Origin of the sequence: Oerskovia jenensis (assembly GCF_016907235.1) — a bacterium.
GTDB classification, from domain to species: domain Bacteria; phylum Actinomycetota; class Actinomycetes; order Actinomycetales; family Cellulomonadaceae; genus Oerskovia; species Oerskovia jenensis.
Genome location: NZ_JAFBBO010000001.1, coordinates 1,666,492 through 1,721,980, shown reverse-complemented (window position 1 = coordinate 1,721,980; position 55,489 = coordinate 1,666,492). Strand labels below are relative to the sequence as shown.

Sequence of the window (55,489 nt, the reverse complement as noted above, 5' to 3'; positions counted from 1 at the left end):
CGGAGAGCGCCGCCGACGAGACCACGCCGTCGAACGAGTCGCCCGAGGCGCCGCTGAACGCGGCCGACCTCCCCATCGAGGCAGGCGTGAACGGCGTCGACCTGCCCGCGGGGATCGACGCGCCCACGACCGGCGGGACGGGCGCGGCCTGGACCGCGCAGGACGGCTACCTGTACGTCGTGACGTTCGGGTCGAGCACGTGCCCGAGCATCGCCGAGGGCGACGCGACCCTGGACGGGAGCGACGTCGTCGTGACCTTCCAGAAGGTCGACGAGACCAAGCCCTGCACCATGGACCTGCGCCCCTGGACCACGGTCGTCAAGGCCCCGGAGGGGGTCGACGAGACGGCCGACGTGACCGTGCGCCTCGACGAGGCGGGGTCCGTCGTGCTGACGCCCCGCGCGGCCGCCGGGCAGGTCGGCGACGCCGTGTGGGTCGCGCAGTCCTGACCTGGTGACGGGCGCCGCCGGGGCCGGGGACGGCCCGCCGGCCCGTCGCCCGTGAAGTTCGCGTGAAAGGGCAGGGCCGGGGGCGTCGTTCGAGGTCCCCGGCCCAGCCGGACCCGTTACCGTTGCCGAGTGAAGACGCCCCACCGCCGCACCACAGCGCTGTCCGCCGCGACGCTCGCCGTCGCCCTGCTGCTCGGGGCGTGCGCGCCCTCGCCCAAGGTGCAGAGCCCCGTGGAGACGGGGGCGTCCTCGACAGGCTCCACGGCGACCGGTGAGGACGTGCCGGCCGAGCTGGCCGAGTTCTACGGGCAGAGCCTCGTGTGGGAGGACTGCGGCGGCGGGTTCGAGTGCGCGACCGCGATCGCACCCCTGACGTGGGAGGACCCCGCGCAGGGCAAGATCGAGCTCGCGCTCAAGCGGCTGCCCGCCTCGGGGGAGAAGCGTGGATCGCTGCTGACCAACCCCGGCGGGCCGGGCGGGTCGGGCATCGAGTACATCACGAGCGCCGCGGGCAGCATCGGCGAGCCCGTCAAGGAGGCGTACGACGTCATCGGGTTCGACCCGCGCGGCGTCGGGGCCTCGACCCCCGTCGTGTGCCTCGACGACGCGGCCAAGGACGCCTCGCTGTCCCGCGCCTACCCCGACAGCGACGAGGGGCGCGCCGAGATGACCGCCGACCTCACGGCCTGGGCCGACGCGTGCGCGCAGAACACGGGCGACCTCCTCGGCAACGTCGACACCCAGAGCGCCGCGCGCGACATGGACATGCTGCGCGCCGTCCTCGGCGACGACGAGCTCAACTACCTCGGCTTCTCCTACGGCACCCAGCTCGGCGCGACGTACGCGGGGCTCTACCCGGAGAAGGTCGGGCGCATGGTCCTCGACGGCGCGATCGACACCTCGCTCACCTCCGACGAGATCTCGGCGCAGCAGGCCGTCGGCTTCGAGAACGCGCTGCGCGCCTACGTCAAGGACTGCCAGGGCGGCAAGGACTGCCCACTGACCGGCTCGGTCGACGACGGCATGACCCAGGTCAAGGCCTTCCTCGACCAGGTCGCCGAACGACCCATGCGGACCTCGAGCGACCGCCGCCTGACCTCGACGCTCGCGTTCTACGGGATCGCGCTGCCGCTCTACAACAACGAGAGCTGGTACGCCCTGACCGCCGGGCTGGACGCCGCGCTCAACGACGGCGACGGCACCATGCTGCTCGGCTTCGCCGACCTGTACAACGGCCGCAACGCCGACGGCACGTTCAACGACAACTCGGCCGAGGCGTTCCGGGCCATCAACTGCCTCGACGCGCGCGGCAACCCCGACCCCGAGGTCATGGCCGAGCAGGCCGCCCAGATCGAGGAGGCGGCCCCGACCATGGGTTCGTTCTTCACCTACGGCGGCCTGACGTGCGTCGACTGGCCCTACCCCGTCGTCGACCAGGAGTTCGACCTCCACGCCAAGGGGGCCGCGCCCATCGTCGTCATCGGCACCACCAACGACCCCGCGACCCCGTACGTCTGGGCCGAGGGCCTCGCCAAGACCCTCGACTCCGCCACGCTGCTCACCTGGGAGGGCGAGGGGCACACGGCCTACGGCCGGTCCAACGCGTGCGTCGCCGACGCCGTAGACGCGTACCTGGTGGACGGGAAGGTCCCGGAGGACGGGAAGGTCTGCTGAGGGGGCTCTGAGCCGGGGGCCCGTGGGCTGGTGCGGCGGGTGGCTGGCGGGCGGCCTCGCAGGTGGCCCGACGGCGTCGCGGGAGCCAGTTTGTCCTCACGCCCTCGCGTTGGGTACAGTTGCGACGCTTGCTGAAACGGAGCGCCGCAAGGCGTGACGTCCGGTACGCGCCGCCTTAGCTCAGTCGGTAGAGCGTCTCACTCGTAATGAGAAGGTCATCAGTTCGATTCTGATAGGCGGCTCAGACAGGAAGGCCCGGAACCTCAACGGTTCCGGGCCTTTCGCGTTGTGCGCCGACGTGCGGCGGTGGGTCCGTACGGACCCACCGCCGCACGTCGTGAAGCCCTCTCAGAAGCAACCGCCCGCGACCTGGTCGGTGTTCGCCCTGGCGAAGTCAGGATCTGCCGTCGAGGTGAGCACGCTCATGTGGACGACCTTCTCGGCGGTGCCCGCCGGCTGGAGCCCGTCCTTGTCCCCCTGGGTCTCGAAGGACAGGATGCCCTTGTCGTCCTTGAGCCACCAGACGTTCGACACCGGGCCCGGAGTTCCCGCGACCAGGTTCGGGTAGGTGGCCTGCAGCGTCGCGAGGTCCGTCCCGATCCCGACGCCCTCCGCGGTGCGCGGACCGGCCATCAGGACGTCGATCCAGCCGACGCCCTTGTCGCTGACGGAGACGCCCAGCGGCTGTGAGCCGTCAGGCAGGGCGTACGTGGAGACCCATCGTCCGGGGTTCTCGGGGTCCCACTCCCCGCAGGCGTTCGGCACCCACTCGATCATGGCGGCGCCAGGGTTGGTCTCCGGGGGGACGCCGATCGTCAGGGGTCCGAGCCCTGCCGTGCTGATGACCAGCTCCTCGAACGGCGGGTGGGGGTCGACGGTCTCCTCGGGCGGGGACGACGGCGTCGGTGCGGGTGTCGACGCACTGGGAGAGGGCGCGGCAGGTGACGACGCGCTGGCCGAGGGGGAACCACCTGCGGTGTCCGTCGTCGCGCACCCCCCGAGAGTCAGGGCCACGACGGACAGGACGACGAGGGGCAGGGTGCGCGCGGCGGTTCTCATGGCCGCATCCTCTCGTGAGGGCGACCTCCCCGCCGGGGATGGCACGGGCGTCCCAGGAACGTTACGCGATCGTCATGGGACCAGGACCAGGACCGGGACCGGGACCGTGGGCGGGTCACGTCCGGGAGGCCCGCTACCATGCCTCGCATGGCCACCTTCGTCCATCTGACCCCGGCCGCGAACGGGGAGAGGATCAGTCGCTCGGGCGTCGCGGCCCGGAGCGTCGGACGCATCCCGGGTGACGAGCGGCGAGGTGTCTTCCTCTTCCCGGTCCTGCGGGACCATGTCGCCACCCACCAGTGGTCGCGTGAGCTGGTCCGGTCTCAAGGGCGCGGGCGAGTGGTCACGGTCCAGGTGCGGCTCCCCGACACCGAACAGGTGACGGTCGGCCGCTTCGACGGGGTCGCCACCTCGTCGACCGCGGCCGCCGCCGTGGCCCGCATCACGGGGCTGACCGACCCTCGCGGCTGGGAGGTCTTCCTTCCCCGGGCGGTCTCGGTCGCGGAGGTGAGGCACGTCCGGGAGCTGCGCAGGCCCGTGGGGTGGCGGTACGTCCCCGACGCGCACGGCACCGCGCCGTGCACCTGCCGGGGATGCCGGGCGCCGGGGACGTTCGGGGCCGCGCGTCTGCTCGAACGGCGCCCCGACCCGGTCGACGGTCCGTGGCCCGGAGTGCCGGTCCTCCTGGCACGGTTGGAGTCGGTCGACTCCTCCGACGTCACGGCGATCCTCGAGGTCCTGGACGGCTTCGGAGGGCGCCGCCGAGGCCCCGTCGAGCGGCTCGCGCACCTCGCAGAGCATCCCGACCCGGAGGTGCGGGCTGCGCTCGTCTGGAGGGTCGCAGGCTGGTCGACCCCGGGAGCACGTCCGCTGGTCGAACGGCTCGCGAACGATCCTGACGAGGAGGTGCGTGAAGCGGCCGCAGCATGGTCGGCGGACGAGGAGTGACGTCGCTGCGCGGCGTCCGGTGACGGCTGGGTCCGCCGGAAGCACCGCCTAGGCTTGTCCTCATGTTCACCTTCGGCCGTCGTCGCCCCACCACCTACGTCCTGGGCCAGCCGGTCAAGTCCTTCCCGGAGATCGCCCCCGAGGTCGAGCGGGGCAACATCCTGCGCATCACCGAGATCGGTGAGTCCGTCCTGCACACACCGTGCCGTGAGGTCACAGAGTTCGGTACGCCCGAGCTCGCGCAGCTCGTCGACGACCTGTTCACGACGATGTTCGTCGCGGAGGGCGTGGGCCTGGCGGCGCCGCAGGTCGGCGTGGACCTGCGAGTCTTCGTGTACGACGTCGAGGACGAGAACGAGGACCGTCACGTCGGGCACGTCGTCAACCCGGTGCTGGAGGTCTTCGACGGTCCCGAGGACGAGATCGAGGAGAGCGACGAGGGGTGCCTCTCGATCCCGGGGGCGTACTCGCCGCTCGCCCGCCCCGTGAAGGCGGTCGTGCGCGGGGTCGACCAGCACGGCAAGCCCGTCGAGCTCCAGGGCTCGCACTTCCTGGGGCGTGCGCTCCAGCACGAGGCGCAGCACCTCGACGGGACGCTCTACTTCGACCACCTCACGCCTGCCGCGCAGGAGGCCGTGATCGCCGAGATGCACCAGGAACGCCCCGGCGTCCTGGAGGAGCGGCTCGAGCTGTCCGAGGCCCTGGGCAAGACGCCCGCCGAGTACCCGGTGGCGCCGCTGCGCTAGGCGCTCCGACGCGCCCCGGGTGAGATGGGTGGTTCGGTCTGAGACGGGTTGCTGGGGACGCGACCCAGCAACCCGTCTCGGACCGAACCACCCGTCTCGTTCTGGGGGGAGAGGGTCAGGCGCGCCGCGACCGGCGGCTCAGCAGCACCGCACCGGCCCCGGCGGCCAGCAGCACGACGGCCCCGCCCGCGACGAGCAGGGCGTTCGAGCCGGTCGCCGCGAGGCCCTGGTCGCCACCCGCCGTAGCAGTCCCGGACGCCGCCGCACCAGGTGCGACACCAGGCGCCGCCGACGGGACGGCCCGGGCGACCGGCGTCGCACCTGCCACGGGAACGCCCTCGGGCGCCGGGCCCGTCGCGGCGAGCTCGCGCTCGGTGACCGCCGTCGTCGGGGCTTCCGTGACCGGAGGCGACGCGGGCGCCTCGACCGGCGCTCCGCCGTCGGGCACCTCGCTGCTCGGGGCGGGGACGGGGCGCGTGACGGGCGGGGCCGGGCTCAGCGGCGTCGGCCGGGGCGTGCACTCCGGTGCCTGGCCGCCCTCGCCGAAGTGCTCGTCGAAGCCCTCGACCTGGACCCACGTCACGCAGTATCCGGCGGGGAATGCCGCGGCCGCCCCGGCGAAGTCGAGGAAGCCCGCGCCCACGTAGCCCGCGGTCGATCGCCCGTTCGTCGTCTCGAGGTGGACGTTGAAGCTCTGCTCGCCGGTCCCGTCGAGCGCGGTCGCGCGGTAGTTGACGTGCCCGTGCTCGCGGAACACCTGGCCCGCGGGCAGGCTCACGCCGCTCGCGGTCACGGTGTACGGGACGGGGGAGTCGGACCCTGCGGACGCGATCGTGGGGGTGGCCACGAGGATCGCTGTCGTGAGGAGGGCGACGGGCGCTGCGCGCATCGAGGAGGACCTTTCGAGGGGGAGGAGGGGGACGCCCTCGGCTCTCGGGTGCGAGCGGGGCTGGTGCCGGACGGTTGATCACCGTACTCGTCCGACATGCCCGGATCGACGGGGCGAACACGACATATCAGCGCCAAAGGTACTGGGGACCGGGTGATTGTGGAAGCGCTCCCAGCGTGTCGTTGGCGTGTCGCTCGCGTGTCGCGCGTCCGTCGCTCGGGTGACCCGTCGCCCGGGGCCGACGACCGGTGTGGCTACCCTCGTCGCATGGCTCCCGCGAGCACGCCCCCGGCCTTCTCCCCGCCCCGGCTCGTCCGGGTCCCCGGCGGCGCGCTCGCCCTGCGAGACGCCCGCACCGGCTCCGCCCGGGACACGACCCTCCAGGGCTTCGAGATCGGTCGGACCCCGGTCACGTGGGCAGAGGTCCGCTCCGTGCCCGTGCCGCCGGGCAGCGCGCCCCGGAGCGCCCCGCCCCGGAGCAGCGGGCCCCCGGGCGGCCCGTCACCGACCCCGCCCGACGACGTCCCCGCGCACCCCGTGACCTGGTTCGACGCCGTCCGCTGGTGCAACGCGGCGTCGATCGTCGCGGGCCTGGCCCCGGCCTACACCCTCGACGGTCGCTCGGTCCGCTGGGACGTGAGCGCCGACGGCTACCGTCTGCCGACCGAGGGCGAGTGGGAGTGGGCGTGCCGCGCGGGGACGACCACCCCGACGTACGGCCCGCTGGCCGCGGTCGCCTGGACCGCGGCCGACGAGGTCGAGGGCCCGCAGCCGGTCGGTAACAAGGCCCCCAACGTGTTCGGCACGCACGACCAGCTCGGCAACGTCTGGGAGTGGTGCTGGGACTACGCCGACACCGCGCGCTACGGCGACTACCGCAGCCTGCGCGGGGGAGGGTGGGCCGACCGCGAGTGGAGCGTGCGCGCCTCGGTGCGCCGGGGCAGCGCACCCGACGCCGTGCTCGAGGACGTGGGCTTCCGGGTGGCGCGCGGCGCCGTCGGGCAGCGGGGGGCGCGCGAGGCGCAGGGGTGGTCGGCCGCGGCCGACCACGAGCGGGCCGACGTCCGCGGTCCGCGACCCGTCGGGTGGACCCCGCTGCGCGACCTCACGGACTAGAGCGTCGCCAACCACCGCACGACGGCGTCGCTCACCGCCGCGTGGTCGTTGCGCACGTCGTGGGCGCCGGGCAGTCGCACCTGGGTGACCGGCCCGGGGATCGCGGCGACGTGCTCGTCGAACTCGGTGGGGGAGCCGAACGGGTCGGTCGTGCCCGACACGAACAGCACGGGGACCGTGAGCTGCGGGAAGTGGTCGACGCGCAGCTTCTCGGGCTTGCCCGGCGGGTGCAGGGGGTAGCTCAGCAGCACGAGACCGGCCGCGGGCAGGCCCTCGGCCACGGCGACCGAGCACATGCGTCCGCCGTAGGACCGGCCGCCGAGCACGAGCCGGTCGGGCGCGAAGCCCTCCTCGGCGGCGAAGCGCGCGGCCTCCTCGACCAGGTGCGCGACCGCGACCGGCGCCCGGTCAGGCATGCGCTTCCCGGCGAGCCGGTACGGGAAGTCGACCCGGCGCACGGGCAGCGGGGCCACGGCCTCCTCGACAGCGACGAGCGTCGGGTGGTCGCGACCGGCCCCGGCCCCCGGCGTGAGAAGAAGCCCGCCGACCGCTGCGCCTGATGAACGCGTCATGGTTCCAGTCTGGCAGCGGCGGCTGACCAGGACCTTTCCTGCGGTCGACCACGGGGTTGAGGTCGTCAATCTGCTCATAACGACCTCAACCCCGTGCTCGGCACCTGGCTGGACCGCTAGAGGGCCGCCAGCAGGTCCTGCATCTCCGCGATCTCCGACTCCTGGGCGTCGATGATCTCCTGCGCCAGTGCCAGGGCCTCCGGGTTCTCACCGTCCGCCAGCTCGGCCTTCGCCATGTCCACGGCGCCCTCGTGGTGCGCGATCATGCCCTCGAGGAACAGTCGCGAGACGGTCGCGGCGTCCGCGGCCTCGAGCGCCTGGATCTCCGCCTCGCTCAGCATCCCGTCCATCTCGTGGCCCGAGTGGTCGCCCATCGGCTCGGCGCCCCACTCGTCGAGGAAGCCCTCCATGGTCGCGATCTCGGGCTCCTGCGCGCTCTCGATGCGGGTCGCGAGGTCGACGACCGCAGGATCGACCCCCTCCGTGTCGAGCACGATGCGCGACATCACGAGCGCCTGCTCGTGGTGCGGGATCATCATCTGCGCGAACATGACGTCCGCGTCGTTGGCCCCGGCGGCGTCAGCCCCCGTGTCCTGCGACGGCGAGCCGTCGCCCATGTCGTGACCCTCCATGTCTGCGCCGTCGCTCGTGTCGGCGCAGCCCGCGAGGACCAGCGTCGAGCCGAGCGTCAGACCGATCGCGGCCTTGGTCAAGGTGTGCTTGTTCATCGTTCGTCCCTCAGAAGAATGTCGGTGTGCCGCGAGTCCTCGCGGCGGGTGACGGTGTGCTGCGGCCCTGGCCGGACCGAGCTCCTATCTCCGACTGATCCCGAGCGCGACGAGCGACGGCGGCCGCAGCGCCGACCCGAGCCGCCACCAGGGCGCGACGACGCGCGCGAGGTGCGTGACGCCGTCGGGCAGGCGGCGCACGAGCGCCGGGCCGCCGAGCGAGAAGAGCGCGACGAGCACCAGGAGGCACATGGCCTCCATCTCGCCGTGCCCCGTGCCCGACGGCGCCTCCTCCTCCGCGCCCACGTCGCCCGAGGCGTGGGGAGCCGCCTCGGCGGCGACCGTGTGCGCGGGCCCGTGCGCCACGGGGCTGCCCGACATCTGGTGCATCCCGACGAACCCGCCGAGCAGCACCACCATCCCGAGCAGCACCCCGAACCGCCGGACGAGGCCGGCGGTTCGGGCGGACCGGACCGTGTCGGCCAGGTGGGCGGTCGACACGGTCCCGGCCAGGGCGATCGGGGACATCACGGACATCGTCTACGAGGCTGCCACGCGCTCGGGGTCGAGGTCCAGGCGGCGCAGGAGCTGCGCGTTGAGGGCCACGATCACGGTCGACAGGGACATGAGCAGCGCGCCCACCGCCATGGGCATGACGAACCCGACCGGCGCCAGGACGCCCGCCGCGAGCGGCACCGACACCAGGTTGTACCCGGCAGCCCACCACAGGTTCTGCTTCATCTTGCGGTAGCTGGCCCGGGACAGCTCGATCACCGACAGGACCGAGCGCGGGTCGTCGCTCGCGAGGATGACCCCGGCCGACGCGATGGCCACGTCGGTGCCCGCACCGATCGCGATGCCCACGTCCGCCTGCGCGAGCGCGGGGGCGTCGTTGACGCCGTCGCCGACCATCGCGACCTTGTGCCCGCGCGCCTGGAGCTCGGAGACCTTGTCCCCCTTGTCGCCCGGCTTGACCCCCGCGAAGACCTCGTCGATGCCGAGCTCGTCCGCGACCGACTGCGCCACGGCCTGCGCGTCACCCGTGATCATGACGACCCGGATGCCGCGCCGGTGCAGGGCGTCGATCGCCTCGCGGGACTCGGGCCTGATCTCGTCGGCCAGCGCGAAGCCACCCAGCACCCGGGGGGTGCCGGAATCCAGGTCGAGCGCGTGCAGGACCGTCGCGCCCTCCCGCTCCCACGCGGCGGTGTCCGCCACGGGGTCGAGGCCGTGCTCGCGCAGGAGCGACGGGCCGCCCACCGCGATCCGGCGACCGTCCACGAGACCCGAGACGCCCACCGCGGTCGAGGACTGGAAGTCCTCGGCGCGCGGGACCCGCACGCCCTTGTCCGCCGCGGCGTTCACGATCGCGCGGGCCAGGGGGTGCTGCGAGTCGGCCTCGACGGCCGCGGCGAGCGCGAGCAGCTCGTCCTCGCTGCCCGCCGCCGCGACCAGGTGCGTCACGACGGGCTCGCCCTTGGTCAGGGTGCCGGTCTTGTCGAACAGGACGGCGTCGACCGTGCGCATCTGCTCGAGCGCCATGCGGTCCTTGACGAGCACGCCCGCCTTGGCCGCACGCTCGGTCGAGATCGACACGACGAGCGGGATCGCGAGACCCAGCGCGTGGGGGCACGCGATCACGAGGACCGTGATGGTCCGGATCAGCGCACTCTCCGGCGTGCCCCAGACCGTCCAGGCGATCAGCGTCAGCACCGCCGCGCCGAGCGCGAACCAGAAGAGCCAGCCCGCGGCGCGGTCCGCGAGCCGCTGCGCGTGCGACGACGACGCCTGCGCCTGCGTCACCAGGCGCTGGATCCCCGCGAGAGCCGTGTCGTCGCCGACCGCGTCGACCGTGACGCGCAGCGCCTGGTCGGTCGCGACCGTCCCGGCCACGACGTGGTCGCCGACCGTGCGGCGCACGGGGCGCGACTCGCCCGTGATCATCGACTCGTCGACGTCCGCCGACCCCTGGGACACCACGCCGTCCGCGGGCACGCGCCCACCAGGACGCACGACGACGACGTCGCCCACGACCAGGTCCGTCGGGGACACCGTGGTCACCTGACCGTCGTCACCCACGCGCTCGGCCTCGTCGGGCAGCAGCGCGGCGAGAGACTCGAGGGCCGAGGAGGACTGCGCGAGCGAGCGCATCTCGATCCAGTGGCCCAGCAGCATGATCACGACCAGCAGCGCGAGCTCCCACCAGAAGTCGAGCTCGTGCGACAGGATCCCCAGGCTCGCGCCCCACGACGACACGAACGCGACCGTGATCGCGAGCGCGACGAGCAGCATCATGCCGGGCTTGCGCGCCTTGAGCTCGTCGACCGCCCCCGTGAGGAACGGCTTGCCGCCCCACACGTACATGACGGTGCCGAGGACCGGCGAGATCCACGCGATGCCCGGGACGTCCGGGAGCGAGTAGCCGAGGATCGACGCGAACATCTCGCTCGCGAGGACCGTCGGGACCGCCAGGGCGAGCATGATCCAGAACAGGCGGCGGAACATCGCGACGTGGCCTGCGTGGCCGCCGTGCCCGCCGTGACCCTCGTGACCGCCGTGGCCGCCGTGCGCGGAGTGGTCCTCGTGGCCACCCGCGTGGGCCGAGCGACCGGCGTGGCCGGCGTGGTCCGCGTGACCGGCGTGGTCCGCGTGACCGGCGTGAGCCGGGTGCTCCGTCGCGGTCGTGGTCGCCATGTCGTGCCCGGCGTGGTCCGTGCCCTTGTGGGCATCGTGACCCGCCGCAGCTGCGGCGGTCGCTGCGTGGCCGCTGTGCCCCGCGTGCGAGCCGTGGCCCCCGTGGTGCTCGTGGTCGTGACCTGCGTGCCCGCCGTGACCGGTGCGGTCACCGTGCTCGTCGTGGTCCATGGGATTCACTGTCCCGTCCTCCCTCGTATCGCGCCCGGCGACCTTGGCGCCCGGCATACCCCCTAGGGGTATCGATAACTCTTGATCCTGCCGCAGCATTCCCAGCCCGTCAAGTGGAAGCCGTCCGACGTCGACGCGCGGCCGCCCGGACGCCGTCCTAGCCTGAGATCCCGACGACGGGCGGAGCAGCCATGACCCTGGCCCTTCACGACGAGCTCTTCGACGCGCAGCTCGTGCGCGCGCTCGCCTACACCGCGCAGGGCGGCGCGGAGATCGGCGAGTGCCTCGAGACGGCTCGCCGCATCACCCGGACCGACGGGAACCAGTGGTACGACGAGTGGTCGGCGACCGCCGCGCGCGTCGAGAAGTCGGCCGAGGAGAGCGACATCGCAGGCCACCGGGTCAGCGCCCGCGGCGCCTGGCTGCGCGCCTCGAACTACTACCGCACGGCGGGACTCTTCCTCATGGGGGCGCCCGTGGACGACCGGTTTCGCGAGAGCTCGCGCCGCCAGACCGAGACGTTCCGCAAGGGGGCCGCACTCCTGGACCTCCCCCCGGACGTGCTCGAGATCCCGTTCGAGGGCGGGACGCTCCCCGGCTACTTCTACCGCGCCGCCGACGACGGGCGCCCGCGCCCCACGGTCCTGCTCGTCGACGGCTACGACGGCACCGCCGAGGAGCTGTACTTCGCGAACGCGGTCGCGGCGCTCGACCGGGGGTACGACGTGCTCGCGTTCGACGGTCCGGGCCAGGGCAGCGTGATCCTCGACCAGGGCATCGCGTTCCGGCCGGACTGGGAGACCGTGGTGAGCGCCGTCGTCGACCACGCGCTGACCCTGGACGAGGTGGACCCGCAGCGCATCGTGGTGCATGGCTGGAGCTTCGGCGGCCACCTCGCGCCCCGCGCCGCTTCCGGGGAGCACCGCCTCGCGGCCTGCGTCGCGGACAGCGGACCCTACGACCTGTTCGACTCGGTCACCGCGAGATTCCCGTCGCTCCTGGCCGGCCACCTCGACGACGACCACGGCGCAGCGCTCAAGGTCGTCGAGGCCACGCTGCACCAGCTCCTCAAGAAGCCCTCGGCGGGCTGGGCTTTGCGCCGGAACCTGTGGGTGCACGGTGTGCGCGACCCGCTCGACTTCATCAAGATGTCCCACGACTACACGCTGCGTGGTCGCGAGCACCTGATCGAGTGCCCGGTGCTCGTGTGCCGCACCGTCGGTGACGACCTCTCGGCCTCGGCCCGGACGCTGGCCGAGAACCTCACGTGCCCGACCGAGTACGTCGAGCTCGGCCCCGAGGACGGCGTCACGGGCCACTGCGAGATGACCGGCCGAGGGGTCTTCCACCGGCGCGTCTACGACTGGCTCGACGAGACCCTCGAGTACGACGGCACCCCCGGTTAGCCGGGGTCCCCGCGTGGCCGGGGTCCCCGCGTAGCCGTGGTCCCGAGAACGGGGTTGAGGCCGTTCTGCCGTGGATGGCGGCCTCAACCTCGTTCTCGGCACCCGGGTGCGCTCGTCAGGGGGCCGCTTGGACGCTCGTGACCGTCGTCAGGAGGAACGCCGAGTCCTCCAGGGCGGCGACGGCGTGCCGCTCGTGCGTGAGCACGCGCAGCTCGCCCGTCCCGACCTCCTCGTCGCCCTCCAGCGCGGTGACGCGCACGCGGCCGCGCAGCACCTGGATGCTCGCGGCGGGCGGCGCGTTGTGCTCGCCGAGCTCGACGCCCGCGAGGATCGCGATGATGGTCTGGCGCAGGACGCCGTCGTGCAGCACGACCTCCGCGCTGCGGCCGTTGTCGCCGTCACGGGCGCGCGTGAGGTGCGCGTCGGTGAGCAGCTCGAGGTTCGTCATGGGGGCTTCCGATCGGGTGGGGGCGGGGCTTCCATCATGGCGGTCGGGCGTCCGGTTCGCCCGGTGTGCACGGATGCCCGACGGCGTCGCTCACCCCGGGCGGTCGGCACGTCCGCGGATGTGGCCTCCTGGGAGAGGGGGCGTGTGGATCGTGTGACGCCGGTCACCCGTCGGCAGGTCGGCGCGCGATCCGGGGACGGGTGACAGAGCATGGGGTGATGCACGTGCCCACCTTCGTCGACGTCTGGCAGCTCCTCAACGACGCCGATCGCGAACGTCTCGCCGAGATCGACGAGACCGAGACCGAGATCCTCGACTTCCTGCGGACGCAGCCCGTCGAGGACGTCGATGCGCCCCTGTTCTCCGACCTCCAGGTCGAGCGGCTGCGGGTCTACCGGGCGGCGCTCGAGCGCGCGAACCCGGGCGAGAAGGACCGCGGAGACCACGACGCGCAGGCCCAGAGCGCCTGACCCGGCGCCCCGGGCGCGGGGTGTATGAACGCCGCTCGGCGACACCGAACCGGTCCACCCGCATCCTGGCGCAGCGGCGCGGTCCCGGCCCTCATCGGTGCGTGACCGGTCCACCCGAGCGTTGCGCGTCGTGGTGCGCCGGAGTTGACTCGATCCGTGACCACGACCACGGAGAGCGGCGGACGCCGGACCGCTCAGGCAGGGCTGCGCGAGCTTGTCGCGAGCCTGCCCGTCGGTCGACGGCTGCCCGGTGAGCGGGACCTTGCCGCACGCTTCGGGGTTGCACGGGCGACGCTGCGAGCGGCCGTCGAGACCCTGGTCGCCGAAGGGCTGCTCGACCGTCGTCCCAGCTCCGGCACCTACGTCGCCGCGAGACCGCTCGTGCGGTCGCTCGGGCTGACGTCGTTCACCCAGGACATGGCGAGCCGTGGGCTCGTCGCCGGGACCGTGGTCCTGTCCTACCGGACGTCGGCCGCCGGAGGCGCTCTCGCGTCCGCGCTGCGGGTGGTCGTCGGGGAGCAGGTCGTGACGTTCAGTCGGCTCCGGTCGGGGGACGGGATCCCCATGGCCGTCGAGACGTCCTGGTTGCCCCGGCGCTACGTCCCTCGCCTCCGTGAGGCCGAGCTCCAGGAGTCGCTCTACGAGGTGCTCGCCACGAGGCACGGCATCGCGCTCGGCGGCGCGCACGTGACGATCGAGCCGGTCCTGCCCGAACCCCGGGCACGTGACCTCCTGGAGATCGGACCCGCGCAGGCCTGCCTCCTCGTCCGGATGGTCCACCAGGACGTCCGAGGCCGAGTGGTCATGGTGGCCAGCAGCCTGTACCGCGGAGACCGCTACCACCTGCAGGCCGACGTCAGCGGGGCGGCGTTCGCGCTCCGACCGGAGGCACGACCGCCGACAGGCCACCCCAGAGAAGGAGCACGACGATGACCGCAGCACCCCCCGAGACCTCGCCCGGACGCGAGTACCTGGCCGTGACACGAGACCTGATCGACCAGCTCATGACGGACCAGTGGCCGTCGATCGCGGCCGCCGCCCGCGCGATCGCCGACGCGGTGCTCGCCGGGCGGACCGTCCACGCGTTCGGGACCGGCCACTCGCACATCCTCGCCGAGGAGCTCTACTACCGGGCCGGCGGCCTCGTCGGGGTCCGCCCGATCCTCTTCGAGGGGTTCATGCTCCACGCGAGCGCGCCGCTCTCCACCGCCCTCGAACGTCTTTCGGGGCTTGCGGAGGCGATCGTCGAGGACCACGGCGTCGAGAAGGGCGACGTGGTCGTGGTCGCGTCGAACTCCGGCAGCAACGCGACCACGACCGAGCTGGTCGCCGCCGTGCAGGCCCGCGGGGCGGTCGTGGTCGCCGTCACGAGCATCGCTCACGCGACGTCCGGCCAGGCGCGTCGACCGGTGCTCCCGCGGCTCCACGAGGCCGCGGAGTTCGTGATCGACAACGGTGGCGCCGTCGGGGACGCCGCGGTCGCGGTCGACGGGGTCGACCAGAAGGTCGGGCCCACCTCGACGGTCGTCGGGGCAGCCGCCCTCGACGCGGTCGTCGCCGAGGCCGTCGGCCTGCTGGCCGCCGCCGGGGGGCGGCCCCAGGTCTACGCGAGCAGCAACACCGTGGACGGCGACTCCGCCAACTCCCGGTTCACCGTGACGGGCTGAGCGCGTCCGCCGCCGGGGCTGCGGAGGGCCGCAGGGGACGGTGAGGGTCAGTGAGGGTCAGTGGGTCGGCATCTCCAGGCAGCCGCCGTCGGCGATCGGGCCGCCCGCCTCGAGGGTCACGCCCTCCGGTGCGATCCCGCCGTAGACGCAGCCCCCGGGGACGCTCACACCGACCCCGAAGCTCGTCGCAGGGTCGCCCGACACCGTCGTCTCGGGAGTCACGCCGAACGTCTCGAACCCCGCACCCGTCAGTGCCGCCACGACCTCGTCGCGGCGCAGGGTCTCGCCCGTGACGAGCGGGGTGAGCGCGGCCTCGACCGCGGGGACGGACAGCGCGGCCTCGGCGTCCGACGCGGGGGTCCCGCGGCGCTCGCGGTAGGCCTCGTTCGAGGAGTCGAGCCCCTGGTTCTCCGGCTCGGCGGTCGGGTCCGTCGACCCGGTGACCGCGGGGGGCGCCTCCGGAGAGACGTCGTAGGCGTCGGCCCACCGGTTCACCAGGACGACGTAGCCCACGACGGCCACGACGAGCGCGACCGTGACGAGGGCTGCGAGCCCGACCACGACCCGGACCACCCACGTGGCCGCACGTGAACGACCAGCGGGCGTGACGCCGTCGGGCAGGGGGCGGTTCATCCGGCGAGTCTCGCGGCCCGGCGGCCCACGCGTCCAGCGCAGGACGCGACCCTGCGCGAGATCTCCACGTGCGGACGCGACGGGGCGAGGGCGGTCGGACCGCCCTCGCCCCGTGCCGCGCCGTCAGCGTCACGGCCTACGTCACCGGCAGCCGCAGCGCCTCGCCGAGCGGGACCGACGGTCCCTGGAACGGCACCACGTCCTGGGCGCACGTCGCGCCGTCGGTCGCCTCGAGGTCGACGAGGTACCGGGCCACCGCGGCGTCGGCGCACGCGGACTTGCCGACGATCGTGTGCCCCCACCCCTCGACGGTGAGCACGCGTGCGTCGGGCCAGCGGTCGGCGTACGGCTGCGTGAACGCGTAGGGCGTCGCCGGGTCGAACCGGGTGCCGACGACGAGCACCGGCGCTCCGGTCGTCTGGTCCCACGGACCGGTGAACGCGTCGCGGTCGGTCACCGGGACGAACTCGCACTGGATGCCGACCCAGCCGCGGTAGCGGCCGAAGTGCGGGTACTGCGCGTCGAGCGCGTCGACCTTCGCCGCGTACGACCGCGGGGCGCCCGGCGTCGTGACGTCCACGCACAGGCTCGCGAGCGCGCCGCCGACCGACGGGTAGTCCTGCGCGTACCCGGCCCGGCGCAGGAGCTCCCCGAGCGACGGGGCGGCGCTGCGGGCGCTCGGCGCATCCGCGGCAGGCGGCCCGACGGCGCCGCTCAGCACCGCGAGGCCCGCGAGCGTCAGGTCGAGGTCGCCCCAGGCGACGGGCTCGTAGAGGTAGGAGAAGACGAGCGCCACGGTCTCGGGATACCCGATCGGGACGGTCGACCCGTCCGGGAGCGGGACGTCGACGGGCGCCTCGCGCAGGGCCGCGTACGTCGCCTCGACGACCTCGGCAGGGTCGCCGAGCGACGCGAGCGCACAGGCCGCCGGACCCGCCTCGGCGCACAGCCGTGCGAACTCGCCGAACGTCTCCGTCGCGCCCGCTGCCTGCCCGATGCGCGCGCCCAGCAGCTCGTCGGACCCGACGCCCGACCACGCGTCGACGTCCATCGTCCCGTCGAGCACCATCGCGCGGACCCGGTCCGGGAAGAGCGCCGCATAGGTGGCTCCGAGGACCGTGCCGTACGAGTAGCCGACGTAGCTGAGCTCGTCGTCGCCCACGGCCTGGCGCAGCAGGTCCATGTCACGTGCGACGTTCGCGGTCGACGAGTGCGAGATGCGGTCCCCGGAGAAGAGCGTGCACGACGCGCCCAGGGTGGCCATCTGCCCGAGGAAGCGCCGCTCCTCGCGGTCGGTGACCGGGAACGCGGGCACGCTCGACATGAACGCCGTCTCGCGCCCGGCGTCGCGGAAGCACGTCGCCGGGTCGGACGTCCCGACCGCGCGCGGGTCGAACCCGATCACGTCGAACCGGGCGAGCACCTCGTCGTCGAACAGCCTGCCGCCGAGCTGGTGGAGCCCCTCGACGCCCGGGCCGCCCGGGCCGCCGAAGTTCGTGAACAGGCTCCCGACGCGCTGCGCGGGATCTGTCGCGGGCAGGCGGGTCAGGCCGATCGTCGTCGTCCGGCCTCGCGGACGGTCGTAGTCCGTGGGGACCTCGACGCTCGCACACTCGAATGCCTCGAGGCCCGTGCCGTCGCACGGACCCCACGCGATCTGCGGCACCGGGGCCTCGACCTGCCCGCTCGGCGACGGCGGATCACCCCCCGGCCCGGTGGCGGCCACGGCAGGCACGCCACCCAGGAGAAGGACCGCCGCCAGCGTGGACGCTGCGGCGCGGACTCGTGTCGTCGTCGATCGCGAAGTCATCGGGACCATCCGAACACGATCATGTCGGACATGCACCCTGGATCCATGCACCCTGGATCGCGGCGCGCGGGCGGTCGGCCCACCGGCGCGTGCCCCGGCCGTGAACCCGCGGCACAGCGCCGAACCGCCCTCAGGCCAAGGTCTCCGGGCGCTCGGTGAACGCGAGGCGGTAGCGCTGCGGCGAGAGGCTGGTCGCCCTCTTGAAGTGGGTGCGAAAGTTCGCGGGGCTGCCCAGGCCGCTGCGCGCAGCGATCTCGTCGATGCTCAGATCGCTCGTCTCCAGCATCTCGCGTGCGAGCTCGATGCGCTGCGCGTGCAACCAGCGCAACGGCGTCTGGCCCGTCTGGCGGGCGAAGTTGCGCGAGAAGCTGCGCACCGAGCTGCGGGCCGTCGCGGCCATGGCGGTGACCGTGAGGGGCTCGGCGAGCGAGCTCAGCATCCATTCCCGCGTGCGGGCGAGAGGGTCGTCGCCGGCGGCCGTCGTCGGGCGCTCGATGAACTGCGCCTGGCCGCCTTCTCGGCGCGGAGCGGCGACGATGCTTCGCGCCACCCGGTTGGCCACGCTCGCGCCCAGGTCACGGCGCACGATGTGCAGGCACAGGTCGATTCCTGCGGCCACGCCCGCCGAGGTGAGCACGCTGCCTTCGTCGACGTAGAGCACGTCCGGGTCGACAGCGACCGACGGATGCTGTGCCGCGAGCTGCGCACAGCTCTGCCAGTGGGTCGTCGCCCTGCGCCCGTCGAGCACGCCCGCCTGCGCCAGAGCGAAGGCGCCTGAGCAGATCGACACCATGCGTGCCCCGCGCACGTGCGCCGAGCGCAGTGCGTCGAGCACTTCTGCGGCTTGTGGAGTATCGGCGTGCGCGTAGCCGGGCACGATCACCGTGTCGGCGCTCTCGAGCGCGTCGAGGTCGGCGCTGGGTGTCACGCTCGTGCCGCCCAGCATCTCGACGGGTCGCCCGCCGAGCGATGCCGTGTGCACCGAGTAGTGCGGCAGCTCCTCGCGACCGAACACCTGCAGGGGGATGCCCAGGTCGAGCGGCAGCACCTTGTCGAGCAGCAGGACGACGACGCGATGAACACTCATGGCCAGATCCTATCGAAGAGAGGCATTTCAGCCACTGGCCTCCGAGGATGCCGCACACGAGAGTGAGGAGCACCCGCTCACCACAAGGAGAACCGTGTCCGAGACCCCACTCTTCACCCCCCTCGAGAACCGCTCGACAGACCGGCATCACTGGGCCGACATCACCCGGCTCGTGAGCATGCAGGCCCTCTTCTACGGCGTGCTCAGCGTGGACCTCACCCTCACCGCCCTGGCCGGGCTCGCCCTGGCGCCGACGCCGCTGCTCGCGACCCTCCCCCTCACCCTCATGGTCGGGGCCGGCCTTCTCGCGGCCGTCCTCACCGGTCTGCTCGTGGCCCGCTGGGGCTACCGCCGTGTCATGGCGGCCGGGGCCGGGCTCGCGGTGATCGGCGGGCTGCTCTCGGCGCTGGCCGTCGTGCAGCACTCGTTCCCGCTGCTGTGCGTGGGGACCGCACTCGTGGGCGCGTACACGGCGACCGGCGGGTACGTGCGCTTTCTCGCCGCCGACCTGGCTCCGGAGGGCAAGCAGGAACGCGCCCTCTCGACCGTGATGTACGGCGGGCTCCTCGCCGCCTTCGCCGGGCCCTTCACGGCCCTCGCGGCGTCGCACGCCTTCGAGACCCAGTTCGTGGGCTCGTACCTCTTGGTCGCGACCATCGGTGCCGTCGCGATCCCCTTGGCGCTCAGTGTCTCGCGCGAGCCGACGGCGACGGCGGCTGTGGCCCCCGACGGGCAGCCTGCCGCCTCGCCCGTGCGCGCCCTCGCCGTCGCGCACGCCCTCAAGAACCCGGACTTCGTGGCTGCGCTCGTCATCCTGCCCGTCGCGGCCGCACTGATGACGCTCGTGATGGCGATCGGCCCGCTGGCGAGCACTCATGCCGGCCACTCCGAGACGACGTCGACCGCGATGATCCAGTGGCACCTCGTGGGCATGTTCGCGCCCGCGGTCTTCAGCGGTGAGCTCTTGCGCCGCTGGGGGCCGTCGACCGCCACCATGGTCGGCGCGGTCGTGATGCTGGCCGGTGCCGTTCTCGGTGCGATCAGCAGCGAGGCGCTGCCGATGATTTTCACGCTCTCGCTCGTGGGGATCGGCTGGAACCTGCTCTTTCTCGCGGGCTCCGCGTTTCTGCTGCGCTGCTACGAACGCGGTGCCGGCGGCAGGCTGCAGGCTCTGGTCGAAGGAGTCACCGGCTCGGCCTCCGTTCTCGCGTCGCTCGGCGCGGCCGTCGTCTTCCAGACCTTGGGCTGGCAGGCGTCCAACGTGCCCGGGATCGTGCTGAGCGCCGCGCTGCTCGTCTGGGCCGCACTGCGTGCGGCGACCGCGGGCAGGCGCTACGACACCTCGACGAGGGCACTCACGGCCTGACCGCTTGCCGGATCTCGTCCTTCGACGGTGTCGCGCCCGAGCAGACGCCGAGCACCCCGCACCGGACGGTCTTCCGTGCAGCGCTGCCCGTGGCACCCGCTGGTGCCATGGGCAACGTGACCCCTACCGCTACGCTCCTCGTCGTGCCGACCATTCCTCATCGCCGAGCGCTCGTCCGGGCTCTCGTCGCGACGGCCGTCACCCTGTTGTCGCTGCTCTCCTACCCGTTGGTCTTGTGGTGGGCGAAACATGCCGCCAGTCAGTGGATGTGGTCGCTGGGGATCTACGCCTCCATGGCGGTCCTCTTTCTGGTGTATGTCGTGGCGCCGATCGCGCTCGTCTGCGCGATCGTCTGGTATCTCGTCGCGTGGAGACGCTTCGTCGTCCACAAGCGGTCGTAGATCGAGTCAGGTGGCACGCCCGGCGAGACGCCAGAGCCCGTGCGCGAACCCGACGGCCGGCTCGTCGTTCGGGCCTTCCTCACCTGGGTAGCTGAGGTTCGACGGTTCGCTCGTCCTTCTGTCGCGTCGCGACGAGGAACGCGTCGATGTCAGCGAGGGAGATCCGGGGAGGAGAAGGACGCTCCGTCGGCACCGGGCTTCCCAGGTCGCCCACCGTGACAGCGGTGGATGCGAAGGTCGCGTCGTCGGGCGGATCGGCGACGTCCCCGGGGGCGACGCCCCCCTTCTGGCGCGGGGCGCCGTCGGGCCCCGGGGCGATCGTCACGGCGCGGTGCGTCGTCCCGTCACGACGTGCGCGTGTCCTCCTGCGCTCTCACCCGGTGCGCGGGAGAGTAGGGCCCATGCAGATCCTCTCCTCGATCGGGACGGCACTGTTCACCGCCGTCGCCACGGGCCTCATGGTTCTCCTGCTCGCGGCCACGGCTCGCAGGGTCCTCGGGGTGCCGGTCGGCTGGATCCGGTCGATCCTCATGACGATCCTCGTGGTCTCGCTCGGGTCGTGGGGGCTCACCGAGGGGTTCCAGCAGCTCGGCGTGCAGGAGGCCGACGGGTCGCTCGCGGTCCATCCCGGGGTCGTCCTCGTGATCATCGTCCTGGCGTGGGCCTGGTCGTTCGTGATCGGCCTCGGGTTGCTGCTCGTCCTGGAGCTCCTGGTGCCCACGGGCAGCATCCCGACGCCGTGGCGCGCGGTCGTCGAGCTGCGCCGCGGGTCCAAGGACATGTGGCGCTACACCCAGATCATGGGGATCATGCTCCGGCACGGCCTGGGCGGCTTCTTCGGTCGGGGCGCACGCCGACGCAGCCACCGCGGGACGACGGACACCGAGGAGCGGGCCGTGGCGCGCGAGCTGCGGGCCGCGCTGGCCGACGCGGGCGTGACCTTCGTGAAGCTCGGCCAGATGCTCTCGACCCGCGCGGACCTGCTGCCCGCGGTGTACGTCGAGGAGCTGTCGCGGCTCCAGAGCCAGGTCCCGCCCGCGCCCTGGGCGCAGATCCAGGCGATGGTCGCGCGGTCGATCGGCGCCCCCCTGGAGACCGTGTTCGCGCACCTCGACCCCGATCCCATCGCGTCGGCGTCGGTCGGCCAGGTGCACTGCGCGACCCTGCTCGACGGTCGGGAGGTCGTCGTCAAGGTGCAGCGTCCCGGGGCGCGCCAGCAGGTGCTGGGAGACCTGCGGATCGTGCTGCGCATCGCGCGCCGGCTCCAGCGCGACACGTCGTGGGGCCCGTCGCTCGGCATCATGGACCTCGCCGAGGGCTTCGCGGCCTCCCTGCGCGAGGAGCTCGACTACACGACCGAGCTCGAGAACACGCTCGACGTGCAGGGCGCGCTCGCGACGGTCCGGCACTCGCGGCGCCACCCTCTGCCCGGTGCGCACCAGGTCGACGACCCCGACGCGAACGTGCCCCTCGTCGAGATCCCGCGTGTCTACCCCGAGCTGTCGAGCTCGACGCTCCTGGTCATGGACCGCCTCGAGGGGGTCCCCGTGGGAGATGCGGCCGAGCTCCTCTCGACGTTCGACGACGGCACGCGCCACGACATCGCGGCCCGCCTGCTGCGCGTCACGCTCGACCAGATCGTGGTGACGGGCGTCTTCCACGCCGACCTGCACCCGGGCAACGTCCTGCTGCGCGACGACGGCTCGCTCGGGCTGCTCGACTTCGGCTCGGTGGGGCGGCTCGACGAGGCCGAGCGGGTCGCGCTCGCGGCCGTGCTGCTCGCGGTCGAGGCCGACGACTCGATCGCGGCGACCGACGCGCTCATCGAGCTCCTCGACCAGCCCGACAGGTTCGACGAGCGCCGGTTCGAGCGCGCGGTCGGGCAGCTCATCCTGCGGTTCCGCGGGGGAGGGACCGCGAGCAGCGGCTCGCTGTTCGCGTCGATGGTCCGGCTCGTGAACGACGCGGGCATGGGCGTGCCGCCGCAGGTCGCCGCGGCGTTCCGCACGATCGCGTCGCTCGACGGGACGCTGCACCTGCTCTCGCCCTCCTTCGAGCTGGTCTCCTCGGCACGCGACGAGGGCGAGGAGCTGCTGCGCAACATGGTGAGCCTGCGCAAGATCCGGGCCAAGGCAGGGGCCCAGCTCCTGGCGTTCGCCCCGTCGATCGAGCGCCTGCCCCGGCGCCTCAACAAGATCACGTCGGACCTCGAGGCGGGGAGGTTCACGGTCAACGTCCGGGCGTTCTCCGACCCCGGTGACCGGAGGTTCGTCACGAGCCTCGTGCAGCAGGTCATCTCGACCATCATCGCCGCGGCGAGCGTCGTGGGCGGGGTGTTCCTGCTGATCGCGCAGAACGGGCCCCAGCTCACGAGCGACCTGAGCTGGTACTCGGTCTTCGGCGCGATCATGCTCTTCGTCGGCGCGGTGCTCAGCATCCGAGTGCTGATCTACGCGTTCCGCGGGGCGCCCGGCGACCGGGGCTGACGGCTCGGGTCGACGCGCAGCGCGGGCTGCGCCGAAATGCTGTGCCCGTGCGGCCCCCGGGGGCTAGCGTGCGCTCATGTCCCGCCGCGAGCTCGTCGTCCTGGGCACCGCCAGCCAGGTGCCCACCCGGACGCGCAACCACAACGGCTACGTCCTGTGCTGGGACGACGAGGCCGTCCTGTTCGACCCGGGCGAGGGCACGCAGCGGCAGATGCTCCGGGCCGGGGTGTCCGCGACGGACCTGACGCGGATCGCGATCACGCATCTGCACGGTGACCACAGCCTGGGGCTGGCCGGCGTCGTGCAGCGCATCAGCCTGGACGGCGTGCCGCACACGATCCCGGTGTCCTTCCCGGCGTCGGGCGCGACGTGGGTCGACCACCTGCTCGACGCGACCTCGTACCACCACCGTGCGTACCTGCTGCTGCAGCCGCTGACGGCCGCAGGCCCGGTGCCGGCCGTGCGCGCCGAGCCCGGGTTCGTCCTGCGCGCCGAGCGGCTCGACCACGGCGTCGAGGCGTTCGGCTACCGGCTCGACGAGCCGGCGGGACGGCGCATGGTCCCGGAGCTGCTCGCGGCCGCCGGGATCCAGGGGCCCACGGTCGGGCTGCTCCAGCGCGAGGGCGTCGTCGAGGTGGGTGCCGGGACGGTCAGGCTCGAGGACGTGAGCGTCGTGCGGCCCGGGCAGTCGTTCGCGTTCGTCATGGACACGCGCCTGTGCGACGCGGTGTTCTCGCTCGCGCAGGGTGTCGACCTGCTCGTGATCGAGTCGACGTTCCTCGACCGGGACCGCGACCTCGCGCACGCGTTCGGTCACCTGACCGCGCTCCAGGCGGCGACGGTCGCGGCCGAGTGCGGCGTCCGGTCGCTCGTCCTGACGCACTTCTCGCAGCGCTACCAGGACCCGGCCGAGTTCTGGGCCGAGGCCAGGACCGTGTTCGACGGCGAGCTCACGGTCGCCGAGGACCTCGACCGGGTGCAGGTCCCGCCGCGCACGCACTGAGCGCCGTCGCGCCGGGCTCCTGGTCACGGAGGCGGTCCCGCGCGACCATGAGCGCGAAGCCCAGCAGGTTCAGTCCCTGCCACGTCCCGGGCCGCAGTGCCCGTTCGTCGCCCGCGACCAGTCCGATGCCCCAGACCCGGTCGCGCGGGCTGGCCTCGACGAGAACCCGGTCGCCCGTCCCGACGAGGAAGGCGCCGAGGTCGGGGTGGGCGGAGAACTTGTGGACGTTGCCCTGGACGACGAGCTCGAAGCGCGCGGCCTCCCAGACCGCGCCGTCGAAGCCCTGGACGGACCGGCCGACGGCCTTCGCCGCCCCCGGGCTCGCCGCAGCCAGCACCTGGGCCAGCGCCGTCTCGTCGCCGAAGAGTCGCGCCTTGCCCGCCATCATCCAGTGCTCAGAGGTCGGGTACGTGAAGCCGTCGACCGTGAAGGGGGAGTGCCACCACTGGCTGAAGCACGCGGCGCTGGGTCGCCCGTCGAGGCGTGGGGTGTGGCCCCAGAACGTCAGGTACTTGTGTCGCGCGCCGGAGCGCTCGGCGTCCAGGAGGTGCTCGACCGAGGTGGGGGTGGGCATGCAGGGAGCGTGCCACGTCGCCTCCTGACGGCACCAGGGAAAAGGGGCACGTTCTCGCCCGGGTCGGGGCGCCCGCTACCCTCGGACAGTGCCTGACGTGCCCGACCCGCCCGACGACGCCCCCCGCCGCCTCCGCTGGGGCTGGCTGCTCCTTGCCCTCCTGGTCGCGGTCGTGTCCTTCCTGGCCGTCGCGGTCCAGGTGCAGCGCTGCGTCGAGGACCCGTCCGGCGGCGAAGCGCTGTGCACGACCGGTCCGGCGCTCGGGACGGGCGGCTGGATGGTCGGCCTCGCGGGCGCGTGCGTCGTCGTCTACGCGGTCCGTCGGGGCCGACGGTAGGCGACCTCGTGGTCGGTGGTTCGTCGGTGGCCCCCGCTACCGTCGACCTCATGGCCGATCGCGCGCACGGAGCCCCCACCCCGCTCACCGACTCCTCGGTCGACCGTGAGGATTGGTACGGCCGGGACCTCGACGGCGAGACGTTCGAGCGCGTCGCGTTCGGCGACTGCGACTTCTCGGAGATCACGACGACGGGCGCCACGTTCACCGAGTGCACGTTCCGCAACGTGCGGTTCAACGCGTCGACGCACACCGACTCGGCCTTCGCGAACTGCACCTTCTCGCGCTGCTCGTTCTTCGACACGACGTTCACGCGCTGCAAGGCGGTCGGCTCGACGTTCTCCGGGTGCAGCTTCGACCTCCTGAAGATCGTGGGAGGCAACTGGTCGTTCGTGGGCCTGCCCGGGGCGGACCTGCGTGGCTCCTCGATCACGGGTGCGCGCTTCCGCGAGGCGGACCTGACCGGTGCCCGCTGCCAGGGAGCGGTCCTGCGGGACCTCGACCTGTCCGGGGCGTGGCTGCACAAGGCCGACTTCACGGGCACGGACCTGCGAGGCAGCGACCTCAGCGCGCTCGACCCGCTGAGCAGTGTGGTGCAGGGGGCTGTCGTGGACCCGGCGCAGGCGCTCGTCGTGGTGGAGGCGCTGGGCCTGGTGGTGCGGACGCACTGAACGCCCGTCGGTGGTGCGGACGCACTGAGTGCTGGTGGGTGGTGCGGACGCACTGAGTGCCGGTCGGTGGTGCGGACGCATTGAGTGCCGGTCGGTGGTGCGGACGCACCGCCGGGCAGGGGTCGTGAGACGCGTCACGTTCGCGTCATGATCGCCGCGGGGGCGTGTCTCTTCTCCTGACAGGCGCTTCACGCCCGACCGCCGGGCGCGCCGCGGAAGGAACCCCATGTCGACGACGAGCGAGACCGACCTCCAGGCCCTGGCCGACGAGGAGCTGGTCGACGCCGTGCGAGGGGGCTCGCAGGACGCGTACGCGGTGCTGTGGAGCAGGCACTCCGGGGCGGGGCGCGGTGCGGCCCGCCGCGTCACGTCGTCGTTCGACCCGGACGACCTGGTCCAGGAGTCGTTCCTGCGCATCCTGCGTGCTATCCAGGCGGGCAACGGGCCGACGGGGCCGTTCCGTCCGTACCTCTACCAGACGGTGCGCAGCGTCGCGATCACGTGGTCGCACGCGCCGGACCCGCTCGTGGTCGATCAGGTGCCCGAGGTCGTCGACCCCGTGGACATGGCGGACGTCGTGGTCGAGGGCTCGGTCACGGTCACGGCGTTCAAGGCGTTGCCGGCGCGCTGGCAGGCCGTGCTCTGGTACACCGAGGTCGAGGGCATGGACGCTCGGGAGGTCGCCCCGCTGCTCGGCCTGAGCGCGGGGTCCGTCTCCGCCCTCGCGTACCGCGCTCGCGAGGGTCTGCGGCGTTCCTGGTTGCAGGCTCACGTCAACATGGCCGCCGTGCCCGACGAGTGCCGGTGGGCCGCGGAGCAGATGGGCGACTACAACCGTGGCGCCTTGAGCGCACGGAACAAGGACCGTTTCGAGGAGCACCTCACGGGGTGCTTGTCGTGCTCGATCCTGGTCGACGAGGTCGACCAGGTCGCCTCGCGTCTCGGCCTGCTGCTCGTCCCGCTCGTGCTGGGTGTCCCAGCAGTCCTGGGGGGCACCTCGGCCGCGCTCGGGGGAGCGGGCCTCGTGCCGGCCAAGGGAGTCTTCATCGACCCGACGGCGGAGGTCGTCCTCGGCGGGACCGGCGCCGAAGGCGCCGGAGCGGGTGCCGGGACCGGTGGCGGTGCGGGCGGTTCGTCCGCCGGTGCAGGTGCCGGTGCTTCGGCCGGTGCTGCCTCGGCGGGTGCGGCCGCGGCCACGACCTCCGGGTTCTCGGGCGGTGCGATCCTCGCGCTCGTCACCGCGGGGGTCGCCGTCGCCGTCGGTGCGGTGGCGGTCGCGCAGCCGTGGGACAGCGCTCAGCCGGTCGTGGCGGAGCAGTCCGGGTCGGGCTCGCAGACCTCGGCCGACGGGGCGTCCCAGGCCCCGCCGGCCGAGGGGATCGCCCTCGTCCCGGGGACGGACCCGACCGATCCCACGACGGTCCCGGATGCGGTCGGCCCGGACGAGGCGCCCGCCCGCTCGGCGGGAGAGGCCGACACGGGACGGAGCGTCGGTGCGGGGCCGTCGGCTCAGACCTTCGCGGCACCGGCGTCGTCGTCGGCTACGCCGGTCCAGCCGACCGTGCCCGTCGACCCGCCTGTCGACTCGGCCCCCGTCGACCCGACCCCGGTGGACCCCGCACCGCCCGTCGACCCGACGCCGGTCGACCCCGCGCCGCCCGTCGACCCGCCCGTGGACCCGGAGCTGGCACCGCCCACGGTGGTCGCCCCGCCCGCGGGAGAGCTGGTCTACCTGCCCGAGCTGTCGGGCACCGGTGAGCCCGGGGCCACGGTCACCGTGACCGCGGGCGGCCAGGGTGCTTCCGCGGTCGTCGCCAGCGCGGACGTCGCACCCGACGGCACGTGGCGAGCGACGCCGTCGGGCAGCACGAGCGTCTGGGAGACGCTCACCGTGACGCAGGAGCGCAACGGGACGACGTCGGAGGCGACGAGCGTCCCCGGGCCGTTCACGTTCCTGCTGCCGTCGATCCTCGCCCCTGTCGACGGTGGGGTCGTCGCCTGGGCGCCGTCGATCACGGTACGGATCGACGGGCGTGCGGGGCTCACGACCGAGGCGTTCCTCGACGGTCGGTCGACGGGCAACCCGCACCCGATGACGGGCAAGCCGATCGACCTGGTCGCCTCGGGGCTCGCGCCGGGGCAGCACACGCTCGGGCTGCGCTACGTCGACCGGGCGACCGGTGCGGCCGGGCCGATCGTGAGCTCGTCGTTCACGATCGGCCAGCCGCCGAGCTAGTCGGTACTGAGTTAGTCGGTACCGGGCTGGTCGCTACCGGGCTGGTCGGCCTGGCGACGGACCACGGTCACGGGGCACGTCGCGTACTCGACGGCCTGGCGGCTCACCGAGCCCAGGAGGAGGCGGTCGAACCCTCCCGTCCCTCGGTTGCCGACGACCAGGCGGTCCGCGCCCTCCGACGCCTCGATGAGCCCCTTCGCGGGGTGGGCGTGCACGACGCTGCGCCGCACCTGCTCGTCGGGCAGGTCCACGCCCGCCGCCTCGAGAGCCCGGTCGAGCTGCTCGCCCGCGAACTTCTCGTAGTCGTCGATGGGTGGCGTCCAGCCCCACGAGTCGGGCAGCGGGGCCAGCGTGACGATCTGCCAGCAGAACACCGCCTCGAGGACCGCGCCCGTCCGGCGGGCGACCTCGAGCCCGTGGCGCAGCGCGTCGACCGAGGTCCTCGACCCGTCGACTCCCACGACGACGCGCGGGGGCCCGTCGGCCGCCGAGGCCCCGGTGCCGTCGTCGGAGGTGCCCTCGCCGACGGACCGCACGACCGTCACGGGAACCTGCGTCGCGCCCTGCACCACGGCCGACGACACCGACCCGAGCACCAGCCGGCCGAACCGCCCGAGCCCGCGGCTCCCGACGACGAGCATCTGCGCGTGCTCCGCGCGGGCCAGCAGGGCGGTGGCCGCCGAGCCCTGGACCTGCTCGGCGTGGGTCACGACGTCGACCCCGGTCCGGTGTCGTGCCTCGTCCAGGAGGGTCAGCACCTGATCCTGCTTGAGGTCCGCGAGGTGGCTGAAGTCGGCCGGTTCGGAAGCGCGCGGGCCGTCCGTCCAGGAGGGCTCCCAGGCGAGGACCGCCGTGAGCGGCACACCTCGCGAACCCGCTTCGACGAGAGCCCAGTCGAGGGCTTCCTGGGACCGGACCGATCCGTCCACACCGACGACCACGTCACTCATCGACGTCACCTGCTCTCTCGCTCGACGACCGTCCAGTGCTCCTGCGCACCGTCCGCACCACCCATCTTGGCCGTTCCCGGGGACCACGTCACGCCTGGGCGTGTCTGCTTGGTCACGAGGGGCCGTCAGCAAGGGCCGGAGCCGGCCCGAAGGTCAGAACCGCGGACCGTCGTCACCGTGCAGGAGGTTGCGGATGGGGGCCGTGGCGATGTCCACGCGGTCCACGAGGTCCGAGGGACCGGACACGATCACGGCCCGGTCGGCGAGCGGTACGTACACCGCGACCGTGGCCCGGACCGTGACCCGGACGCACGGGTGCGAGACGTCGTCGACCACGAAGGCGGTGTGCTGGAGGGGCGCCTGGTCGACCTCCTCGACGATGGCCCGCATCGCGGACCGGTAGTCCTGGTAGGCGTCGGCGAAGTCCGCGCCCGTCGGCCCTTCGGTGCCCTCGGGGGCGTCGTTGTGCAGGGGCGCGGCGAGGGCACCGCTGAGCGCGGCGCGCACGATGTCCTCGATCTGCTGGGGGTCGTCGGTCCCCAGGCGCAGGGTCTCGACGTCGACCGCCTCCCCGACGAACGACACGTACGCCCGCAGGAAGCGCTCCTCGGTCGGGTCGCGGTCGTCGCCACCCGTCCCGGTGACGGTCTCCTCCTCGAGGTCCAGGCCCCACGTGAGGGGGTCCGCGATCTCACCGACCACGCCGCTGAAGCGGGCGAAGCGCGCGACGATCTGCTCCCACGACTCGTGAGCGCCTGCTGGTTCGTCCGGCTTGTGCATCGTCCTCCCTCGGACCGTCTGATGCCCCTGCGTCGAGACTGCCCCTGTGGCGCCCTGTGGTCAACGATGCTGGCGGCGCGCCGGTCGCGCACGTCGGGGAGCGGGTGAGTCCGGTCGGCGGAACGTCCGGTCCGCCCGCCGGGACGGCGCCGTGGTCTGCGACGACGCGTGCCAACCTCGGGGCATGACCCAGGGGAGCACGCGACCTGAGCGGCGTCCGACGGGGCGTCGACGACGCCGCGGCCCCGGCTGGGTGCCCGACCAGCACGGCGCGTGGGCGATGCTCGCCGTGCCGTTGCTGGTCGGGGTCTTCCTCGGCGGCCCGGCCTGGGTGCACGTGCCCCTAGCCGTGCTGTGGTTCGTCGGGTACTTCGCGTTCTTCGCGACCGGCCTGTGGTTGAAGTCCCGCTTCAAGGCGCGCTGGTGGCCGCCCGTGCGGGCGTACGGGATCGCGACGGTCGTCCCAGCCGTCGCGGTCCTGCTCCTGCGCCCCGACCTCCTCGCCTGGGTGCCGCTCTTCCTCCCGCTCGTCGCGGTGAGCCTGTGGAGCTCGTACCGGCGCAGCGAGCGCTCGCTGCTCAACGACGGGGCGACGGTCCTCGCGGCGTGCCTCATGCTGCCCGTCGCGTTCGCGGCGGGGGTGGGCCCCGCACCGGGCCCGTGGCCGGGCCTCTCCCTGCCCGACGGCGTCACGGGCGTCGCGGGGATCGGGTGGCCCCAGGTATGGGCCCTGTTCACGCTCGTGCTGGCCTACTTCGCGGGCACGATCCTCTACGTCAAGACGCTGATCCGGGAACGGGGTGAGCGGTCCTACCTCGTCGCGTCGGTCGTCTACCACCTGGCGGCGGGCGTGGTCGTGCCCGTTGCCCTCGCGGCGGCCGGGCTCGCCGGGTGGCCTGCGGCCGTGCTGTTCGCCGGGCTCGCGGCGCGGGCGGTGTGGGTCCCGCGCACCGCGGCGACGCCCCTGCAGTTCGGGCTGGGCGAGGTCGCGGCGAGCGTCCTGGTCACGGTCGTGGCGCTCGCGCTGCCGGCGACGTCCGAGGCGGCCGGGGCGGCCGGGTCGACCGCCGTCGGGGTGGTCGCGGGGGTGGCGGCCGTCGTCTGACCTCGCGTTCCGGGCATCCCCACCTCGCCTAACGGGCACCGACGGGCGGAACGGACAGCCTCCGGGCACCGGTCGCGGTCCTGCCGAAGGTCACGGAGCGAGCCCCTCGTCACGCCCCTGGCGAACAAGGGCATATCCGTGGGGTCGGCCCCGTTGGTCCCGGATAGAGTCGTTGCGGTCAGGCCTGAGCACCACCGGTGCGGGTGTACGCCGCTCGTGAGGAGCAGCACATGTTCGAGAGATTTACCGACCGAGCCCGTCGGGTCGTCGTCCTTGCCCAAGAAGAGGCACGGATGCTCAACCACAACTACATCGGCACCGAGCACATCCTGCTCGGCCTCATCCACGAGGGAGAGGGAGTCGCAGCCAAGGCGCTGGAGTCCCTGAACATCTCCCTCGACGGTGTGCGCTCGCAGGTCACCGAGATCATCGGCGAGGGCCAGCAGGCCCCCAGCGGGCACATCCCGTTCACGCCGCGCGCCAAGAAGGTCCTGGAGCTCTCGCTCCGCGAGGCCCTTCAGCTCGGCCACAACTACATCGGCACCGAGCACATCCTGCTCGGGCTCATCCGTGAGGGAGAGGGCGTCGCAGCCCAGGTCCTGACGAAGATGGGCGCCGACCTCAACCGCGTGCGCCAGCAGGTCATCCAGCTGCTGTCCGGGTACCAGGGCAAGGAGCCCGTCGCTGCGGGCGGCCCTGCCGAGGGCCAGCCTTCCGGCTCGGCCGTGCTCGACCAGTTCGGCCGCAACCTCACGCAGGCCGCACGCGAGGGCAAGCTCGACCCCGTCATCGGACGCACCTCGGAGATCGAGCGCGTCATGCAGGTCCTGTCTCGCCGCACCAAGAACAACCCGGTGCTGATCGGTGAGCCGGGCGTCGGCAAGACGGCCGTCGTCGAGGGGCTCGCCCAGGACATCGTCCGCGGCGACGTGCCGGAGACGCTCAAGGACAAGCAGCTCTACACGCTGGACCTGGGCGCGCTGGTCGCCGGGTCCCGCTACCGCGGTGACTTCGAGGAGCGCCTGAAGAAGGTCCTCAAGGAGATCCGCACGCGCGGCGACATCATCCTGTTCATCGACGAGATCCACACGCTCGTCGGTGCGGGCGCCGCCGAGGGCGCGATCGACGCGGCGAGCATCCTCAAGCCGATGCTGGCCCGTGGTGAGCTCCAGACCATCGGAGCGACCACGCTCGACGAGTACCGCAAGCACATCGAGAAGGACCCGGCCCTGGAGCGTCGTTTCCAGCCGATCCTCGTCTCGGAGCCGAGCCTGCCGCACGCGATCGAGATCCTCAAGGGTCTGCGTGACCGCTACGAGGCGCACCACCGCGTGTCCATCACGGACGCCGCCCTGGTCGCCGCCGCGACGTTGGCCGACCGGTACATCAACGACCGGTACCTGCCGGACAAGGCGATCGACCTGGTCGACGAGGCCGGTGCGCGCCTGCGCATCCGTCGCATGACCGCCCCGCCGGAGCTCAAGGAGCTCGACGAGCAGATCGCCGAGGCACGTCGCGACAAGGAGTCCGCGATCGACGAGCAGGACTTCGAGAAGGCCGCGCGTCTGCGCGACACCGAGAAGCAGCTCACGCAGCAGCGCGCGGACAAGGAGAAGGCCTGGAAGGCCGGAGACCTGGACACGGTTGCCGAGGTGGACGAGGACCTGATCGCCGAGGTGCTCGCGATGTCGACCGGCATCCCGGTGCTCAAGCTCACCGAGCAGGAGTCCTCGCGCCTGCTGAAGATGGAGGACGAGCTGCACAAGCGCGTCGTCGGCCAGGAGACGGCCATCAAGGCGCTCTCCCAGGCGATCCGCCGCACGCGTGCCGGCCTCAAGGACCCCAAGCGTCCCGGTGGCTCGTTCATCTTCGCCGGCCCCACGGGTGTCGGTAAGACCGAGTTGGCCAAGGCGCTCGCCGAGTTCCTCTTCGGGGACGAGGAAGCGCTCATCCAGCTCGACATGTCGGAGTTCTCGGAGAAGCACACGGTCTCGCGTCTCTTCGGTTCGCCTCCCGGCTACGTCGGTTACGACGAGGGTGGCCAGCTGACGGAGAAGGTCCGTCGCCGTCCGTTCTCCGTGGTCCTGTTCGACGAGGTGGAGAAGGCGCACGCCGACATCTTCAACTCGCTCCTGCAGATCCTCGAGGACGGTCGCCTGACCGACTCGCAGGGCCGCGTGGTGGACTTCAAGAACACCGTGATCATCATGACCACGAACCTCGGTACGCGGGACATCGCCAAGGGTCTGCAGACCGGCTTCAACGCCGGTGGCGACCTCGTGACGAGCTACGACCGCATGAAGGCCAAGGTCAACGACGAGCTGAAGCAGCACTTCCGCCCCGAGTTCCTCAACCGCGTCGACGACGTGGTGGTCTTCCCGCAGCTCTCGCAGTCGGAGATCGTCCAGATCGTCGACCTGATGATCGCCAAGCTCGACAAGCGCCTGCGCGACAAGGACATGGGCATCGAGCTCACGACCGCCGCGAAGGCACTGCTGGCCGAGAAGGGCTACGACCCGGTCCTGGGTGCTCGTCCGCTGCGTCGCGCGATCCAGCGCGACATCGAGGACGTGCTGTCCGAGAAGATCCTGTTCGGCGAGCTCAAGGCCGGTCAGATCGTCCTGGTCGACGCCGAGGGCGAGGGCCTGCTGGGCGAGTTCACGTTCCGTGGCGTCTCCAAGGACGACCACGAGCGTGGCCCGGTGAGCGTCGCCGCGACCGCAGCGCTCAACGCTCCTGCGGGCATCTCGACGGCCGACCTCCCGCCGACCGGCGAGCTGCAGGCCGGCGCGGAGTGATCCTCCCGGCAGCCACCGGCTGTCGTTCCCCGGTCGTCTGACGCCGACCGGCACGAAGGGCCCCGATCCTCAGGGATCGGGGCCCTTCGGCGTCCGTGGGGACGTAGGGCTGCGGGTGCGGGACCAACGTCCCTGACAGCGGGGTGCTCTGCGGCGAGAAACTGGTACATCGGTATTAGTTCAAGAGAACGGCAGGCACATGGCCCCCCAGTACACCGCGACGGTCAGCGGCACCGCGAAGTCCCCGACCCGCCTCGACGTCCAGATCAGGGACTTCTCGGTCACGATCGACGAGCCCGCGTCGCTCGGCGGCGACGACACCGGTCCGAACCCCGTCGAGCTGGTCCTGTCGGGGCTCGCCGGCTGCCTCAACATCACGACGCACATGGTCGCCAAGGAGCGCGGCATCGAGGTGCGGAGCCTGAGCGTCACCGCGACGGGATCGCTCAACCCCCAGCGCCTCATGGGGCGCCCCACCCAGGACCGCGCGGGCTTCCAGGGCATCCGGCTCGAGATCGACGTCGACGCCGACGCCACCCCGGAGGAGATCGACGCGCTCCTCGTGGCCGCCGAGGAGCGCTGCTGCGTCGCGGACAACCTGATGAACGCCACCCCTGTCAGCGTCGTGCGCGCGGGAGCCTGACCTCCGCTGCCCAGGACCCTCTTGTCAGAACGAGCGTGACCTAGAGGTCACGCTCGTTCTGACAAGAGGGGCCCAGGGCGGGTCAGTCGTGACCCGCGAGCGAGGCGAGCGCCGAGCGCCAGAGCTCCTCGGAGTGTTCGACGGCCTCGGGCGTGTCGTTGTTGTCCTGACGGATCGTGACCCGTGTGCCCTTGGGATCCGGGGCCAGCGTGATCGCGACCTCGTGATGGTTCTCCGGCACGTCCGGAAGTCCGCTGCTCGGCGCGAAGTGCGTGAAGCGCAGGGTCCGGGGCCGGTCGACCTCGAGCACCGTGCCGTGGTCCTCGAAGTGCTTGCCCTGGTACTGGCCCTCGAACGTGATGGTGCTGCCGGGCTGGTAGTCGGTCTCGACGTTCGCCCCCAGCATCCAGGTCGCGGAAGGATGGACGAGCTCGGCCCACACCCTCTCCGGGCGTGCGGCGATGTGGATCGAGGCGGTGGCGACGAGTCCGGTCATGGACCTCTCCTCTTCGAGCGGTTTTCCCCGACCGTAGCCCCCCGTCCGGATGTCGGCACGTGCGACGGGCGCACCGGCCCGCCCGGCCCACCAGGAAACCCCGGCTCGACGCGCGAGGTGAGCGCCGCCGTCGGGCAGGGACGGCAGCCCCTCAGCCCACCTCCCCGAACGCCGCCGCGAACCGCGGCAGGCTCGCCTCGAGCGTCTCCAGGCTCGCCGTGAGCGAGATGCGGAACCGGCCCGGGGTCTCGAAGTACTTCCCGCCCAGGACCAGGACGTCGTGGCCGGCGAGGAGGGCCTCGAAGGCGCGGTCGTCGGGGTCGGGGGAGCGGGGGAAGAGGTAGAACGTGCCCTCGGGGCTGTGCAGGTCGTAGCCGATGTCGCGCAGCCCGGCGACCATGAGGTCGCGCTTGCGCTGGTAGAGCGCGACGTCGAACGGGATGCGCTCCAGGAGCGGCAGCGCGTGCTGGAGGACGGCGTTGGGGAACGCGTACCCGATCGCGATCTGGAGCGCCTCGATCGCGGGGCGCAGGTCCTCGCGCCCGGGCAGGGTCGGCGGGACCGCGAGGTACCCGATGCGCTGCCCCGGCGCGAGCAGCGTCTTGCCGTAGCTGTAGGCCAGCAGGGTCCACGGGTAGACCTCGGCGGGGCTGTGGAACTCCGTGCCGTCGAAGACGATCCGGTGGTAGGGCTCGTCGGAGACCACGAAGACGCGGCGGCCGTTCCGTGCCGACGCCTCGTCGAGCAGAGCGGCCAGACGGCGCAGCTCGCCCAGGGGGTACACGCGCCCGGTCGGGTTGTTGGGCGTGTTGACGAGCACGACCCGGGTGCGCGGCGTGATCGCGTCGGCGATCGCGTCGAGGTCCAGGTCGAACGTCTCGGCAGAGACCGGCACCTTGACCGGCACGAGCCCGGCCTCGCGCACGATCACCTCGTACGCGAACCAGGGCGGCACGCTGTAGACGACCTCGTCGCCCGGGTCGCACACGAGCTTGAGCGCGAGGGCGAGCGCGGTGAAGCCGCCCGTGGTGAGGTGCACGTCGTCGGGCTCGAAGGGCAGGTCCACCACGCCGCGCAGGGACTCCGCAGCCGCGGCCCGCGCGGCGGGCTCGCTGACCTTGTACCCGAACCAGTGCTCGTCGCGCGGGACGGCGCTCGCCCGCAGCGCCTCGACGTACTCGGCCGGTGCGGGGTCGTGCGGGTTGCCGAACGTGAGGTCGAGGACCCCGGGGCGAGCGCGGCGCTCGGGGTACTCGTGCGCGAAGAAGCCCAGCAGGACGTCGAACGGGGTGGACCGCGCGAGGTCGCGCACGCGTCGGGAGATCGTCTCGTCGGCCATGGGAGCTCCTCGCTCGGGCGACGGCAGGGTGGACGGCGGTGTCCGGGAGTGGTCGCCGGGCGGCGACGGGCGGCGGTGCAGGGCCGCGAGGATCAGGCGTTCCCACGCTAGCACCGGGCCTTCGGACGGGCCGGGGAGAGTCGGGCGAGTCCCGACGGCGCCGCTCGCCCCGGGCGGGCAGGTACCGTCGCGGGGACGGGGCCCGGGCCGGCTCGCCCGTGCGGGGAGGCGTCCGACCGTCAGCGTGTGCCGGGCTCGCGTGCCGCGCTGGTCCGAGCCCGGTCGAGCAGGTACTCCTGCTCGACCGCGTTCTGCGTACGAGCCGCTGCGGACCGGAAGGCGACCGCTGCCTCGCCGGGGCGACCCAGGTCGTCGAGCAGGTGTGCACGCACCGCGGGCTCGCGCGGGCCCGCGAGAGGGTCGGTGGCGAGCCCGTGCTCGCGGTCGAGCGCATCGAGGAGGTCGAGGCCCCGCCGGGGACCGAACGCCCGCGCTACCGCCACGACGCGCGCCAGGCGGACCGGGCCTGTCGGCGCGAGGCGTTCGAGCCAGAGGTAGAGCGCGGCGATCTGCGGCCAGTCGGTGTCGGCCTCGCGTGCCGCCGTCGCGTGGACGGCGGCGATCGCGGCCTGCACTTGGTACGGCCCGACGGTGCGCAACGGCCAGACGGCGTCGATGATCGCGCGGCCCTCCTCGATCATCTCGTGGTCCCAGCGTGACCGGTCCTGGTCCTCGAGGCGCACCAGGTGGTCCTGGTCGTCGGTCCGGGCGTCACGGCGGGCCTCGGTGAGGAGCATGAGGGCGAGCAGTCCGGCGACCTCGGGGTCGCGGGGGCTGTGTGCGCGGGCGAGCCGGGCGAGCCGGACGGCTTCGCGCGCGAGGTCGACCCGGCCGAGCCGCGTCCCCGAGGTCGCCGTGTAGCCCTCGTTGAACACGAGGTACAGCACCCGCAGCACCGACGCGAGGCGTGCGTCGCGGTCGGCCGAGGTCGTGGGGACGAATCGTGTCCCTTCCTGGCGGAGCTGCTGCTTCGCGCGGCTGACCCGCGTCCCCATGGTCGCCTCGGTCACGCCGTAGGCATGGGCGATCTCCGCGGTCGTGAGGCCGCCCACGGCACGCAGGGTCAGGGCGACCTGAGAGGTCGGGCTGAGGGACGGGTGGGCGCACAGGAGCAGCAGAGTGAGGCTGTCGTCGTCGTCGATCACCTCGCGGCCCGACGTGTGCTCCGCGAGCACGGCCTCCCCGACCGTCCGCTCGCGGCGGTGGCGCGACTGCTCTGAGCGCAGGAGGTCGATCATCCGGCGGTAGGCGACGCGCACGAGCCACGACCGCGGCTCGACCGGCACGCCCTCGACGGGCCACCGGGTGCTCGCGACGAGCAGCGCCTCCTGGACGGCGTCCTCGGCCACGTCGAACCGGCTGAACCGACGCACGAGCGCGCCGAGGACCTGCGGCGCCTCCGTGCGCAGCAGGTCCTCGATGCTCGGGCCCGGGGGAGAGCCGGACCCCGGTGCGAGCGTCATGTCAGGCCGCGAAGTCGTCGCCCATGATCGGGCGGATCTCCATGGGCTCGCCCAGGACCTCGACCATGCGGCTGACGATCTCGACGGCCCTCTCGTGGCTCGCGCAGTCGATGATCGCGAAGCTCGCGAGGACCTCCTTGAGCTCGGCGAAGGGTCCGTCGGTCGCGACGACACCGGAGTCGGTCCGGCGCACCGTCGTGCTCACCGCCGGGTGGCCCAGGCCCTCGCTCGACACGAACTCACCTGTCCGTCGCAGCTCCGCCTCGAACTCCTGGTAGGCGGCAAAGGCCGCGAGCGCTTCGTCGGTCGGCGTGTCGGCGGTGCCGGCGTCCCACGCGGCGGCTGGGGTGTATCCGAGCAACAGGTACTTCATGTGGTTCTCCTTCGAGCGGGTGCCGGCCGGGTCCGTGACCAGCCTCTCAGGCGACGACGAGGGTCCGCAGCCGCACGGCGAGGACCGTGGTCCAGGTGAAGGCGACGAGGCCGTTGACGGCGACCTGGATGCTCGCGGTCTCGGGCGACACGGGCAGGAGCAGGGCGAGGCCGACGACGCCGTGGCCGACCGCGGCCAGGACCCGGCGTGCCCGCACTGCTCGGACAGCCAGGACGACGGCTGCCACGGCGAGCGCGGTGAAGGCGATGGCGGCGGCCACCGAGTGAGCGACGCCGTGCCACGACACCGAGGCGGCCGGTCCGTCTGGTGTGCCGACGGGGAAGCCGTTCTCGGGGTCCATGACGAAGACGCCCGCGAGCACGAAGCCGATCCCGGCGATCCCCAGCAGGACGGGGACGGCGCGTCGCCCGACTCCTTCCCTGATGATCCGTCGGTGGGTCACCGCCAGCGCGAGGAGCCCGAGGCCGGTCAGGGCGAAGGTGAGGATCTGGACCCAGCCGAAGTCTCCCGTGGAGAGCTGGCTGAGGGGGTGGACGCGCAGGTCGAACCCCTCGCGGGCGACGGACTGCACGCCGGCGGAGACGACGAAGAACGGACCGGCGAGGGTCGCCGCGGTCAGCAGGGAGCGACTGCGCGGGCGGCGGTCGGACGGCGGGGTGGATCCGGTGGGTGGCGTGGTCGGCCGGGTCTGGCTGGTCATCGGGATCTCCTCGGGTGACGGGACGGTTCACGGCTACCTCGGGGCCACCGAGGGGATCTCGACACCTCGGGGATGTGATGCGCGTCACACCGAGGGGATGTCGAGGGATCGCCCGTCGCGACGAGGTGTCCACGACTGCACCGACCGGGTGCAGCGTGAGCGCGAAGGAGTCCGATCATGAACAGCACCCCGCACGAGGCCCGCACGGACGAGGCGGCGGCGGCCGTCGACGTCGACGGCTACGGTCTCGAGGAGCAGGCTCCGCCCAGCGCGGGCCTGCGTGCCCTCGATCGACTCGTCGGCACCTGGCGGGTGACCGGCGGTGCGGAGGGCGAGGTCACCTACGAGTGGATGGAGGGCGGGTACTTCCTCCTCCAGCGGGTCCGGCTCGTGCAGTTCGGCCAGGAGGTCGCCGGGCTCGAGGTCATCGGCAACCTCCACCCGTTCGGCGAACCCGTGGGCGACGACGTCGTCTCCCGCTTCTACGACTCCCTGGGCAACACGCTGGACTACGTGTACGAGCTCGCCGGTGACCGCCTGACGATCTGGGCAGGGGCCAAGGGTGGGCCTGCCTACTTCGAGGGCCTGTTCGACGCCGACGGTGACTCGGTCGTCGGGGAGTGGGTCTACCCGGGCGGGGGCGGGTACGCCTCGACCATGACCCGTCGCTGAGGGGGGCGTCGTCCGCGCGTCGGGCAGCGCGCGGACGACGGCGCCGCTCGCCCGGGCGTGTCCCGCCCCGGGCGCTGCTCACCTCTTCGCGTCCCACCCCGAAACGGCGAGCGGCCGTGGGCGACCTCACAGCGTTTCCTGACCGGCTGACACGTTAAGATGGTCCGTCTGTCCGACTTCGTAGTTGGGGCGGTCGAACGGTCTGCGGCATCTCGCGACACGTCTCGATCCGGGCTGGAAACCCCACGATCCCCGCTGCGTCCCCGAAGGTCGGTCATGCCCGTCTCTCCTCCCTCCACCTCTGCGCCCTCGGCCCAGGTGGTCCCTCCCTCCGCCGAGCCCCACGGCTCCGTCCCGGTCGAGCCGGACGCGCCGGTCGCGACCGGCCCCCGCCGCTGGTGGATCCTCGTCATCCTCGCGCTCACGCAGCTCCTCGTCGTGCTCGACGGGACGATCGTCAACATCGCCCTCCCGCAGGCCCAGCTCGAGCTGGGCCTGACCGATACCGAGCGCCAGTGGGTCGTCACGGCCTACGCGCTCGCGTTCGGTGCGCTCCTGCTCCTCGGCGGTCGCATCGCCGACTACTGGGGTCGCAAGCGCACCTACCTGCTGGGGATGGTGGGCTTCGGGGTCGCGTCGCTGCTCGCAGGGCTCGCACGCAACGGCACCGAGCTCGTCGCGATGCGCGGTCTCCAGGGCGTCTTCGCGGCGCTGCTCGCGCCGGCCGCGCTCGCGCTGCTCACGGTCTCGTTCCCTCGGGGCCGCGACCGGAACACCGCCTTCGCGGTCTTCGGTTCGGTCGCCGGTGTGGGGGCGGCGGTCGGGCTGGTCCTGGGCGGGGCGCTCACCGAGTACGCCGACTGGCGCTGGTGCCTGTGGGTCAACGTGCCCGTCGTCGTGGTCGCGCTGGTCGCGGGCCAGGTGCTGATCCGCGAGAGCAAGGCGGAGGGCGACAACCGGTACGACGTCCTGGGGGCCGTCACCGTCGTCCTGGGCCTCGGTTCGCTCGTCTACGGTTTCACGCTCGCCGAGCACAGCTGGGTCGCACCCGAGACGCTCGCGTGCCTCGCGGTCGGTGTCGTCCTCCTGGTGCTGTTCGTGTGGATCGAGTCGCGCGTCGCGCAGCCCCTGCTCCCGCTGCGCGTCCTGACGAACACGGTCCGCGCGGGCGCGTTCGCGCTGCAGGCGATCTTCGGAGCGCTCATGATCGGTGCGCTGCTGTACCTGGCGCTCCACCTGCAGATCGTCATGGGGCTCTCGCCCCTGCATGCCGGACTGGGCACGTTGCCCATGACGATCATGACGCTCGTCCTGGCGCCCGTGGTCACCCAGCTCCTCGCGCGGTTCGGGCCCCGGCCGCTCATGATCGGCGGGCCGCTGGTCGCCGCGGCCGCGCTCGTCTACCTGAGCCGGATCACGGTGGACGGGTCGTACGCGGTCGAGGTCCTGCCGGCTCTCCTCGTGCTGGGAGCGGGGATGGCCCTGGTGCTGGTGCCGCTGCAGAACGTCGCGCTCTCGGGCGTCGAGCCGCACGACGCGGGGGCTGCGAGCGCGACCGTCAACGCCTCGATGCAGATCGGCGGCTCGATCGGGCTGTCGGTCTTCACGACGATCTACGCGGGTGTCGTCGCGGGAGCCGTCGTCACGGACGAGTCGTCGCAGCTCGCGGCGTTCGTCGACGGCTACTCGGCGGCGTTCGTCGCGACCGCGGTCACGATGGTCGTGGGTGCCGTCCTCGCGGCCGTGCTGATCCGCGGTCCCAAGGAGCGGCTCCTGCCGCAGGGGGACCAGGTCGCGGTGCACCTGGGCTGAGCCGCCGCCCGGGCCGGCCTCGGTGCTCGACGGCGTCGCTCACCTTCCGCGTCGAGCGTGCAGCTCGGGCGGTCGCCCGGCTCCCGGGACGGCCCGGGCTGCACACGCGACGAGCCGGACCTCAGCCCGCGAGGAGCGCCCGGATGTCCCGCTCGGCCTGACCGGGCGACGCCGTCCGGCAGCCCTTGTCGACCCAGCCCTGGATCAGACGTGGCTCGTCCCGCAGGAGGCCCCACCCCCGGCGCAAGAGCGTGAGCGGCGGCTTGCGGGACTCCCCGAGGTCGCGCAGCAGCCGGAACCAGAACGTCATGAGCCGCGGCCGCCGCAGGCAGATCGCGTCCGCCAGGATGCCCTCGGCCCGGCAGGCCGCGACCAGCTCGGCTGCGAAGATCCCCTCCGCGATCACGAGGCGCGACCCGCTCACGTCGAGGTGCGTCGTGCCCGTACGGCGAGACGTCGGGATGTCGTACACCGGGACGTCCGAGTGCCCCGTCGTGACCAGCGCGAGCAGCGCCTCCATGGCGCTCTCGGCATCCCAGCTCCCCGGGGAGTCCCAGTCGACGATCCCGAAACGCTGCGGCATCCCGGGGTGGTCGACGTCGTGGTAGAAGTCGTCGAGCTCCACGACCGGCAGGCCCAGGCGCCGCGTGAGCGACGTCTTGCCCGAGCCCGACGGGCCCGTCAGCAGGACGATCCGACGGGATGGGACACGCGTGCCCTCGGGCAGGTCGAAGAGGCCGTTCGTCACCCGACCATTCTCCCAGCCGACGGGCCATGCCCGGGCGCGCGGCGCCGTCGGGCCGGTGCTTCGTGTCAGAACGAGCGTGACCTCGAGGTCACGCTCGTTCTGACAGGACGCCTGGGAGCCACGTGGGAGGGCTGCGGGAACCACGTACGTAGCGAACTCTGCGGGCGCCCCTGATGTGGTCGAAGGAGCGCGCGGCCTAGCGTGACGACACACGATGCCGCGGCAACGGTGCCGCAGCCGTGCTGGGGAGGCGGTCGATCATGCAACGAGGCAGACGGTCCGTGAGGCGGTGGCTCGCAGGAGTCGCCGCGACGGCAGTGGTGGCAGTTCCGCTCGTCGCGCAGGTACCCGTGGCGTCCGCGGCCGAGGCGTGCGCGCCCGCGTGGTCGGCGTCGTCGGCGTACACGGGCGGGAGCGTCGCGTCGTACAGCGGGTCCAACTACAAGGCGTCCTGGTGGACCCAGGGCGAGACGCCCGGGACGCAGCAGTGGGGGGCGTGGAAGATCGTCGGGCCCTGCGGGACGGACCCGACCGGGACGACCGGGGGGACGACCGGGACGACGGGTGGGACGACCGGGACGACGGGCGGCACGACCGGCACCACCGGTGGGACGACCGGGACGACCGGCGGCACGACCGGCACCACGGGCGGCACGACCGGAGGCGACCCGACCGGTGCCGACCCGGGCACCCCCATCTCCACGAACCCGCAGGAGAAGTGCCGCCCCGACGGGCTCGCCGTCAACAAGACCGTCGACGTGCCCTACTGCGACGTGTACGACGAGGCCGGGCGCGAGAAGCTGCCCAACGGCCTCGACCGCCGCGTGATCGGGTACTTCACGTCGTGGCGCACGGGCAAGGAGGGGACGCCGTCGTACCTGGCGAGCGACATCCCGTGGACCAAGCTGTCGCACATCAACTACGCGTTCGCGCACGTCGGACCTGACTCGAAGATCTCGGTGAACGCCGAGTCGGCGACGAGCGAGGCGACGGGCCTGACGTTCACGGGCGCCGAGAACGCGCTCGACCCGACCGTCCCCTACAAGGGGCACTTCAACCAGCTCACCAAGTTCAAGAAGCAGCACCCGGGAGTGCGCACGCTCGTGTCGGTCGGCGGGTGGGCGGAGACCGGCGGCTACTTCGGGGTCGACGGGAACCGCGTCGCCTCGGGCGGCTTCTACACCCTGGACACGCAGGCCGAGTACGACGCGTTCGCGGCGTCCGCGGTCGCGATGGTGCGGACCTACGGGTTCGACGGGATCGACATCGACTACGAGTACCCGACCTCGAACGTCAAGGCAGGGAACCCGGACGACTTCCAGATCGCCGACGCGCGACGCGGGCAGCTCTGGAAGAACTACGAGCAGCTCATGAAGACCACGCGCGAGGCGCTCGACAAGGCGGCTGCCCAGGACGGCGAGTACTACATGCTGACCATCGCCGCCCCCGCGTCGGGGTGGCTGCTGCGCGGCATGGAGGTCTTCCAGATCATGCCGTACCTCGACTACGTCAACGTGATGTCCTACGACCTGCACGGGACGTGGAACGACTTCGTGGGCGGCAACGGTGCCTTGTTCGACGACGGCAAGGACGGTGAGCTCGCCGCGGCCGGCGTCTACGGGGCGTACGACGGGATCGGGTACCTCAACGCCGACTGGGCCGCGCACTACTTCCGAGGAGCCGTGCAGGCCGGGCGCATCAACATCGGCGTCCCGTTCTACACGCGCGGCTGGGCCAACGTGCAGGGCGGGACCAACGGGCTGTGGGGCAAGGCGGCCCTGCCCGACCAGACCAAGTGCCCGCCCGGCACGGGCCCCTCGCTGGGCGGCACGTCCAAGTGCGGCAACGGCGCGGGCGGGATCGACAACATCTGGTACGACGTCGACAAGGCCGGGGCGAAGATCCCCGCAGGTGGCAACCCGATCTGGCACATGCTCAACCTGCAGAACGGGAAGGTCGGCTCCTACGCGGCGTCCTACGGCGCACCGACCGGTCCGCTGACCGGCACGTACCAGCACAACTTCGACCCGGTCACCAAGACCGAGTGGTGGTGGAACGCGCAGACGAAGTCGTTCATCTCGGGCGACTCCGACCAGGCGATCCAGGCCAAGGCCGACTACGTGGTCGCGGGCGGGTACGGCGGGCTCATGATCTGGGAGCTCGCGGGGGACTACGACCTGGACGCGACGAGCGGCGAGTACGGCATGGGCGACAGCCTCGTGACGCGCATGCACTCGACGTTCTCCACCGCGGCGCCCTACGGCGCGGCCAAGTCCAAGACCGCGACGCCGGCGCAGGCGATCGACCTCGGGGTGTCGTTCTCGGAGTTCGCGCTCGGGGACAACAACTACCCGATCAACCCCCGGGTGACGTTCGCGAACAGGTCGACGGTCGCGATCCCGGCCGGGTCGACCATCTCGTTCGACTTCGCGACGACCACCTCGGCCACGATCGGTGAGCAGAACGGCTGGGGCATCACGACGGTCGCGGGGCACTCGGGCAACAACGTGGGCGGGCTCAAGGGGGACCTGCACTCGGCGACGCTCAAGGTGCCCTCGGGGGGCATCCCGGCGGGCGGCTCGGCGTACACCAAGCTGTCGTGGAGACTGCCCATGGCGCAGATCTCGAACGTCCGCGTGACCATCGGGACGAACACCTACGCCACGACCTACGACCACCCGCGCGGTGTGCAGGTCGTGACCCCGGTGGTCTCCGGCGGGACGACGGGCGGCACCCCCGGTGGTACTCCGGGCGGCAACACCGGCGGTGCGGGGTGCACGGCGGCCCCGTGGGTCGCCGGGACGGCGTACAACGGCGGCGCGCAGGTCACGCACGCGGGCCACAGGTGGTCCGCCCGGTACTGGACGCAGGGCAACGCCCCTGTGGCCAGCGACTGGGGGCCGTGGAAGGACGAGGGGGCGTGCTGATCCCGTGAGGCCGGTGCCGAGGTAGAGGGATCGCGTCGAGGTAGAGGGTTGGAGCCCTCTACCTCGACGGCGGCCCTCTACCTCGCGCACGTCGGTCGTAGGCTTCCCGGGTGACCTCCGCCGAAGACCTCGCCGCCACCGCCCTCGACTCGATCCGGTCCTGGGAGCCGCTGAGCCCCGCGCAGTCACGGCTCCGCGAGGAGTACGTGGCGTTCGTCGAGGAGGGCCGGGGGGACGTGATCTTCCGCGGCGGCCCCGAGCACCTGACGGGGAGCTGCTTCGTGCTGACCCCGGACCTGCTGCACGTGCTGCTGTGCTTCCACCGCAAGGGCCAGTTCTGGGTCCAGGTCGGCGGGCACGTCGAGCCGGAGGACGACAGCCTCGCGGCGGGGGCGTTCCGCGAGGCCAGGGAGGAGAGCGGGATCGTCGGTCTGGCACCGTTCGAGCCCGACGGCGCCCCCGTGGACCTGCACCGGCACGCGCTGTCCTCGCGCTTCGGGACCTGCCTGGTCCACTGGGACGTGGGCCACGTCGCGTTCGCGGACCTCGACGCCCTGCCCGTGGTCAGCGACGAGAGCGAGGCCGTCGCGTGGTTCCGTGTCGACCGGCTCCCGCCCGACACGCCCGAGGACTTCCCCGAGCGGCTCCGCACGGTCCTCGAGGAGATGACGCACCGCCGTCGGGCCTCGGTCTGACGGGGCGCCCCACGGTCATGTGTACGCTTGTACACATGACCTTTCCTGACCCCTCCGACCAGCGCCCGATGCGCGAGCGCATGCTCGCCGGTGACCTCTACCTCGCCGACGACCCGCAGATCGCGGCCGACTCCGAGCGCGCCATGTCGCTCAGCCACCGCCTCAACACCCTGGACCCGAACGACGGCACGGCCCGCCGCGAGGTGCTCACCGAGCTGCTCGGCGCGTTCGGCGAGGGCAGCGACATCCGCCCCCCGTTCCGCTGCGACCTCGGCTACCGGACCACGGTCGGCGCGCGCGTCTTCGTGAACTTCAACCTCGTGTGCCTCGACGTCGCGCCCGTCACGATCGGCGACGACGTGCTCATCGGCCCCAACGTCCAGCTCCTGACGCCCACGCACCCCGTCGAGCCCGGCCCGCGCCGCGACAAGTGGGAGGCCGCGCAGCCCATCACGATCGGCGACAACGTGTGGCTCGGCGGCGGCGTGACGGTGTGCCCGGGCGTGACGATCGGCGAGAACACGGTCGTGGGCGCAGGATCCGTCGTGACGCGCGACCTGCCCGCGAACGTCGTGGCCGTGGGCAACCCGGCCCGCGTGCTGCGCCACATCGACGAGTGACCGGCGTGCGCCGCGTCGACCCCGACCGCAAGGACCGGATCGTCGACGCGGCCCTCGATGTCATCGCCGAGCACGGCGTCGCGGGTGCGACGCACCGGGTGATCGCCGCCGCGGCCGACGTGCCGCTCGGGTCCATGACGTACCACTTCGAGAACCTCGACGACCTGCTGCGGCTCGCGTTCGAGCGGCACGCGGTCCAGGCCGCGGCGCGCTTCGAGGCGGCGATGGACGCGGTCCCCGAGGGCGGCGACCCGGTCGAGTCTCTCGTCGCGCTGGTCTGCGACGAGTCGGGCAGCTACCAGCGGGACCTGCTGGTCGCGCTCGAGCTCTACGTGCTCGCGGCCCGCAAGCCCACCTTCCGCACCGTCACGCAGCGGTGGATGGCCGCGAGCCAGGCCGCCCTGCGGCGGCACGTGGACGCGGACGTCGTGGCCGACCTCGACGCCCTGATCGAGGGGCTCGTGCTGCACTCCGTGCTGTCGACCGGGCCCGACGGGCGGCCACCGCTCGACCCCGAGCGCGTGCGCCGCGCGGTGCGGCGCCAGGTGGGCTGAGCGCCGGTCCTGGTGCCGAGCATGCGGTCGTCGTTCGCCGAGCATGCGGTTGCGGTCCGTTTCGGGCTCGAAACCGACGCCGACCGCATGCTCGGCACCGAGGGTGGGGTGAGGGGCTCAGCCCAGCAGGACCACGTGCAGCGTCCTCGGCCCGTGCACGCCCTCGACGCGCGAGAGCTCGATGTCGCTCGTCGCGCTCGGCCCCGAGATCCACGTCTGCGGGCGGGTCGGGTGCGCGGCGAGGATCGTCACGGCCTCGGGCAGCGTGTGCAAAACCTGCTCGGTCCGCACCACGCACACGTGCAGGTCGGGCACGAGGGTGATCGCGCGTCGCCCCTGGTCGTCCTCGCCGTCCAGGACGATCGTCCCGGTGTCCGCGACGGCCAGCCGCGACCCGGTGAGCACCGCGTCGACCTGGTCGAGCTCGCCCGCCGTCCGCCGGTCCTCGCGCGAGTCGTGCACGACGGCGGTCCCGTCCCCGAGCCCGCTCGTCCAGCCCGCGGGAACCCCCGGGGGCACGACGACGGAGCGCGCGTCGGCGAGCAGCTCGCCCACGGTGCGGGCCAGGTCGTCCTCGGTCGCGGCCCGGTGCACGATCGCGCGGTAGTCCACGAGCCGGTCGACCAGGATCTCGACCGCCTCGGGCGACCCGGGGGAGTGCTCGCCCGCCGTCCGGTACTCGCGGGAGATCGGCGCCTGGGCGGCCACGGCGTCCCCGAGGTGCGCGCCGTCGGTGATGACGGCCGCGCGCACGCGGGCCAGGATGTCGTCGCGCGCGCTCATCGGGCGTCTCCGGTCGTGTCGCTGGAAGCGGGCGGGGCGGGATCCGCGGGCGAGGGGGGCGAGGCGGGCGCCTCCGGCGTGACGGGCTCGTGCGCAGCGTGGTCGGTGGCCCACCACTCGCGGAAGCTCTGCTTCGGCAGGACGGGCAGGTCGCGCGAGCCGGTCCACTTCGACCCGGGGTAGGGCAGCGACGAGATGCGACCGGATCGCCCGCCCAGGACCCGGGTCACGCCGCCGGCCTTCTCGGCGAGCTCGAACCGGCCGGGCGTGGACATGACGAACGACGCGGCCTTCATGGCCGCTCCCCAGGCCGTGGGGCGGCCCCGGTCCTGGTCCACCTCGCGCGCCCGCAGGTGCACCAGCAGCGACGGGATGTCGATCTTGACGGGGCAGACGTCGTAGCACGCGCCGCACAGCGTCGAGGCGTACGGCAGCGAGTTGTTGGGGTCCGACGTGCCCGTCGACCCCGCGAGCTGGGGCGTGAGGACCGCGCCGATGGGGCCCGGGTAGACCGAGCCGTAGGCGTGCCCGCCCACGCGCTCGTAGACCGGGCACACGTTGAGGCACGCCGAGCAGCGGATGCAGTGCAGGGCGGCGCGGCCCACCTCGTCGGCCAGGGCCTTGGTGCGCCCGTTGTCGAGCAGCACCAGGTGGAACTCCTGCGGCCCGTCGCCCGGCGTGACGCCTGTCCACAGGGACGTGTACGGGTTCATGCGCTCGCCGGTCGAGGACCGGGGCAGGAGCGCCATGAAGACCTCGAGGTCCTGGTAGGTGGGGATGAGTTTCTCGATGCCCATGACGGTGATGAGGGTCTCGGGGAGCGTGAGGCACATGCGCCCGTTGCCCTCGGACTCGACGACCGCGAGCGTGCCCGTGTCCGCGACCGCGAAGTTCGCGCCGCTGATCGCGACCTTTGCCGAGAGGAACTTGCGGCGCAGGTGTGCACGGGCGGCCATGGCGAGCTCGCGCGGGGCGTCGGTCAGGTCGGGCGGTGCGTCGCCCATGCGTTCGAGGAAGATCTCGCGGATCTCGGAGCGGTTGCGGTGGATCGCGGGCACGAGGATGTGCGAGGGCATGTCGTCCGCGAGCTGCACGATGAGCTCGGCGAGGTCGGTCTCGAACGCCGCGATGCCCTCCTCGGCGAGCGCCTCGTTGAGCCCGATCTCCTGCGTGACCATCGACTTGACCTTGACGACCTCGGTCTCGCCCGTGGCCTGGACCAGCTCCGTCACGATGCGGTTGGCCTCGGCGGCGTCGCGGGCCCAGTGCACGACGCCGCCGCGCGCGGTCACGTTGCGCTCGAGCTCTTCGAGGAGGTGCGGGAGGTCGCTCAGGACGTGGGCCTTGATGGTCGAGCCCGCGTCGCGCAGGGCCTCCCAGTCGGGCACCTCGCCGACGACGGCCGCACGCTTGGCCCGGATGGTCGAGGTCGCGTGGGCCAGGTTGCGGCGCAGCTGCGTGTTGCCCAGCGCCTGCTTGGCGGCCTCGGGGAACGTCGCGCCCCAGCGCAGCGGCGCGTCGGGGTGCGGCACGTCGTCGGCCCAGCCGGGGCCCGCGGTGGTGCCGGGCGCGCCGTGGTGCGTGCCGCCGTCGGGCAGGGTCTTCGCGCCGCGGCGGGTGGGGAAGCCCAGGAAGGTACTCATCGCGCTGCCTCTGCCTCGTTGTCAGAACGAGCGTGACCTGGGGTGCTCGATGGTTCTGACAGGCGGCTCGGCGGGCCAGGCGTGTCAGAACGAGCGTGACCTGGAGTGCTCGCTGGTTCTGACACGAGCGTCGGCGCGTCCTGCGTCGAGGCCAGGATCTCCGCGAGGTGCATGGTGCGCACGCCCGTGCGCAGCTTCGAGAGGCCGCCGCCGATGTGCAGGAGGCACGAGTAGTCGCCCGCCGTGAGGACCTCGGCGCCGGTCGACTTCACGTTGGTCATCTTGTCGCCGAGCATCGCGGTCGACGTCTCGGAGTTCTTGAGCGCGAACGTCCCGCCGAACCCGCAGCAGCTCTCGGCGCCGGGGAGCTCGACGAGGTCGATCCCGTCGACGGCCCGCAGGAGCTGGAGGGGCTTGTCGCCCACGCGGATCATGCGCAGCGAGTGGCACGTCGGGTGGTAGGTGACGCGGTGCGGGAAGTGCGCGCCGACGTCGGTCACGCCGAGCACGTCGACGAGCAGCTCCGAGAGCTCGTAGGTCTTGGCGGCGAGGGCCTCGGCGGTCGCGCCCAGCTTCTCCTGCCCCGCACGCCGGCACACCATGGCCTGCTGGTGGCGGATCGACCCGGTGCACGAGCCCGACGGCACGACGATCGCGTCCCACTCGCCGTCGAGCGCGGGCGCGAACGTCTCGACGTGGTTCCTGATGACGGGCACCGCCTCGTCGAAGTAGCCCGTGTTGACGTGCATCTGGCCGCAGCACGTCTGCTGCTCGGGGAAGAACACCTCGTGGCCGAGGCGTTCGAGGAGCTGGACGGTGGCCCGAGGGGCTTGGGGGAACATCGCGTCGGCGATGCAGGTGGCGGCGAGGGCGATACGCACTGGGTACTCCAGCCGGGCAGGGGGCGGTGGGATTCAGTCTGGTCCCGGCGGGCGGCGAGTGCCCGTCGGAGGTACCGCGCGGCCCTCCCGGCCCCTGCTCGGCGGCGAGCAGGCTGTGGTCTGACCACACGATGTCCGAGCCACTGTAGACCATCGTGTCGCTGTGGTCGGACCACATGTCGACGGAGTTTCAGAACGCGGCTGGCCCCCGAGCGCCAGGGCGGAGCAGAGCGTGCGGCCGAGTGGCCTCCGTCACACAGGAAGGCCTCTTATCCTGCGGACTGCCGGCCCGCCGTGGGCTGAGTCGACGAGCCCGTCATCCTCGGGCTCGCGCTCTTCTCGTTGCTGGAGGTTCATCTCGTCATGCCTGTCCCGACACCGACACCCCCGCGTTCTCGGAGGCTCGTCGTCGGCGCCGTCGCTGCACTGACCGCCCTCGTCGCCGCAACCGGAGGGCTCGCGGCGACCGCACCGGTCGCCACCGCGGCATCCACCACTGCCACCGCTACCGACGACGCGCTCGCGGTGACCGCACAGGTCGCCACGTTCGACGCTCCGGCGTCCCCCGTGGGCACGTTCCATGCCCCCATGTGCCCCGGCGCCACGGACCACGACCCGAGGTGGTCCGGGCCCGGCTACTACACCGACCTCACGCTCGTCTCCGGCGAGCGGCTCGAGGCGTACAACGCGGGACAGCTCGTCCCGCTCTACGACGTCGACGGGACGGCCGACGCCGACTCGCACCCCCCGCTGTGCGCCGTCAGGTACGACGCCGCGACCGGCGGACCGGTCTCCGCGTGGTCGTTCTGCACCGACGCCCTGCTGAACACGTGCAACACCCTGCTGCCGGGTGGTGTGCTCGCGGAAGGGGACGTCCCGATCCCGTTCCCCACCCTGGCCAGACCGCAACGTCTGAACGAGCAGCAGCTCGCCGCTGTCGACACGATGATCCGCGACGGCTACACGTCCCCCCTGGGCCTCGTCGGCCGAGCGGACGGGGCGGTGTCGGAGCGGCTCGTGCTCCAGTCGATGATCTGGTGCGTCACCGACGGGATCAACTGCGACATGTTCGGACTGGACCACGCGGAGATCGCCTGGCTCGCAGACATGGGCCGCGAGTGGGTCGACGTGACCGCGACGAATCCGACGGTCTTGCCCGGGCGGGAGATCTCGTGGGTCCTCAGGACCACTGCCTTCGGGAGCCCCATCGCCATCAGCTCGGACGTGCCCGTCCAGGTGTGCGAAGAGTCCGCCGGGCACGCGGAGCTCACGACGGACGGCGTCCTCGTCATGCACGACGCCCCCACCTACCCCGCAGAGGTCAGGCTGTGTGCCGACGCCGTCGCTGACGAGGGACCCGTCATGCTGACGGCGCGCGGCGGTGGGGACGGCACGTCCTACCATCAGAGCGACGTCACGGGTACTCCCCTCCGCGAGGACTGCCAGATCTACGCGACGTGGGAGCAGGCGCCGTTCAAGGACAGCGAGACGGTCATCGTCTCCTCGGAGCCGTCGGAGCCGTCGGAGCCGTCGACTGACGAGCCGACTGACGAGCCGACTGACGAGCCGACCGCCGACGCGCCGGGCGACGGGTCGAGCACGGGCTCGTCGACGGGCAGCTCGACGCCCGGCACGACGACCGAGGGCGCGCCCTCCACGGCGTCGGTCCCGTCGTCCACCGACGGGGCCCGGGAGGCGCAGAAGTCCGACCGGCTCGCCGCGACGGGAACCGCGCTCGGACCGGTGGTCGGCGTGGCGGCCCTGCTCGTCGTCGGCGGAACCGTCGTCCTGCTCCTGCGGCGCGGGCGCCTGACTCCGCCTGACACCGACTGACGCCCCAGCCGGCCTCCCGCAGGGCGTCGTCAGGACGAGCGTGACCGAGCTGCCTTGCTCGTCCTGACGACGCCGCGCAGCACTACGCTGACCCCGTGCGCACCCACGAGATCGTCCTCGCCCGCATCGAGGCGGACCTGACCGCCGGCCGCTGGGGCCTCGGCGAACGCCTCCCGGCCGAGCGCGCGCTCGCCGAGGAGCTCGGCGTCTCGCGCCCCTCGGTCCGCGAGGCGCTGCGCGTCCTGGAGGCCATGGGCATCGTCCGCACCGCGGTCGGCTCCGGGCCCGACGCCGGAGCCACCGTGATCGACCGCCCCGCCGCGGGCCTGGGTGCGGCCGTGCGACTGCACGTCGCGTCGGGGACGCTCGTGGTCCGGGACGTCGTGGAGACCCGGGTGCTGCTGGAGACCTGGGCGGTCGGGCAGGCCGCCGCGAAGGCCGCCGGCGCCGGGCTCGCCGAGGCAGTCGCGCTGCTCGACGCGATGGACGACCCCGCGCTCGACGCGGCCCGCTTCCGTGAGCTCGACGCGGCGTTCCACGTCGCGCTCGTCCGTCTCGCGGGCAACGCGCTCGTCGAGGCCGTCATGACCGGGCTCCGCGGGGCGATCGAGTCCTACGTCGAGGCAGGGACCGCACGGTTGGAGGACTGGCCCCGTACCGCGGTGCGCCTGCGTGCCGAGCACCGGGCGATCCTCGACGCTGTCGCGAGCGGCGACGGAGCGGGGGCGGCGGACGCGGTCCGCGAGCACATCGAGGGCTTCTACCGCGAGGCGGGGCTGTGAGCTGCGCCCCGCGCGGTCCGCGAGGTAGAGGGCTCCCGTCGAGGTAGAGGGCTGGGACCCTCTACCTCGACGGCAGCCCTCTACCTCGGCGTTCGTCCTCCGCGAGGCGCGAGCCGGGGCCCGGGCGGCCACGTCGTAGTGTTTCTCTGGGCCCACCGGTCCGCAGCCCACCACCGGAGGACTCCGTATGACCATCGACCACCTGGACGTCCTCGCCGCGGCGCAGCGCATCGCGGGACAGGTGCGACCCGTTGCGCTCGCGCCCATGGACCCGGGGGCGCTGGGCGCCGCGACCGGAGTGTTCGCGCTCGAGCTCATGCAGCACACGGGCTCGTTCAAGGCCCGGGGTGCGCTGAACTTCGTGGGCGCGCACCTGGACGCGGGCACGTTGCCCGACGCCGGGGTCGTGATCGCGTCAGGTGGCAACGCCGGCATGGCGAACGCGTGGGCGGCGCGGGCGCACGGGGTGCGGGCGACCGTGTTCGTGCCCGAGACCGCACCGCCGGTCAAGGTCGCGCGTCTGCGCACGCTGGGAGCCGAGGTCCACCAGGTGGGGTCCGAGTACGCCGAGGCGCTCGACGCCGCGCAGCGTTTCGCGGTCGAGACCGGCGCCCTGGCCTCGCACGCCTACGACAACCCCCTGATCGCGGCGGGCGCGGGCACGCTCCTGCAGGAGATCGTCGCGGCCAGGCCCGATGTCAGCACTGTCGTGGTCGCGGTCGGCGGCGGCGGGTTGTTCAGCGGGGTGGCCGCCGCGGCGCGTCCGCACGGGATCAGGGTCGTGGCGGTCGAGCCGGACGGTGCGCAGGCCCTGCGCGCCGCGCTCGACGCGGGTCGCGTGGTGGACGTCCCCGTCGCGTCGGTCGCGGCCGACTCGCTCGGCGCCCGCCGCACCTCCGAGATGGCGCTCTCGCTCGCGCGGCACGCCGACGTGCGCTCGGTCCTGGTGTCCGACGACGCGATCGTCGCCGCGCGCCGGCACCTGTGGGACGAGCGGCGGCTCGTCGTCGAGCACGGGGCTGCGGCGGCGCTCGCCGCGCTCGAGTCGCGCGCCTACGTGCCCGACCCGGGCGAGAGTGTCGCGGTCGTGCTGTGCGGGGCGAACACCGACCCGTCGGACCTGGCGCGGTAGCACCTGTCAGAACGAGCGAGGGCCCTGGTCCTCGCTCATTCTGACAACCTGGCCCGACAGTCGCCCCCGCCGTCCCCGTTGGTGTTGCGGCCCTGGTGCGCCCGGTCGACCCTGGAAGGACCCGCGTCCACGTCAGGAAGCTGCCGGTCACGACACGAAGGGCCCCGCGATGAGCCACGCCGTACCTTCCTCGACCGAGAATCCGGGCGAACCCGAGCTGGTGCTGTCCAAGGGCACGATCTACGTGATCTTCAGCGCCCTGCTGGCCGCGATGTTCCTGTCCGCGCTGGACCAGTCGGTCGTGGGCACGGCGCTGCCGACCATCGTGGGGGACCTGGGGGCCGCCGAGGACGAGGGCTGGATCATCACGGCCTATCTGCTCGCGATCGCGATCGTGATGCCGATCTACGGCAAGGTCGGCGACCTGCGGGGTCGCCGGTTGCCGTTCCTCGTCGCGATCGCGATCTTCGTGGTCGGCTCGACCGGGTCGGCGCTGTCGGGGTCGTTCGTCGAGCTCGTGGTGTGGCGCTCGGTCCAAGGTCTGGGCGCCGGTGGCCTGGTGATCCTGAGCCAGGCGATCATCGCCGACATCGTCTCGGCCCGGGACCGCGGCAGGTACATGGGTCCTCTGGGAGCGGTCTTCGGGATCGCCACGGTCGCCGGGCCCCTGCTGGGCGGCTGGTTCACGGACGGGCCGGGGTGGCGCTGGTGCTTCTGGCTCAACGTCCCGATCGGCCTGATCGCGTTCGGGATCGCCTGGTTCAAGCTCCGGCTCCCGTCGCGCAGGCCGAGCACGCGGTTCGACGTCGGGGGCGCGCTCCTGATGGCGGTCACGACCGCGGGCATCGTGCTCCTCACGAGCTGGAGCTCGATCACGAGCGAGAAGAAGTACGACTGGAGCAGCCCGATCCTCCTCGGGCTCGTGGCCCTGACGGTGCTCGCGCTGATCGCCTTCCTCGTGGTCGAGACCCGCGTGGCCGACCCCCTCATCCCCCTCCACCTGTTCCGGAGCCGGACGTTCTCGGTCTCGGTCTCGATCGCCCTGATCCTCGGGATGACGATGTTCGCGGCGCTGTCGTTCCTGCCGACGTTCCTGCAGATGGCGCAGGGCTACGGCGCCACGGAGTCGGGGCTGCTCATGCTGCCCATGACGGTGGGCCTGATGATCACGGCGATCGGCTCGGGTCTGCTCATCGCGCGCAGCGGGAGGTACAAGATCTACCCGATCCTCGGGATGGGGATCGCGACGGTCGGGCTGGTCCTGCTCACGCAGCTCACGGCCGACATCTCGATGCTGACGTTCGGCGCGATGATCTTCGTGCTCGGGTTCGGGCTGGGCCTCGTGCTGCAGACCATCGTGATCGCGGTGCAGAACTCGGTCGCCCCCGAGATGGTGGGCGTGGCGACGTCCACCAACAACTTCCTGCGCGAGATCGGGGCCGCGGTCGGCACCAGCGTGTTCTCGACCGTGTTCACCACGCGGCTCGCGTCCAACCTGGCCGACGCGACCAAGGGCCTGCCCGCGAGCGACGTCCCGCAGGACTTCGGCGCGCAGAGCCTCACGCCGGAGGCCGTCAAGGATCTGCCGGCGGCGTTGCACGACCTCGTCGTCAACGCCTACACCGACGCGCTCGCCCCGGCCTTCTGGTACCTCGTGCCGCTCGGGGTGCTGGGTTTCGTCATCGCGTTCTTCATGAAGGAGCTCAAGCTCTCCGACCAGGCGGGTCTGGTGGCCCGGGGAGTCGCGGCCGCGAGGTGAGCCGCTCGCGCGCCCGGCCCGGTCGCACGACGGCACGCAGAGGCCCGACGGCGGAGCGCACCCAGGTACGTGGGTGCGCTCCGCCGTCGGGCCTCCGAGGCGGGCGCCTCAGCCGAAGATCTCGTCCTCGAGCAGGACCACGCCCTCGAGGCGGTTGCGCACCGACGTCACGCGCCAGCGGTCCGGGAACAGGGCCAGGTACTCGCCGTCCTCGCGCTGGAGGACCTCGACGCCGGGCTGCTCGTTGAGCTTCGCGACCCAGTCCTTCGTGGTCCGCAG

52 protein-coding genes and 1 tRNA gene (2 of these 53 running past the window's edge) are annotated in these 55,489 nt (G+C 72.5%); 30 read left to right on the top strand and 23 right to left on the bottom strand.

Translation table 11 applies throughout. The annotated features are described in order from the left end of the window. From JOD49_RS07740 to JOD49_RS07730, 3 genes are all read left to right on the top strand, one after another. Positions 1 to 449: the 3' portion of a hypothetical protein gene (locus tag JOD49_RS07740; protein WP_205306656.1), read on the top strand. The gene continues 115 nt to the left of window position 1, outside the view; only the last 449 of its 564 coding nucleotides appear in the window; its start codon lies off the left edge, out of view; the stop codon is at positions 447 to 449. 129 nt (positions 450 to 578) lie between these two features. After that, entirely contained in the window at positions 579 to 2,123 is a 1,545-nt protein-coding gene (locus JOD49_RS07735; protein ID WP_205306655.1) for an alpha/beta hydrolase, read from the top strand. A 169-nt stretch (positions 2,124 to 2,292) separates the two neighbouring features. Beyond that, positions 2,293 to 2,365 (top strand) — tRNA-Thr (locus tag JOD49_RS07730). Positions 2,366 to 2,471: 106 nt separating this feature from the next. Here the strand turns inward: JOD49_RS07730 and JOD49_RS07725 are convergent. Then, positions 2,472 to 3,182, bottom strand: coding sequence for a hypothetical protein (locus tag JOD49_RS07725; RefSeq protein ID WP_205306654.1), 711 nt, complete (start codon positions 3,180 to 3,182; stop codon positions 2,472 to 2,474). Between the two features lie 147 nt (positions 3,183 to 3,329). Here JOD49_RS07725 and JOD49_RS07720 point away from each other — a divergent pair, with 147 nt between their 5' ends. Further along, positions 3,330 to 4,130 carry a HEAT repeat domain-containing protein gene (locus JOD49_RS07720; protein WP_205306653.1) on the top strand — a complete coding sequence of 267 codons (801 nt, stop codon included), beginning with the start codon at positions 3,330 to 3,332 and terminating at the stop codon, positions 4,128 to 4,130. Between the two features lie 62 nt (positions 4,131 to 4,192). Continuing rightward, positions 4,193 to 4,876: a peptide deformylase gene (def, locus tag JOD49_RS07715; RefSeq protein ID WP_205306652.1), complete on the top strand. Its 684-nt coding sequence runs from the start codon at positions 4,193 to 4,195 to the stop codon at positions 4,874 to 4,876. A 115-nt stretch (positions 4,877 to 4,991) separates the two neighbouring features. Here the strand turns inward: def and JOD49_RS07710 are convergent, their stop codons facing one another. Continuing rightward, positions 4,992 to 5,765 (bottom strand): RAD23 family protein, encoded by a 774-nt coding sequence (locus JOD49_RS07710; protein ID WP_205306651.1) that lies wholly within the window; start codon positions 5,763 to 5,765, stop codon positions 4,992 to 4,994. Positions 5,766 to 6,032: 267 nt separating this feature from the next. Here JOD49_RS07710 and JOD49_RS07705 point away from each other — a divergent pair, with 267 nt between their 5' ends. Further along, the gene (locus tag JOD49_RS07705) at positions 6,033 to 6,881 is read left to right on the top strand and encodes a formylglycine-generating enzyme family protein (RefSeq protein ID WP_205306650.1); all 849 of its coding nucleotides are present in this window, start codon (positions 6,033 to 6,035) and stop codon (positions 6,879 to 6,881) included. On the opposite strand, the gene JOD49_RS07700 is transcribed toward JOD49_RS07705, so the two are convergent. From JOD49_RS07700 to JOD49_RS07685, 4 genes are all read right to left on the bottom strand, one after another. Further along, positions 6,878 to 7,453, bottom strand: coding sequence for an alpha/beta hydrolase family protein (locus JOD49_RS07700; protein WP_205306649.1), 576 nt, complete (start codon positions 7,451 to 7,453; stop codon positions 6,878 to 6,880). The genes JOD49_RS07705 and JOD49_RS07700 overlap by 4 nt on opposite strands. Positions 7,454 to 7,569: 116 nt before the next feature. Then, complete coding sequence (locus tag JOD49_RS07695; protein ID WP_205306648.1) at positions 7,570 to 8,181, bottom strand: DUF305 domain-containing protein; 612 nt, start codon at positions 8,179 to 8,181, stop codon at positions 7,570 to 7,572. Between the two features lie 84 nt (positions 8,182 to 8,265). Further along, positions 8,266 to 8,709, bottom strand: a complete 444-nt coding sequence (locus JOD49_RS07690) for a DUF6153 family protein (RefSeq protein WP_205306647.1) — start codon at positions 8,707 to 8,709, stop codon at positions 8,266 to 8,268. A gap of 12 nt (positions 8,710 to 8,721) precedes the next feature. Beyond that, a complete protein-coding gene (locus JOD49_RS07685) occupies positions 8,722 to 10,875 on the bottom strand; it encodes a heavy metal translocating P-type ATPase (protein WP_205308865.1) in 2,154 nt (717 codons plus the stop codon). Positions 10,876 to 11,237: 362 nt separating this feature from the next. Between JOD49_RS07685 and JOD49_RS07680 the strand changes: the two genes are divergently transcribed. Further along, the gene (locus tag JOD49_RS07680) at positions 11,238 to 12,452 is read left to right on the top strand and encodes an alpha/beta hydrolase family protein (RefSeq protein ID WP_205306646.1); all 1,215 of its coding nucleotides are present in this window, start codon (positions 11,238 to 11,240) and stop codon (positions 12,450 to 12,452) included. A gap of 115 nt (positions 12,453 to 12,567) precedes the next feature. Here the strand turns inward: JOD49_RS07680 and JOD49_RS07675 are convergent, their stop codons facing one another. After that, positions 12,568 to 12,900, bottom strand: coding sequence for a cupin domain-containing protein (locus tag JOD49_RS07675; RefSeq protein ID WP_205306645.1), 333 nt, complete (start codon positions 12,898 to 12,900; stop codon positions 12,568 to 12,570). Positions 12,901 to 13,118: 218 nt separating this feature from the next. Between JOD49_RS07675 and JOD49_RS07670 the strand changes: the two genes are divergently transcribed. From JOD49_RS07670 to JOD49_RS07660, 3 genes are all read left to right on the top strand, one after another. Beyond that, on the top strand, positions 13,119 to 13,370 hold the full coding sequence (locus tag JOD49_RS07670; protein WP_138825965.1) for a hypothetical protein: 252 nt from the start codon (positions 13,119 to 13,121) through the stop codon (positions 13,368 to 13,370). A gap of 156 nt (positions 13,371 to 13,526) precedes the next feature. Next, complete coding sequence (locus JOD49_RS07665) at positions 13,527 to 14,303, top strand: GntR family transcriptional regulator (protein WP_307822440.1); 777 nt, start codon at positions 13,527 to 13,529, stop codon at positions 14,301 to 14,303. Further along, complete coding sequence (locus tag JOD49_RS07660; protein ID WP_205306644.1) at positions 14,300 to 15,037, top strand: sugar isomerase domain-containing protein; 738 nt, start codon at positions 14,300 to 14,302, stop codon at positions 15,035 to 15,037. Before JOD49_RS07665 ends, JOD49_RS07660 begins: the two co-directional genes overlap by 4 nt. 57 nt (positions 15,038 to 15,094) lie before the next feature. Here the strand turns inward: JOD49_RS07660 and JOD49_RS07655 are convergent, their stop codons facing one another. The 3 genes from JOD49_RS07655 to JOD49_RS07645 all read right to left on the bottom strand — a co-directional run bounded on the left by JOD49_RS07655 (position 15,095) and on the right by JOD49_RS07645 (position 18,567). Further along, positions 15,095 to 15,670: a DUF6993 domain-containing protein gene (locus JOD49_RS07655; RefSeq protein ID WP_205306643.1), complete on the bottom strand. Its 576-nt coding sequence runs from the start codon at positions 15,668 to 15,670 to the stop codon at positions 15,095 to 15,097. A 136-nt stretch (positions 15,671 to 15,806) separates the two neighbouring features. Then, positions 15,807 to 17,480 (bottom strand): alpha/beta hydrolase, encoded by a 1,674-nt coding sequence (locus tag JOD49_RS07650; protein WP_205306642.1) that lies wholly within the window; start codon positions 17,478 to 17,480, stop codon positions 15,807 to 15,809. A 130-nt stretch (positions 17,481 to 17,610) separates the two neighbouring features. Beyond that, positions 17,611 to 18,567: a GlxA family transcriptional regulator gene (locus tag JOD49_RS07645; RefSeq protein ID WP_205306641.1), complete on the bottom strand. Its 957-nt coding sequence runs from the start codon at positions 18,565 to 18,567 to the stop codon at positions 17,611 to 17,613. A 94-nt stretch (positions 18,568 to 18,661) separates the two neighbouring features. Here JOD49_RS07645 and JOD49_RS07640 point away from each other — a divergent pair, with 94 nt between their 5' ends. From JOD49_RS07640 to JOD49_RS07625, 4 genes are all read left to right on the top strand, one after another. After that, positions 18,662 to 19,933 (top strand): MFS transporter, encoded by a 1,272-nt coding sequence (locus tag JOD49_RS07640; protein ID WP_205306640.1) that lies wholly within the window; start codon positions 18,662 to 18,664, stop codon positions 19,931 to 19,933. A 143-nt stretch (positions 19,934 to 20,076) separates the two neighbouring features. Beyond that, positions 20,077 to 20,334, top strand: a complete 258-nt coding sequence (locus tag JOD49_RS07635) for a hypothetical protein (RefSeq protein WP_205306639.1) — start codon at positions 20,077 to 20,079, stop codon at positions 20,332 to 20,334. A 401-nt stretch (positions 20,335 to 20,735) separates the two neighbouring features. After that, positions 20,736 to 22,820, top strand: a complete 2,085-nt coding sequence (locus tag JOD49_RS07630) for an ABC1 kinase family protein (protein ID WP_205306638.1) — start codon at positions 20,736 to 20,738, stop codon at positions 22,818 to 22,820. A gap of 76 nt (positions 22,821 to 22,896) precedes the next feature. Further along, a complete protein-coding gene (locus JOD49_RS07625) occupies positions 22,897 to 23,823 on the top strand; it encodes a ribonuclease Z (protein ID WP_205306637.1) in 927 nt (308 codons plus the stop codon). Here JOD49_RS07625 and ybiA read toward each other — a convergent pair. Further along, positions 23,771 to 24,397, bottom strand: coding sequence for a riboflavin biosynthesis intermediates N-glycosidase (gene ybiA / locus JOD49_RS07620; protein ID WP_205306636.1), 627 nt, complete (start codon positions 24,395 to 24,397; stop codon positions 23,771 to 23,773). The two genes, JOD49_RS07625 and ybiA, sit on opposite strands and share 53 nt — an antisense overlap. A gap of 88 nt (positions 24,398 to 24,485) precedes the next feature. On the opposite strand from ybiA, the gene JOD49_RS07615 reads away from it, so the two are divergent. The 3 genes from JOD49_RS07615 (at position 24,486) to JOD49_RS07605 (ending at position 27,641) form a co-directional block, all read left to right on the top strand. Beyond that, positions 24,486 to 24,734, top strand: coding sequence for a hypothetical protein (locus JOD49_RS07615; protein ID WP_205306635.1), 249 nt, complete (start codon positions 24,486 to 24,488; stop codon positions 24,732 to 24,734). A gap of 50 nt (positions 24,735 to 24,784) precedes the next feature. Beyond that, positions 24,785 to 25,405 (top strand): pentapeptide repeat-containing protein, encoded by a 621-nt coding sequence (locus JOD49_RS07610; RefSeq protein ID WP_205306634.1) that lies wholly within the window; start codon positions 24,785 to 24,787, stop codon positions 25,403 to 25,405. A 226-nt stretch (positions 25,406 to 25,631) separates the two neighbouring features. After that, positions 25,632 to 27,641: a sigma-70 family RNA polymerase sigma factor gene (locus tag JOD49_RS07605; protein WP_205306633.1), complete on the top strand. Its 2,010-nt coding sequence runs from the start codon at positions 25,632 to 25,634 to the stop codon at positions 27,639 to 27,641. A gap of 11 nt (positions 27,642 to 27,652) precedes the next feature. Here the strand turns inward: JOD49_RS07605 and JOD49_RS07600 are convergent, their stop codons facing one another. Together JOD49_RS07600 and JOD49_RS07595 are read right to left on the bottom strand one after the other, a co-directional pair. Further along, complete coding sequence (locus JOD49_RS07600) at positions 27,653 to 28,591, bottom strand: universal stress protein (RefSeq protein WP_205306632.1); 939 nt, start codon at positions 28,589 to 28,591, stop codon at positions 27,653 to 27,655. A gap of 153 nt (positions 28,592 to 28,744) precedes the next feature. After that, on the bottom strand, positions 28,745 to 29,371 hold the full coding sequence (locus JOD49_RS07595; protein ID WP_205306631.1) for a hypothetical protein: 627 nt from the start codon (positions 29,369 to 29,371) through the stop codon (positions 28,745 to 28,747). 184 nt (positions 29,372 to 29,555) lie between these two features. Between JOD49_RS07595 and JOD49_RS07590 the strand changes: the two genes are divergently transcribed. From JOD49_RS07590 to JOD49_RS07580, 3 genes are all read left to right on the top strand, one after another. Next, positions 29,556 to 30,476 (top strand): YwiC-like family protein, encoded by a 921-nt coding sequence (locus JOD49_RS07590; RefSeq protein ID WP_205306630.1) that lies wholly within the window; start codon positions 29,556 to 29,558, stop codon positions 30,474 to 30,476. A 230-nt stretch (positions 30,477 to 30,706) separates the two neighbouring features. Beyond that, on the top strand, positions 30,707 to 33,274 hold the full coding sequence (locus JOD49_RS07585; protein WP_205306629.1) for an ATP-dependent Clp protease ATP-binding subunit: 2,568 nt from the start codon (positions 30,707 to 30,709) through the stop codon (positions 33,272 to 33,274). 199 nt (positions 33,275 to 33,473) lie between these two features. After that, on the top strand, positions 33,474 to 33,917 hold the full coding sequence (locus JOD49_RS07580; protein ID WP_205306628.1) for an OsmC family protein: 444 nt from the start codon (positions 33,474 to 33,476) through the stop codon (positions 33,915 to 33,917). 82 nt (positions 33,918 to 33,999) lie between these two features. Here the strand turns inward: JOD49_RS07580 and JOD49_RS07575 are convergent, their stop codons facing one another. The 5 genes from JOD49_RS07575 to JOD49_RS07555 form a co-directional block, all read right to left on the bottom strand. After that, positions 34,000 to 34,413, bottom strand: a complete 414-nt coding sequence (locus JOD49_RS07575; protein WP_205306627.1) for an SRPBCC family protein — start codon at positions 34,411 to 34,413, stop codon at positions 34,000 to 34,002. 151 nt (positions 34,414 to 34,564) lie between these two features. Continuing rightward, positions 34,565 to 35,752 carry an aminotransferase class I/II-fold pyridoxal phosphate-dependent enzyme gene (locus JOD49_RS07570; RefSeq protein ID WP_205306626.1) on the bottom strand — a complete coding sequence of 396 codons (1,188 nt, stop codon included), beginning with the start codon at positions 35,750 to 35,752 and terminating at the stop codon, positions 34,565 to 34,567. Between the two features lie 239 nt (positions 35,753 to 35,991). Next, positions 35,992 to 37,275 (bottom strand): RNA polymerase sigma factor, encoded by a 1,284-nt coding sequence (locus JOD49_RS07565; protein ID WP_205306625.1) that lies wholly within the window; start codon positions 37,273 to 37,275, stop codon positions 35,992 to 35,994. Position 37,276: 1 nt separating this feature from the next. Then, entirely contained in the window at positions 37,277 to 37,648 is a 372-nt protein-coding gene (locus JOD49_RS07560; protein WP_205306624.1) for a YciI family protein, read from the bottom strand. Between the two features lie 46 nt (positions 37,649 to 37,694). Beyond that, positions 37,695 to 38,369 (bottom strand): DUF998 domain-containing protein, encoded by a 675-nt coding sequence (locus JOD49_RS07555; protein WP_205306623.1) that lies wholly within the window; start codon positions 38,367 to 38,369, stop codon positions 37,695 to 37,697. Between the two features lie 177 nt (positions 38,370 to 38,546). Between JOD49_RS07555 and JOD49_RS07550 the strand changes: the two genes are divergently transcribed. Both JOD49_RS07550 and JOD49_RS07545 read left to right on the top strand, forming a co-directional pair. Next, entirely contained in the window at positions 38,547 to 39,041 is a 495-nt protein-coding gene (locus tag JOD49_RS07550; RefSeq protein ID WP_205306622.1) for a hypothetical protein, read from the top strand. Positions 39,042 to 39,317: 276 nt separating this feature from the next. Continuing rightward, on the top strand, positions 39,318 to 40,853 hold the full coding sequence (locus JOD49_RS07545; protein WP_239525163.1) for an MFS transporter: 1,536 nt from the start codon (positions 39,318 to 39,320) through the stop codon (positions 40,851 to 40,853). Between the two features lie 121 nt (positions 40,854 to 40,974). Here the strand turns inward: JOD49_RS07545 and JOD49_RS07540 are convergent, their stop codons facing one another. Next, positions 40,975 to 41,601: a uridine kinase family protein gene (locus JOD49_RS07540; RefSeq protein ID WP_205306621.1), complete on the bottom strand. Its 627-nt coding sequence runs from the start codon at positions 41,599 to 41,601 to the stop codon at positions 40,975 to 40,977. 320 nt (positions 41,602 to 41,921) lie between these two features. On the opposite strand from JOD49_RS07540, the gene JOD49_RS07535 reads away from it, so the two are divergent. The 4 genes from JOD49_RS07535 to JOD49_RS07520 all read left to right on the top strand — a co-directional run bounded on the left by JOD49_RS07535 (position 41,922) and on the right by JOD49_RS07520 (position 46,397). After that, complete coding sequence (locus JOD49_RS07535) at positions 41,922 to 44,528, top strand: glycosyl hydrolase family 18 protein (protein WP_205306620.1); 2,607 nt, start codon at positions 41,922 to 41,924, stop codon at positions 44,526 to 44,528. Between the two features lie 110 nt (positions 44,529 to 44,638). Next, positions 44,639 to 45,223 (top strand): NUDIX hydrolase, encoded by a 585-nt coding sequence (locus JOD49_RS07530; protein WP_307822438.1) that lies wholly within the window; start codon positions 44,639 to 44,641, stop codon positions 45,221 to 45,223. A 35-nt stretch (positions 45,224 to 45,258) separates the two neighbouring features. Then, the gene (locus tag JOD49_RS07525) at positions 45,259 to 45,843 is read left to right on the top strand and encodes a sugar O-acetyltransferase (protein WP_205306619.1); all 585 of its coding nucleotides are present in this window, start codon (positions 45,259 to 45,261) and stop codon (positions 45,841 to 45,843) included. Positions 45,844 to 45,848: 5 nt separating this feature from the next. Further along, positions 45,849 to 46,397 carry a TetR/AcrR family transcriptional regulator gene (locus JOD49_RS07520; RefSeq protein WP_205306618.1) on the top strand — a complete coding sequence of 183 codons (549 nt, stop codon included), beginning with the start codon at positions 45,849 to 45,851 and terminating at the stop codon, positions 46,395 to 46,397. Positions 46,398 to 46,514: 117 nt separating this feature from the next. On the opposite strand, the gene JOD49_RS07515 is transcribed toward JOD49_RS07520, so the two are convergent. The 3 genes from JOD49_RS07515 to JOD49_RS07505 are packed head-to-tail and all read right to left on the bottom strand — an operon-like array spanning position 46,515 to position 49,704. Continuing rightward, the gene (locus JOD49_RS07515; RefSeq protein ID WP_205306617.1) at positions 46,515 to 47,180 is read right to left on the bottom strand and encodes a LutC/YkgG family protein; all 666 of its coding nucleotides are present in this window, start codon (positions 47,178 to 47,180) and stop codon (positions 46,515 to 46,517) included. Continuing rightward, positions 47,177 to 48,823 carry a LutB/LldF family L-lactate oxidation iron-sulfur protein gene (locus JOD49_RS07510; RefSeq protein WP_205306616.1) on the bottom strand — a complete coding sequence of 549 codons (1,647 nt, stop codon included), beginning with the start codon at positions 48,821 to 48,823 and terminating at the stop codon, positions 47,177 to 47,179. The genes JOD49_RS07515 and JOD49_RS07510 overlap by 4 nt, the downstream gene beginning before the upstream one ends. Beyond that, positions 48,820 to 49,704 (bottom strand): (Fe-S)-binding protein, encoded by an 885-nt coding sequence (locus tag JOD49_RS07505; protein WP_205306615.1) that lies wholly within the window; start codon positions 49,702 to 49,704, stop codon positions 48,820 to 48,822. The genes JOD49_RS07510 and JOD49_RS07505 overlap by 4 nt, the downstream gene beginning before the upstream one ends. Before the next feature lie 363 nt (positions 49,705 to 50,067). Between JOD49_RS07505 and JOD49_RS07500 the strand changes: the two genes are divergently transcribed. The 4 genes from JOD49_RS07500 to JOD49_RS07485 all read left to right on the top strand — a co-directional run bounded on the left by JOD49_RS07500 (position 50,068) and on the right by JOD49_RS07485 (position 55,210). Beyond that, positions 50,068 to 51,537, top strand: coding sequence for a hypothetical protein (locus JOD49_RS07500; protein ID WP_205306614.1), 1,470 nt, complete (start codon positions 50,068 to 50,070; stop codon positions 51,535 to 51,537). A 95-nt stretch (positions 51,538 to 51,632) separates the two neighbouring features. After that, on the top strand, positions 51,633 to 52,319 hold the full coding sequence (locus tag JOD49_RS07495; RefSeq protein WP_205306613.1) for a FadR/GntR family transcriptional regulator: 687 nt from the start codon (positions 51,633 to 51,635) through the stop codon (positions 52,317 to 52,319). Positions 52,320 to 52,506: 187 nt separating this feature from the next. Continuing rightward, positions 52,507 to 53,451, top strand: a complete 945-nt coding sequence (locus JOD49_RS07490) for a threonine/serine dehydratase (protein ID WP_205306612.1) — start codon at positions 52,507 to 52,509, stop codon at positions 53,449 to 53,451. Between the two features lie 169 nt (positions 53,452 to 53,620). After that, positions 53,621 to 55,210 (top strand): MDR family MFS transporter, encoded by a 1,590-nt coding sequence (locus tag JOD49_RS07485; protein WP_205306611.1) that lies wholly within the window; start codon positions 53,621 to 53,623, stop codon positions 55,208 to 55,210. A gap of 108 nt (positions 55,211 to 55,318) precedes the next feature. Here JOD49_RS07485 and JOD49_RS07480 read toward each other — a convergent pair whose 3' ends face one another. Beyond that, positions 55,319 to 55,489: the 3' portion of a peptide chain release factor 3 gene (locus JOD49_RS07480; RefSeq protein ID WP_307822437.1), read on the bottom strand. 1,548 nt of this gene lie beyond the right edge of the window; 171 of the gene's 1,719 nt are visible here — the last part of the coding sequence; its start codon lies off the right edge, out of view — the gene reads right to left on this strand; its stop codon occupies positions 55,319 to 55,321.

Excerpts from the sequence above, each read along its gene's own strand:
- JOD49_RS07525 (WP_205306619.1), top strand. The coding sequence starts at position 45,259 with ATGACCTTTCCTGACCCCTCCGACCAGCGCCCGATGCGCGAGCGCATG.
- JOD49_RS07675 (WP_205306645.1), bottom strand. The coding sequence starts at position 12,900 with ATGACGAACCTCGAGCTGCTCACCGACGCGCACCTCACGCGCGCCCGT.
- JOD49_RS07575 (WP_205306627.1), bottom strand. The coding sequence starts at position 34,413 with ATGACCGGACTCGTCGCCACCGCCTCGATCCACATCGCCGCACGCCCG.
- JOD49_RS07610 (WP_205306634.1), top strand. The coding sequence starts at position 24,785 with ATGGCCGATCGCGCGCACGGAGCCCCCACCCCGCTCACCGACTCCTCG.
- JOD49_RS07490 (WP_205306612.1), top strand. The coding sequence starts at position 52,507 with ATGACCATCGACCACCTGGACGTCCTCGCCGCGGCGCAGCGCATCGCG.
- JOD49_RS07585 (WP_205306629.1), top strand. The coding sequence starts at position 30,707 with ATGTTCGAGAGATTTACCGACCGAGCCCGTCGGGTCGTCGTCCTTGCC.
- JOD49_RS07650 (WP_205306642.1), bottom strand. The coding sequence starts at position 17,480 with ATGACTTCGCGATCGACGACGACACGAGTCCGCGCCGCAGCGTCCACG.
- JOD49_RS07550 (WP_205306622.1), top strand. The coding sequence starts at position 38,547 with ATGAACAGCACCCCGCACGAGGCCCGCACGGACGAGGCGGCGGCGGCC.
- JOD49_RS07725 (WP_205306654.1), bottom strand. The coding sequence starts at position 3,182 with ATGAGAACCGCCGCGCGCACCCTGCCCCTCGTCGTCCTGTCCGTCGTG.
- JOD49_RS07500 (WP_205306614.1), top strand. The coding sequence starts at position 50,068 with ATGCCTGTCCCGACACCGACACCCCCGCGTTCTCGGAGGCTCGTCGTC.
- JOD49_RS07690 (WP_205306647.1), bottom strand. The coding sequence starts at position 8,709 with ATGTCCCCGATCGCCCTGGCCGGGACCGTGTCGACCGCCCACCTGGCC.
- JOD49_RS07590 (WP_205306630.1), top strand. The coding sequence starts at position 29,556 with ATGACCCAGGGGAGCACGCGACCTGAGCGGCGTCCGACGGGGCGTCGA.
- JOD49_RS07645 (WP_205306641.1), bottom strand. The coding sequence starts at position 18,567 with ATGAGTGTTCATCGCGTCGTCGTCCTGCTGCTCGACAAGGTGCTGCCG.
- JOD49_RS07595 (WP_205306631.1), bottom strand. The coding sequence starts at position 29,371 with ATGCACAAGCCGGACGAACCAGCAGGCGCTCACGAGTCGTGGGAGCAG.
- JOD49_RS07705 (WP_205306650.1), top strand. The coding sequence starts at position 6,033 with ATGGCTCCCGCGAGCACGCCCCCGGCCTTCTCCCCGCCCCGGCTCGTC.
- JOD49_RS07515 (WP_205306617.1), bottom strand. The coding sequence starts at position 47,180 with ATGAGCGCGCGCGACGACATCCTGGCCCGCGTGCGCGCGGCCGTCATC.
- JOD49_RS07660 (WP_205306644.1), top strand. The coding sequence starts at position 14,300 with ATGACCGCAGCACCCCCCGAGACCTCGCCCGGACGCGAGTACCTGGCC.
- JOD49_RS07555 (WP_205306623.1), bottom strand. The coding sequence starts at position 38,369 with ATGACCAGCCAGACCCGGCCGACCACGCCACCCACCGGATCCACCCCG.
- JOD49_RS07720 (WP_205306653.1), top strand. The coding sequence starts at position 3,330 with ATGGCCACCTTCGTCCATCTGACCCCGGCCGCGAACGGGGAGAGGATC.
- JOD49_RS07680 (WP_205306646.1), top strand. The coding sequence starts at position 11,238 with ATGACCCTGGCCCTTCACGACGAGCTCTTCGACGCGCAGCTCGTGCGC.
- JOD49_RS07670 (WP_138825965.1), top strand. The coding sequence starts at position 13,119 with ATGCACGTGCCCACCTTCGTCGACGTCTGGCAGCTCCTCAACGACGCC.
- JOD49_RS07710 (WP_205306651.1), bottom strand. The coding sequence starts at position 5,765 with ATGCGCGCAGCGCCCGTCGCCCTCCTCACGACAGCGATCCTCGTGGCC.
- JOD49_RS07570 (WP_205306626.1), bottom strand. The coding sequence starts at position 35,752 with ATGGCCGACGAGACGATCTCCCGACGCGTGCGCGACCTCGCGCGGTCC.
- JOD49_RS07700 (WP_205306649.1), bottom strand. The coding sequence starts at position 7,453 with ATGACGCGTTCATCAGGCGCAGCGGTCGGCGGGCTTCTTCTCACGCCG.
- JOD49_RS07600 (WP_205306632.1), bottom strand. The coding sequence starts at position 28,591 with ATGAGTGACGTGGTCGTCGGTGTGGACGGATCGGTCCGGTCCCAGGAA.
- JOD49_RS07605 (WP_205306633.1), top strand. The coding sequence starts at position 25,632 with ATGTCGACGACGAGCGAGACCGACCTCCAGGCCCTGGCCGACGAGGAG.
- JOD49_RS07625 (WP_205306637.1), top strand. The coding sequence starts at position 22,897 with ATGTCCCGCCGCGAGCTCGTCGTCCTGGGCACCGCCAGCCAGGTGCCC.
- JOD49_RS07485 (WP_205306611.1), top strand. The coding sequence starts at position 53,621 with ATGAGCCACGCCGTACCTTCCTCGACCGAGAATCCGGGCGAACCCGAG.
- JOD49_RS07510 (WP_205306616.1), bottom strand. The coding sequence starts at position 48,823 with ATGAGTACCTTCCTGGGCTTCCCCACCCGCCGCGGCGCGAAGACCCTG.
- JOD49_RS07685 (WP_205308865.1), bottom strand. The coding sequence starts at position 10,875 with ATGGCGACCACGACCGCGACGGAGCACCCGGCTCACGCCGGTCACGCG.
- JOD49_RS07545 (WP_239525163.1), top strand. The coding sequence starts at position 39,318 with ATGCCCGTCTCTCCTCCCTCCACCTCTGCGCCCTCGGCCCAGGTGGTC.
- JOD49_RS07695 (WP_205306648.1), bottom strand. The coding sequence starts at position 8,181 with ATGAACAAGCACACCTTGACCAAGGCCGCGATCGGTCTGACGCTCGGC.
- JOD49_RS07560 (WP_205306624.1), bottom strand. The coding sequence starts at position 37,648 with ATGAAGTACCTGTTGCTCGGATACACCCCAGCCGCCGCGTGGGACGCC.
- JOD49_RS07630 (WP_205306638.1), top strand. The coding sequence starts at position 20,736 with ATGCAGATCCTCTCCTCGATCGGGACGGCACTGTTCACCGCCGTCGCC.
- ybiA (WP_205306636.1), bottom strand. The coding sequence starts at position 24,397 with ATGCCCACCCCCACCTCGGTCGAGCACCTCCTGGACGCCGAGCGCTCC.
- JOD49_RS07580 (WP_205306628.1), top strand. The coding sequence starts at position 33,474 with ATGGCCCCCCAGTACACCGCGACGGTCAGCGGCACCGCGAAGTCCCCG.
- def (WP_205306652.1), top strand. The coding sequence starts at position 4,193 with ATGTTCACCTTCGGCCGTCGTCGCCCCACCACCTACGTCCTGGGCCAG.
- JOD49_RS07655 (WP_205306643.1), bottom strand. The coding sequence starts at position 15,670 with ATGAACCGCCCCCTGCCCGACGGCGTCACGCCCGCTGGTCGTTCACGT.
- JOD49_RS07565 (WP_205306625.1), bottom strand. The coding sequence starts at position 37,275 with ATGACGCTCGCACCGGGGTCCGGCTCTCCCCCGGGCCCGAGCATCGAG.